Annotated in this window: 55 protein-coding genes (2 of these 55 only partly in view); 52 read left to right on the top strand and 3 right to left on the bottom strand. The window is 28.9% G+C overall.

Translation table 11 applies throughout. The annotated features are described in order from the left end of the window. From psyc5s11_RS23730 to psyc5s11_RS23655, 16 genes are all read left to right on the top strand, one after another. A protein-coding gene (locus psyc5s11_RS23730; protein WP_224034931.1) for an ABC transporter ATP-binding protein crosses the window boundary here: on the top strand, positions 1 to 701 show its 3' portion. 46 nt of this gene lie to the left of the window's left edge; only the last 701 of its 747 coding nucleotides appear in the window; the start codon falls outside the window, past its left edge; its stop codon occupies positions 699 to 701. Positions 702 to 713: 12 nt separating this feature from the next. Then, positions 714 to 1460, top strand: coding sequence for an ABC transporter permease (locus psyc5s11_RS23725; RefSeq protein ID WP_224034930.1), 747 nt, complete (start codon positions 714 to 716; stop codon positions 1458 to 1460). Next, a complete protein-coding gene (locus tag psyc5s11_RS23720; protein ID WP_224034929.1) occupies positions 1460 to 2479 on the top strand; it encodes an ABC transporter permease in 1020 nt (339 codons plus the stop codon). Before psyc5s11_RS23725 ends, psyc5s11_RS23720 begins: the two co-directional genes overlap by 1 nt. 55 nt (positions 2480 to 2534) lie before the next feature. Next, a complete protein-coding gene (locus psyc5s11_RS23715; RefSeq protein ID WP_224034928.1) occupies positions 2535 to 3485 on the top strand; it encodes a nucleotidyltransferase domain-containing protein in 951 nt (316 codons plus the stop codon). A 240-nt stretch (positions 3486 to 3725) separates the two neighbouring features. Further along, positions 3726 to 4097, top strand: a complete 372-nt coding sequence (locus psyc5s11_RS23710; protein ID WP_224034927.1) for a GntR family transcriptional regulator — start codon at positions 3726 to 3728, stop codon at positions 4095 to 4097. A gap of 5 nt (positions 4098 to 4102) precedes the next feature. Next, entirely contained in the window at positions 4103 to 4960 is an 858-nt protein-coding gene (locus psyc5s11_RS23705; RefSeq protein ID WP_224034926.1) for an ABC transporter ATP-binding protein, read from the top strand. A 4-nt stretch (positions 4961 to 4964) separates the two neighbouring features. After that, on the top strand, positions 4965 to 5636 hold the full coding sequence (locus tag psyc5s11_RS23700) for an ABC-2 transporter permease (protein ID WP_224034925.1): 672 nt from the start codon (positions 4965 to 4967) through the stop codon (positions 5634 to 5636). A gap of 4 nt (positions 5637 to 5640) precedes the next feature. Continuing rightward, on the top strand, positions 5641 to 6303 hold the full coding sequence (locus psyc5s11_RS23695) for an ABC-2 transporter permease (protein WP_224034924.1): 663 nt from the start codon (positions 5641 to 5643) through the stop codon (positions 6301 to 6303). A 2-nt stretch (positions 6304 to 6305) separates the two neighbouring features. Continuing rightward, positions 6306 to 6953: an ABC-2 transporter permease gene (locus psyc5s11_RS23690; protein WP_224034923.1), complete on the top strand. Its 648-nt coding sequence runs from the start codon at positions 6306 to 6308 to the stop codon at positions 6951 to 6953. 191 nt (positions 6954 to 7144) lie between these two features. Further along, a complete protein-coding gene (locus tag psyc5s11_RS23685) occupies positions 7145 to 8128 on the top strand; it encodes a hypothetical protein (RefSeq protein WP_224034922.1) in 984 nt (327 codons plus the stop codon). A 274-nt stretch (positions 8129 to 8402) separates the two neighbouring features. Beyond that, a complete protein-coding gene (locus tag psyc5s11_RS23680) occupies positions 8403 to 8657 on the top strand; it encodes a hypothetical protein (protein ID WP_224034921.1) in 255 nt (84 codons plus the stop codon). A gap of 27 nt (positions 8658 to 8684) precedes the next feature. Further along, positions 8685 to 9383, top strand: coding sequence for a hypothetical protein (locus psyc5s11_RS23675; protein WP_224034920.1), 699 nt, complete (start codon positions 8685 to 8687; stop codon positions 9381 to 9383). 345 nt (positions 9384 to 9728) lie between these two features. Then, the gene (locus tag psyc5s11_RS23670) at positions 9729 to 10529 is read left to right on the top strand and encodes a phosphocholine cytidylyltransferase family protein (RefSeq protein WP_224034919.1); all 801 of its coding nucleotides are present in this window, start codon (positions 9729 to 9731) and stop codon (positions 10527 to 10529) included. 39 nt (positions 10530 to 10568) lie between these two features. Then, positions 10569 to 11867: a phosphoenolpyruvate mutase gene (gene aepX / locus psyc5s11_RS23665; protein ID WP_224034918.1), complete on the top strand. Its 1299-nt coding sequence runs from the start codon at positions 10569 to 10571 to the stop codon at positions 11865 to 11867. Positions 11868 to 12261: 394 nt separating this feature from the next. Then, a complete protein-coding gene (aepY, locus tag psyc5s11_RS23660) occupies positions 12262 to 13395 on the top strand; it encodes a phosphonopyruvate decarboxylase (protein ID WP_224034917.1) in 1134 nt (377 codons plus the stop codon). A gap of 361 nt (positions 13396 to 13756) precedes the next feature. Beyond that, positions 13757 to 14881, top strand: coding sequence for a 2-aminoethylphosphonate aminotransferase (locus psyc5s11_RS23655; RefSeq protein ID WP_224034916.1), 1125 nt, complete (start codon positions 13757 to 13759; stop codon positions 14879 to 14881). A gap of 300 nt (positions 14882 to 15181) precedes the next feature. Here the strand turns inward: psyc5s11_RS23655 and psyc5s11_RS23650 are convergent, their stop codons facing one another. The 3 genes from psyc5s11_RS23650 to psyc5s11_RS23640 all read right to left on the bottom strand — a co-directional run bounded on the left by psyc5s11_RS23650 (position 15182) and on the right by psyc5s11_RS23640 (position 17233). Then, positions 15182 to 15982, bottom strand: coding sequence for a metal ABC transporter permease (locus psyc5s11_RS23650; protein ID WP_224034915.1), 801 nt, complete (start codon positions 15980 to 15982; stop codon positions 15182 to 15184). A 23-nt stretch (positions 15983 to 16005) separates the two neighbouring features. Continuing rightward, positions 16006 to 16677, bottom strand: coding sequence for a metal ABC transporter ATP-binding protein (locus psyc5s11_RS23645; protein WP_224034914.1), 672 nt, complete (start codon positions 16675 to 16677; stop codon positions 16006 to 16008). A gap of 148 nt (positions 16678 to 16825) precedes the next feature. Next, entirely contained in the window at positions 16826 to 17233 is a 408-nt protein-coding gene (locus psyc5s11_RS23640; protein ID WP_224034913.1) for a hypothetical protein, read from the bottom strand. Between the two features lie 324 nt (positions 17234 to 17557). Between psyc5s11_RS23640 and psyc5s11_RS23635 the strand changes: the two genes are divergently transcribed. The 36 genes from psyc5s11_RS23635 to fliD all read left to right on the top strand — a co-directional run. Further along, positions 17558 to 17959, top strand: coding sequence for a DUF6762 family protein (locus psyc5s11_RS23635; protein ID WP_224034912.1), 402 nt, complete (start codon positions 17558 to 17560; stop codon positions 17957 to 17959). 144 nt (positions 17960 to 18103) lie between these two features. Continuing rightward, complete coding sequence (pepF, locus tag psyc5s11_RS23630) at positions 18104 to 19888, top strand: oligoendopeptidase F (RefSeq protein ID WP_224034911.1); 1785 nt, start codon at positions 18104 to 18106, stop codon at positions 19886 to 19888. Positions 19889 to 20271: 383 nt separating this feature from the next. Continuing rightward, positions 20272 to 21273 carry a rhomboid family intramembrane serine protease gene (locus psyc5s11_RS23625; protein WP_224034910.1) on the top strand — a complete coding sequence of 334 codons (1002 nt, stop codon included), beginning with the start codon at positions 20272 to 20274 and terminating at the stop codon, positions 21271 to 21273. Positions 21274 to 21463: 190 nt separating this feature from the next. After that, on the top strand, positions 21464 to 22882 hold the full coding sequence (locus psyc5s11_RS23620; RefSeq protein ID WP_224034909.1) for a glycosyltransferase family 2 protein: 1419 nt from the start codon (positions 21464 to 21466) through the stop codon (positions 22880 to 22882). Positions 22883 to 23215: 333 nt separating this feature from the next. Next, a complete protein-coding gene (locus psyc5s11_RS23615) occupies positions 23216 to 25168 on the top strand; it encodes a DNA gyrase/topoisomerase IV subunit B (RefSeq protein ID WP_224034908.1) in 1953 nt (650 codons plus the stop codon). A gap of 34 nt (positions 25169 to 25202) precedes the next feature. Then, entirely contained in the window at positions 25203 to 28112 is a 2910-nt protein-coding gene (locus psyc5s11_RS23610; protein WP_224034907.1) for a DNA topoisomerase IV subunit A, read from the top strand. A gap of 90 nt (positions 28113 to 28202) precedes the next feature. After that, the gene (locus psyc5s11_RS23605) at positions 28203 to 28754 is read left to right on the top strand and encodes a DJ-1 family glyoxalase III (protein ID WP_224034906.1); all 552 of its coding nucleotides are present in this window, start codon (positions 28203 to 28205) and stop codon (positions 28752 to 28754) included. Between the two features lie 214 nt (positions 28755 to 28968). After that, on the top strand, positions 28969 to 30735 hold the full coding sequence (recJ, locus tag psyc5s11_RS23600; protein WP_224034905.1) for a single-stranded-DNA-specific exonuclease RecJ: 1767 nt from the start codon (positions 28969 to 28971) through the stop codon (positions 30733 to 30735). 24 nt (positions 30736 to 30759) lie between these two features. Continuing rightward, positions 30760 to 31833 (top strand): undecaprenyldiphospho-muramoylpentapeptide beta-N-acetylglucosaminyltransferase, encoded by a 1074-nt coding sequence (locus psyc5s11_RS23595; RefSeq protein ID WP_224034904.1) that lies wholly within the window; start codon positions 30760 to 30762, stop codon positions 31831 to 31833. A gap of 150 nt (positions 31834 to 31983) precedes the next feature. Continuing rightward, positions 31984 to 32415: a flavodoxin domain-containing protein gene (locus psyc5s11_RS23590; RefSeq protein WP_224034903.1), complete on the top strand. Its 432-nt coding sequence runs from the start codon at positions 31984 to 31986 to the stop codon at positions 32413 to 32415. Positions 32416 to 32574: 159 nt separating this feature from the next. Beyond that, the gene (gene nifJ / locus psyc5s11_RS23585) at positions 32575 to 36084 is read left to right on the top strand and encodes a pyruvate:ferredoxin (flavodoxin) oxidoreductase (RefSeq protein ID WP_224034902.1); all 3510 of its coding nucleotides are present in this window, start codon (positions 32575 to 32577) and stop codon (positions 36082 to 36084) included. A 177-nt stretch (positions 36085 to 36261) separates the two neighbouring features. Further along, complete coding sequence (locus tag psyc5s11_RS23580; protein ID WP_224034901.1) at positions 36262 to 36636, top strand: DUF1292 domain-containing protein; 375 nt, start codon at positions 36262 to 36264, stop codon at positions 36634 to 36636. 312 nt (positions 36637 to 36948) lie between these two features. Further along, a complete protein-coding gene (locus psyc5s11_RS23575) occupies positions 36949 to 38142 on the top strand; it encodes a pyridoxal phosphate-dependent aminotransferase (RefSeq protein WP_224034900.1) in 1194 nt (397 codons plus the stop codon). A 475-nt stretch (positions 38143 to 38617) separates the two neighbouring features. Continuing rightward, positions 38618 to 39256: an HAD-IB family hydrolase gene (locus psyc5s11_RS23570; RefSeq protein ID WP_224034899.1), complete on the top strand. Its 639-nt coding sequence runs from the start codon at positions 38618 to 38620 to the stop codon at positions 39254 to 39256. A gap of 57 nt (positions 39257 to 39313) precedes the next feature. Then, positions 39314 to 40048, top strand: coding sequence for an aminotransferase class IV (locus tag psyc5s11_RS23565; RefSeq protein ID WP_224034898.1), 735 nt, complete (start codon positions 39314 to 39316; stop codon positions 40046 to 40048). 129 nt (positions 40049 to 40177) lie between these two features. Continuing rightward, a complete protein-coding gene (locus psyc5s11_RS23560) occupies positions 40178 to 42136 on the top strand; it encodes a DUF342 domain-containing protein (RefSeq protein ID WP_224034897.1) in 1959 nt (652 codons plus the stop codon). Positions 42137 to 42150: 14 nt separating this feature from the next. Beyond that, positions 42151 to 42600, top strand: coding sequence for a chemotaxis protein CheW (locus psyc5s11_RS23555; RefSeq protein WP_224034896.1), 450 nt, complete (start codon positions 42151 to 42153; stop codon positions 42598 to 42600). A 9-nt stretch (positions 42601 to 42609) separates the two neighbouring features. Then, the gene (locus psyc5s11_RS23550; protein ID WP_224034895.1) at positions 42610 to 43098 is read left to right on the top strand and encodes a chemotaxis protein CheD; all 489 of its coding nucleotides are present in this window, start codon (positions 42610 to 42612) and stop codon (positions 43096 to 43098) included. Positions 43099 to 43115: 17 nt separating this feature from the next. Then, positions 43116 to 44198: a protein-glutamate methylesterase/protein-glutamine glutaminase gene (locus psyc5s11_RS23545; protein ID WP_224034894.1), complete on the top strand. Its 1083-nt coding sequence runs from the start codon at positions 43116 to 43118 to the stop codon at positions 44196 to 44198. A 10-nt stretch (positions 44199 to 44208) separates the two neighbouring features. Continuing rightward, positions 44209 to 44976, top strand: a complete 768-nt coding sequence (locus psyc5s11_RS23540; RefSeq protein ID WP_224034893.1) for a CheR family methyltransferase — start codon at positions 44209 to 44211, stop codon at positions 44974 to 44976. Between the two features lie 13 nt (positions 44977 to 44989). Then, complete coding sequence (locus tag psyc5s11_RS23535; RefSeq protein ID WP_224034892.1) at positions 44990 to 47050, top strand: chemotaxis protein CheA; 2061 nt, start codon at positions 44990 to 44992, stop codon at positions 47048 to 47050. A 36-nt stretch (positions 47051 to 47086) separates the two neighbouring features. Next, positions 47087 to 47686, top strand: a complete 600-nt coding sequence (locus tag psyc5s11_RS23530; RefSeq protein ID WP_224034891.1) for a chemotaxis protein CheC — start codon at positions 47087 to 47089, stop codon at positions 47684 to 47686. A gap of 18 nt (positions 47687 to 47704) precedes the next feature. Further along, positions 47705 to 48064 carry a response regulator gene (locus psyc5s11_RS23525; protein WP_009172161.1) on the top strand — a complete coding sequence of 120 codons (360 nt, stop codon included), beginning with the start codon at positions 47705 to 47707 and terminating at the stop codon, positions 48062 to 48064. Positions 48065 to 48182: 118 nt separating this feature from the next. Further along, entirely contained in the window at positions 48183 to 48584 is a 402-nt protein-coding gene (locus psyc5s11_RS23520; RefSeq protein WP_224034890.1) for a chemotaxis protein CheW, read from the top strand. Positions 48585 to 48617: 33 nt separating this feature from the next. Further along, positions 48618 to 49616 carry a flagellar motor switch protein FliM gene (gene fliM / locus psyc5s11_RS23515; RefSeq protein ID WP_224034889.1) on the top strand — a complete coding sequence of 333 codons (999 nt, stop codon included), beginning with the start codon at positions 48618 to 48620 and terminating at the stop codon, positions 49614 to 49616. Continuing rightward, positions 49600 to 50787 (top strand): flagellar motor switch phosphatase FliY, encoded by a 1188-nt coding sequence (gene fliY / locus psyc5s11_RS23510; protein WP_224034888.1) that lies wholly within the window; start codon positions 49600 to 49602, stop codon positions 50785 to 50787. Before fliM ends, fliY begins: the two co-directional genes overlap by 17 nt. Before the next feature lie 230 nt (positions 50788 to 51017). Next, positions 51018 to 51290, top strand: a complete 273-nt coding sequence (gene flgM / locus psyc5s11_RS23505) for a flagellar biosynthesis anti-sigma factor FlgM (protein ID WP_224034887.1) — start codon at positions 51018 to 51020, stop codon at positions 51288 to 51290. 5 nt (positions 51291 to 51295) lie between these two features. Next, the gene (gene flgN, locus psyc5s11_RS23500) at positions 51296 to 51706 is read left to right on the top strand and encodes a flagellar export chaperone FlgN (RefSeq protein WP_224034886.1); all 411 of its coding nucleotides are present in this window, start codon (positions 51296 to 51298) and stop codon (positions 51704 to 51706) included. Positions 51707 to 51889: 183 nt separating this feature from the next. After that, complete coding sequence (gene flgK, locus psyc5s11_RS23495; protein ID WP_224034885.1) at positions 51890 to 54025, top strand: flagellar hook-associated protein FlgK; 2136 nt, start codon at positions 51890 to 51892, stop codon at positions 54023 to 54025. Positions 54026 to 54036: 11 nt separating this feature from the next. Beyond that, positions 54037 to 55284: a flagellar hook-associated protein FlgL gene (gene flgL / locus psyc5s11_RS23490; RefSeq protein WP_224034884.1), complete on the top strand. Its 1248-nt coding sequence runs from the start codon at positions 54037 to 54039 to the stop codon at positions 55282 to 55284. Positions 55285 to 55301: 17 nt separating this feature from the next. Further along, positions 55302 to 55721, top strand: a complete 420-nt coding sequence (fliW, locus tag psyc5s11_RS23485) for a flagellar assembly protein FliW (RefSeq protein ID WP_224034883.1) — start codon at positions 55302 to 55304, stop codon at positions 55719 to 55721. Between the two features lie 11 nt (positions 55722 to 55732). Then, complete coding sequence (csrA, locus tag psyc5s11_RS23480; RefSeq protein WP_224034882.1) at positions 55733 to 55951, top strand: carbon storage regulator CsrA; 219 nt, start codon at positions 55733 to 55735, stop codon at positions 55949 to 55951. A 43-nt stretch (positions 55952 to 55994) separates the two neighbouring features. Further along, complete coding sequence (locus psyc5s11_RS23475; protein ID WP_224034881.1) at positions 55995 to 56381, top strand: flagellar protein FlaG; 387 nt, start codon at positions 55995 to 55997, stop codon at positions 56379 to 56381. A gap of 24 nt (positions 56382 to 56405) precedes the next feature. Further along, a complete protein-coding gene (locus tag psyc5s11_RS23470) occupies positions 56406 to 56699 on the top strand; it encodes a hypothetical protein (protein WP_224034880.1) in 294 nt (97 codons plus the stop codon). Positions 56700 to 56711: 12 nt separating this feature from the next. Beyond that, positions 56712 to 57086, top strand: coding sequence for a flagellar export chaperone FliS (fliS, locus tag psyc5s11_RS23465; RefSeq protein WP_224034879.1), 375 nt, complete (start codon positions 56712 to 56714; stop codon positions 57084 to 57086). A gap of 30 nt (positions 57087 to 57116) precedes the next feature. After that, positions 57117 to 57671: the start of a flagellar filament capping protein FliD gene (gene fliD / locus psyc5s11_RS23460; RefSeq protein WP_224034878.1), read on the top strand. It continues 1980 nt past the right edge of the window; 555 of the gene's 2535 nt are visible here — the first part of the coding sequence; the start codon lies at positions 57117 to 57119; its stop codon lies off the right edge, out of view.

The following is a 57671-nucleotide window of genomic DNA, read 5'->3' as shown; positions in this document are numbered from 1 at the left end:
AAAATCAGGTGGTAAATGGATTAAGTTTTGACGTAAATAAAGGAGATATATTAGGACTTTTAGGGCCAAATGGAGCAGGAAAAAGTACAACAATAAATATGATAGCTATGCTTTTAGATAAAGAAAGTGGAGACGTGCTTTTTGATGGAAAGGATGTTCAAAAAAATAATATTGAATTTAAAAAATCATTAGGTTTAGTACCTCAAGATATAGCAATATTTTCAGATCTTACAGCATATGAAAATGTAAAATTCTTCTGTTCATTGTATGGAATAAAGGGGAAAGAATTAAAGGAAAGAACTAAAGATGCTTTAGAAAAGGTTGGATTATGGAATAGAAAAGATGATTTCCCAGATTCATATTCAGGAGGGATGAAAAGAAGGTTGAATATTGCTTGTTCAATTGCACATAAGCCTAAACTATTAATTATGGATGAACCAACGGTTGGAATAGATCCTCAATCAAGAAATAATATTTTAGAAGTTACGAAAGAACTTAGGGAGGAGGGGACGACGGTTATTTACACATCTCATTATATAGAAGAAGTTGAAGCTATATGTTCTAAACTTATTATTATGGATAAAGGCATAATCATAGAAGAAGGAGATAAAGAAGAAATAAAATTAAAATATAAGAAACAGGGATTAAATAATCTTGAAGAGATATTTCTCAGTTTAACTGGAACAGAATTAAGAGATTAGGAGGTCATATTAATGGATGGATTTATAATATTATTTAATTTTGGAATGAAGAAAAGAATAAAAGATTCTTTCATAATAGGTTATGGAGTTATGATGCCACTTTTCATGATAGTAATTTTAGGATACATGACATCTAATTATTACACAGGGGAAAATGGAATTAGTTCATATTACTATTATGCACTAGTTACAGCTCCACTTTGCACATTTTTAAATGCAGTAACATTAATTTATGTCGCCAGGGAAGAAAGTCTTTATAAGTGTGGTGAAAGATTTATAATAGCACCTATAAGTAATATTTCAATAGTTCTTTCAAAAATAATACCATCAACAATTTCAATAAGTATATTTAATATAATTTTAATGGCAATATGTAAATTATTATTTAAAGTAGATTTTAGAAGTAGATTTTTAGAAGTTATATTACTTTTAACAATACTTTCATTTATGTCATGTGCAATGGGAACTTTCATTGGACTATGTACAAAAGATTTTATGACAATAAAGAATTTTATAAGTACCCCTATATTAATAATGGGAGTTTTAGGTGGTTCATTCTTTCCCATAGGTTCTTTAGGGAAAGTAATGGAGACTGTTAGTTATATATCACCATTAACTTGGATTAATAAAGGAATTTTTATTATGTTAAATGATAATAGCATGAAAATATATATTATTGCATTGATTTTAACATTAAGCATAGGAATTTTATTTACTATAGGAGCTATTAAAAAGTTTAAGAAAGAGGCGTTTTTATAATGAGTATTTATTTGATTGTTAAGAATGAAATTAAGAGAAGTATGAAGAATAAAAAGAAATTAATAATAACGCTTATTGTTCCTGCAATCGCAGTGGTTCTTGCCATTTGTATAAATTCAATAATGAAACCTTCCTTAAGTTTAGGGATAATTGATAAAGACAATTCTGAAATTGGAGCAAACTTTGAGGAAAAGGTTGGAACTATAGATGGAATAAAAATAAGCCAAGCTAAAGAAGATACTATAAATACTGATTTAATTATGGCAAAATATGTGGCTACAATAGAATTTAACAAAAACAATCAAATTAAGTTGCATTGCTTAGATAATGAACTGAAAGATACTATTCAAGAAATAGTAGACAATTTTATTATTACAAAAGAAGTAATAGGACTAGAAGGTATGCTAATAAAAATGGAAAAGGAAAGTATGACTGTGGCACAAAGGAGTGTTGGATTTATATTATTAACTTTAATAGTTACTTGTGTTTTTACATCTTGTAATCTTATTAAAGACAAAGAAGAGGGAACGTTAAAAAGATATGTGTTAACTCCTAATGCACCATCAGCATATATATTAGGTAATTTTATTTTCAATTTTCTAATGACATTGTTGCAAATTATAATATCAACTTTGATAATAGGGATATTGAAGTTAGATATACATATAAATCTATGGCAATTTTTATTAATAGAAATAATAATTGCATTTATTGCATCAAGTATAGCAACTTTAATGGTAAGTCTAGTAGATACTGAACTTAAAGCTAGTTTAATAGCTTCATCATTTGGACTTATTATATCCTTACTTGGAGGTTCATTTTTACCATTAGAGAAAATGCCAAATGGAATAAAACTACTTAGTGATTTTTCAATAACTAAGTGGATAATTGTATTTACGAAATCATTGGAAAGCAAATTGTATATATTACAAGATATTATACCTATAATAATAATTGTATTAATGTCAATTACCTTTATATCTACATCTTTAGTACTCGGAAAAAGAAAATTTGTTTAATATATTGCTAAGATTGGATATAATAAATAATATAGGAATAAAGAGTAGGTGTAAAATGGAAGATGGTATATTAATAGATAAACTCAAACAAATAAAAGGCATAGTAGCAATTTCTCAATTTGGAAGCTATGGTACAGAATTTTGGGTCAAAGACAGAAGCGATATTGATATAGCTGTAATAGTAATTTCAGAAATTTCATATATGGATACGCTATCTAAAGAAGATGATATTTTGCCTATATTAGAAGAATATTATAATTACAATAAAATACATTTAACTTTCATATTATTTAAAGAATTTGACAATAAGTATGCTAAATTAGCTATTGACAGTAGAGAACAGTTTATTATAAATGAAGAATTATGGTTCGATTTTCAACACTATGTGTTGAAGTACCTTAGAAATAACGAAGTACTTCAAAAAACACTAAATATAGATGAACAATATAGTTATTTTGGAGGTATTATAGATGAATCCTTATTATGTAATGAAGGAAATCCGACTCACATGCGTTCACTGGATAAGTTTGAGGAACCAAATATAAAATTTGGACTCTCACTTAAGAAAGAAAAGTTTTTAGATAAATATAAAAGTGCAAATCAAACAATGGAAGATTTAAAATATGCACTCAATAAATACAGAAAAGATAATGACAGAATAACGCGAAGAGCAATATTTGCATATTTCCAAGACTTTTGTGAATTTGTAGTAGACATGTGTGAAAGTTATATAATAGTGAATAATGGGAAAGTAGATAGCACTTTTTCAGCTATGAAGCTTATAGAAAAATCTCATGAAATGGGATTTTTTGATGAAATATTAAAAGATTATTTATCTATTAGCGTGAAATTAAGAAATAGATATACTCATGATTATTACAAAAGAGAGAGTAGTGAAAAGCAAATAGAAGAATTTTGTTATTCTAAAATTTTATATTTAGATATTTTTTTAGAAAGTAGTAAGGATAATGTAATACTTAAATATAAAGAAAATGTACAAAATTAAAACAAAAGTATTATTATGAATACACTGGATTAGTTGAAAGATAATTTAGTTTAAATTAGAAACTATAAATATTAATGTATAAATGGAGCTTTAAAATAATTTGTGAATTATTTTAGAGCTCCATTTTGTGTTTATTTTTGAATAAGATGAAAAATTTTCTAAAGAAAATATTGACAAAACTGTTCATACTGTTTATATTGTATATATACAGTATGAACACCAAGGAGGTGAAGCAATAATTTGAGAATATTACTTTCTAATAAATCTGATTTACCTATTTATGAGCAGATAAAAGCTCAAATGAAAGAACAAATTTTAAATGGTATCATTCCTGAAAATGATTTTTTACCATCTATAAGACAACTTGCAAAAGATTTAGGCATAAGTGTAATTACAACCACAAGAGCTTATTCAGATCTTGAAAGTGAAGGTTTTATTGCAACTGTTAGGGGAAAAGGGAGTTATGTACTTCCTAAAGATAATGAAATGGTAAGAGAACAGTACTTAAAGGAAATTGAAGATGCCTTAATGATTGCAATTGAAAAAAGTAAGTTAGCCAATATATCAAATGATGAACTTATGTTAATTTGGAAGAATTTAATTGAGGAGTGATACTCGTGAATGCACTTGAAATAAAAAACTTAAATAAAAACCTTAATGGTTTTAGTCTTAAAAATATAAATCTAGAATTGCCAAAAGGATATATTTTAGGATATATAGGACAAAATGGAGCTGGTAAAACAACTACAATAAAACTTATTATGAATCAATTAAAACGTAATAGTGGAGAAATAAGAGTATTTGGTAAAGAATATGAAGATGACGAAGCTGGATATAAAGATATGATAGGTTTTATTGGAGATGAGTGCTATTTTCCAACATGCTTTACATTAAAAGATATAATTAATACTTTGAAGGATTTCTATTCTTCCTTTGATGAAGTTAAATTTAGAGAATATGCTGAAAAATGGGGACTTCCTTATAAGAAGAAAATTAAGGAATTTTCAAAAGGAATGAAAGCTAAACTATCTTTTGCAAGTATTTTATCAAGAGATACTAAATTGCTTCTATTAGATGAACCAACTAGTGGACTTGATCCTGTAGTTAGAAGTGAAGTTTTAGAAATATTACAAGAGTATATATCAGATGGTGAAAGAAGTGTTATATTTTCAACTCATATTATGAGTGATTTAGAAAAAATAACTGATTATCTTTATTTTATTAATAATGGAGAAAAGGTATTTTACGATACAACAGAAAATGTATTAGAAAACCATTTAGTTGTAAAAGGTGGAACAGAAGATTTAAAAGCAGAAGTAAAAGAAAAGTTAATTGGATATAAATCTTCCCATATTGGATTTGAAGGATTAATTTATTCAAAGGATAAGAAATATTTAGATGAAAAGTTATTATTTGAAAAACCTTCTATGGATGATATTGTAGTCTTTTATATTAATGGAGCAAGGAGGAATTAATATAATGGATGCAATAAAGTATCTTAAACTTGATTTTCGTATTATGAAAGAAAAAAAACAATATATATATTTAGTTTTAATTCCAGTCTTTATGGGTATTATGCTAAATTATTGGGAATTTGGGATAACAGGTTTATTAGTTTTTGTAATGATATATATAGGATTTCCTTTTAGTAATGAAAATGCTGATAAATTAGAGAAGATGTATGGTTTATTACCATGCAAACCAGATAGCATGGTATTAGGAAGATTTATATATTTGAATATTATGATGATAATAACTATTTTGATATGTTTTGGGACAGGAATATATTATTTTACTAGAAATACATTTGAAATGTTAACTATGGTAGATATGGTTGTAGCAGTAGTTCTTTCAGTAATACTTAATTTTTTTAGTTATCCAATATATTATAAAGCTCAATTGGAAAAAAACAATATGATGAAGACAGCTGTAATTCTTATTATTTCAATAGTGATATTTTTAATGACGTTACTTATTCCAGCAGAGTTAGCAATGATAAATTCAGTATATAGTAATGAATTAATTTCTATAGGAAGCTTTATTGTAAGAAATAGAAGGTTATTTATAAGTGTAGCAATATCCATTCTTCTAGTATTAGGATATATAACTTATTTATGTTCATGTAGAATTTGCAGAAAAAAAGAGGTTTAGTATAATGAAAGATTCTATAAATTATTTAAAACTTGACTTAAGGATAAGCAGAAAATCTCTATTAATGACAATTCCAGCATTAATTTTTATGGCATATATGTTTTTTAAACAACAAACGTATATATTTGGAATATCATATTTATTTTTAATTAAAATTATTTTTATAAACACTCCATTTATTTCACAAGCAAATGAAGGTCTAAGTCAACTGCATTATATTTTCCCAGCTAAGATTTCTAAAATGGTGCTAGGAAGATTTATGTATTTAGTAATGTGGTATTTAGTTACATTATTTATTGAAGTTATTATGATTATGTATTTATATAATATAAATGAAATTAGTAATAAAGAAATTATACTAATAGCTATATCTGAAATAATAACATCTATAATTTTATTTATTCAGTATCCAGTAAGTTATAAAATTGGATTCGAAAATAGTAAAACTTTATTAAATGTAGTAGGTATTCTACCGGGACTTATTATGATGCCATTACCATCAGCTTTAATAAAAAGTGATTTATTACGAAATAAATTAGATAGTATTTCAAATTTTGCAATAAATAATGAAATTAAATTAATTGCTTTTAGCATTTTAATAGTAGTAATACTAGGATATATTTCTTACTTGGTGTCATATAGAATTTGTAAAAGAAAAGAGGTTTAATAATGAATAATTCTATAAATTATTTGAAGTTTGATTTTAAAATTGCTAAAAAAAGTATAAAGTATTATGTTTTAATACAATTAATAATTTGTTGTAGTTTCATATTTTCTGGAAATTATGATTTTGGAATGTCATATTTGCTTTTCTTCTTAGTTGTTTTAGGAACAATTCCTTTTAGTATACAAGGGAATGAAAAAAGTACTGAAATGTATTATATGTTTCCAGCTAGAACTTCAAGTATGGTACTTGGAAGATTTTTATATTTAATATGCGCATCACTTGTAATATTTCTATTAAGCGGAATTATTATATTAGTTTTGTATAAAGTAAATAAAATTGGGAGCTTAGAAGTGCTGACTATTTGTTTAAATGCAATTATAAGTTTAACTATTTGTTTAATTCAGTATCCGATATTTTATAAATTAGGATTAGAAAAAGGAAAAATGCTTTCTACGATAATATATCTTGTATCAGGTTTAATTATATTTTTGTTGCCACGAGGAAATGAATATATAAATATGAAATTACAAGGAAATGTATATTTAAATAATAATATTTTATTAATGCTTCTTAGCTTATTAATAGCAACTTTAATAGGATATATATCTTACTTAATATCATGTAGAATTTGTAAGAAAAAAGAGATATAAATGTTTGATAATCCGATAAATTATTTTGGAGGTGATTACTTATGAAAACTTAAGTATAAATTAAGATTAATTTAATGTTTAGAAGGTATTTTTTTAATAAAAAACATGTATAATAAAAATATGATGTAAAGTAAGATATTAACAAGCAGTGTATTTTTATCATAAATAAGTATTTACAGGGGGAAAGAAAAATGAAAATTAAAAAAACTTTAGCAATTATTATGGCAGCAGCTTTGACTGTTGGAACAATGGCTGGTTGTAGCCAAACAACACTTAATTATTCAAAGGAACTTTCAAATACAGCTAAATGGGAAACAATGACATCTAATATAGACGGTAAAGTTAATGTTGATGTAAAAGGAGTAAAGGAAGAAGTAACATTTACCGCTACAGGATATAGGGATAAGAATTTAACATATGTAGATATGAAATTCAATAATACATCTGGTAAATTTAAGATTCCAGAAATTAAAGAATATGTAGATGGAAATACAGTATATATTAACAAGAGTTATTTTGAAGGAATATATACTATGACTGGACAACCTATCCCAGAAGGATTAGCTAAGATAAAGGAAGAATATATAGCAATTGATTCATCAGCTACAGGCATAGATGTAAATCAACTAAAAGCATTAACAACTCAACCAGATGCAATGGTCCAAGTTGGTAAATTAGTATTTGGAGAAAATAACAATCTTGATTTACCTTTTGTTCAAAATGGAAGAGAATACACAATAAATCTTGATACAGATAAGACAGTGGATTTAAGCGCAAAAGCTATAAAAGCTGCAGGTAATAATATAGATAAGATTAATACTACGTTTTTAGGATCAAAGTTAACAGCTGAAAATATTGCAGAAATTAAAACTTCAGTCAATGATGCAAGATTTGACGCAACATTACCACTAGTTAAGGCAGAATTAGCTGGTTCAACTATAACTTCAAAAGAAGCATTTACAGATAACAACTATACTGCAGACTTTAATATGAATTTACAAATTAAAGATGCTGGAAAAGTATCACTTGAAATGAAATCAACATGTACTAAGAGTGAAGTAAAAGCAATGACGCTTCCAACTAGTAAAGTTAAACTTACAGTAGAAGAATATACTAAGTTATTAGCGCCAACAAGTGCAGCTATACCAGCAACTACAAATGTAGTAGCAAAATAAGATGAAATAAATTATTTTTAGGTAAATAGGAAGTGAAGATTTTTTAAAGGAATCTTCACTTCTTTAATTTACCTATAATTTAATTTTAAAATAAATAAAAATGATCAATATACATTACTTATGCAAAGTTAAGTATAAATTAAGATAAAATTAATATTTATACTAGTCTTAATTAATAAATAATGATGTATAATGGAAACATGATAAAGAGGTAATCATTAACCTTTATCCAAATTTTATAATAATAAATAAGTATTTATAGGGGGAAAGAAAAATGAAAATTAAAAAAACCTTAGCACTAATTATTACAGCAGCTTTGACTGTTGGAACAATGGCTGGATGTAGTCAAGCAACACTTAATTATTCAAAAGAACTTTCAAATACAGCAAAATGGGAAGCAACAACTTCTAATATAGAAGGCAAAGTTAATGTTGAGGCAAAAGGAGAAAAGGAAGAAGTAACATTTACTGCTACTGGATATACAACAAAAGATCAAGCATATATAGATATGAAGTTCAATAATACATAAGGTAAGATTAAAATTCCAGAACTTAAAGTGTATACAGAGGGAACTACAAGCTATATTAACAAGAGTTTTTATGAAGGTATTTCTGCTATAGGTGGACAAACTGAATCAACAGGATTAGCTAGCATAAAAGAAGAATATATAGCAATTGATTCAGCGGCTTCAGGAGTAGATGTAAATCAATTTAAATCATTAGCAACTCAACCAGATGCATTGGTTGAAGTTGGAAAATTAGTATTTGGAGAAAATAGTAATCTTGATTTACCTTTTGTCCAAAATGGAAGAGAATACACAATTAATCTTGATGCAAATCAAACTGTAGATTTAGCAGCAAATGCTATTAAAGCAGGAGTAAACAACTTAGAAAATTTAAATAAAACTTTTAAATTAGAATTAAAAGCTGAAGATATAGCACAAATTAAAACAGAAATGAATAGTACAAGTTTTGATACAGGCTTAACTGAGGCTAAGAAAGCATTAGCTGGTTCAACTATTACTTCAAAAGACATATTTACAGATATTAATTATACTTCAGACTGTAATATAAATTTACAAATTAAAGATTTTGGAAAGATTTCAATTGCAGTTAAAGCAACAAGCACTAAGAGTGAAGTTAAAGCAATAACTCTTCCAACTAGTAAAATTAAACTTACAGCAGAAGAATTTGCTAAGATATCAGCGCCAACAAGTACAACTATAGCAGCAACTTCAAATGTAGTAGCAAAATAATATAAAATTAAATAGTTTCACCTAAATGAAGACTATATCAAAATGATTAATTATTTTGATATAGTCTTTTTATGATTTAAAAATATATTTATAAAGATAAGTAATTATTTGGCATGAACATGTTGTTTTGAACAGTGAAAGGTGTTAATATAATGTTGTTCAAAAAATGAACTGGATAAAATTTTCAATTAGATATTTAAATTGGATAAAAATGGACAATGGGAATTGTGGGTAAAAAATAATAATTTATCCACTCAAAGGGATAAGTTCAACTAAATTCAGTTGGAGCATAGAACTCCACCTGAAAAGTTTCACTTTATAAACAGAAAGGGGTATTGTGAATTAATGGGGAATATAAAAACAGCTGTAATTTTAGCTGCCGGTATGGGATCGAGATTACAAGATATAACTAATGATATGTTGCCAAAAGGTCTTATGAAGATAAATGGGAAGAGTTTAGTAGAAAGATCTATTGAAAAATTAAGAAGTTTAGGCATTGAAAAAATTTATATAGTTACGGGTCATTTAAATGAATTTTATGATAAACTCGCAAAAGAAAATAATTATATAGAAACAAGAAAGAATAGAAAATACAAGGCTACAGGGAGCATGACGTCGCTGTCAATATTAGAAGATGAATTAAAAGAAGATTTTTTATTACTTGAAAGTGATCTTATATATGAAGTTTATGGATTAATTAAGACTATTAATTATGAAAAAGACGATTGCATTTTATTAAGTGGAAAGACAAACTCTGGTGATGAATGTTATGTGGAAGTTAGAGATGATAATTTATATAAGATATCTAAAAATAGACAAGATATAGAACACGTGTATGGAGAATTAGTTGGAATTTCAAAAATATCACTTGAATTATATAAAGAGATGTTAAAAGAATATAAAGATTTTAATAATAGAATAAATGATTATAAAAATGAAGAAAGCTTTTTTAAAACTGAAAATAAAAAAGCAAAGAAGTATGATTATGAAAATGCAATATTTGATGCTGCACAAAAAAGAAAAGTTGGATATTTAAAAATTGAAAATTTAGTATGGGGAGAAATTGATGATAAAAGTCATCTTGAGAGAATAAAAACAATGATACTTCCAAAGTTAGAAAAAAATACGGAAGAAAAAATAAATTAAAATAAAAAATAATTATAAATTTTAGGAGTGTGTTAATATATGAAAAAAGTTTATGTGGCTATGAGTGCGGATATAATTCACCAAGGACATTTGAAGGTAATAGATGCAGCGAGAAATCTTGGGGATGTAATAGTAGGATTACATACTGATGATGTTATAAGAGATTATTGGAGAAATCCTATAATGAAGTATGAAGAAAGAAAAGAAGTAGTTAGTAATATTAAAGGTATTGTATCTGTAGTACCTCAAGATAGTTTAGATCAAGTTCCAAATCTTATAGAGCTTAAACCAGATTATGTTGTTCATGGAGATGATTGGCTTGAGGGTTCTCAAAAAGAACTTAGAGAAAGAGTTATAGATGCAATAAAAGAATGGGGCGGAGAACTTGTAGAAACTCCATATACTCATGGAGTTTCTATTTCGAAATTAGATGAGGAATTAATGCAAATAGGCATAACACCTCAAATGAGAATGAAAGGTCTTAAGGAACTAATTTATTCAAAGAAACCAGTTAGAATACTTGAAGCTCATAATGGATTAACTGGACTTATTGTTGAAAAAACTAAAGTTGAAAAAGATGGAAAAATAAAAGAATTTGATGGTATGTGGATAAGTTCTTTATGTGATTCAACTGCCAAAGGAAAGCCAGATATAGAACTCGTAGATTTAACATCAAGATTAAATACAATTAATGATATTTTAGAGGTTACTAGAAAGCCTATAATTGTTGATGGAGATACAGGCGGACAAATTGAACATTTTGTTTATACAGTTAAGACTTTAGAAAGATTAGGAGTTTCAGCAATTATTATTGAAGATAAGACTGGACTTAAGAAAAATTCATTATTCGGTACTGATGTAATTCAAACTCAAGATACGATAGAACATTTTAGTGACAAAATAAGAGCAGGAAGAGAAGCTAGAGCAACAAGTGATTTTATGATAATTTCAAGAATTGAAAGCTTAATTGCGGGGGCAGGAATGGATGATGCAATAAATAGGGCAAAAGCTTATATCGAAGCGGGTACAGATGGAATAATGATTCATAGCAAAGAAAAAGATGGAAAAGAGATAGTTGAATTTTGCAGAAGATACAATGAATTTGAAAATAGAGTTCCATTAATAGTAGTTCCAACTTCATATAACTTCATGAAAGAAGATGAATTGGTGGACTTAGGAATTAATGTGATTATTTATGCAAATCACTTAATAAGAAGTGCATATCCAGCAATGGTAAATACTGCAAAGAGCATCTTAGAAAATGAAAGATCAAAAGAAGCTTCAGTAAATTGCATGCCTATAAAAGAAATTCTTACCCTAATTCCTGGCGGAATGTAAGTAAATACAACAATTATACGCATTAAAATATAGATACCCACAGTGAAAATCGTGATTATGCATATAATTCCGCCGAAATAAGGGGGCATTCATTTGCTCCAGTTACTTAAGATTTTGATGGATGCTTCTAAGATCATAAGTTGTGCCCAAAATGCTTGCTTCAAAGACGAGCTTTGAACAAGCATTTTGGAACAACTTATAATCTAAGAATCATAGCCATCAAAATCTTCTGATGTAACATTCCGCAAAAGCAAGCCCCCTTATTTCTACTTTTGGATGTATATGAAAGGTAGAGTAACTTGGAATGTGGGTATATATATATGGAGTTTATGGATGAATAATTTAAAATATAAGAATAATATTATAAAAATTTGCAATTAAGGAGCTGGATTAAATGGTTGAAGTTAAAGAGTTTTATAATGAATTATTAGATAATGATATAAGTTTTTTTACAGGAGTACCAGATTCTTTATTAAAATCTTTTTGTGCTTATATTAAGGATAATGTAAGTGCTCAGAAGAATATAATTTCAGCTAATGAAGGAAATGCTATAGGATTAGCTTCTGGATATTATTTGGGAACAAGAAAAATTGGACTTGTGTACATGCAAAATTCTGGACTTGGGAATGCTGTGAATCCACTTGCTTCCCTTACTGATAAATTAGTTTATGGTATACCAATGCTTTTAGTAATTGGATGGAGAGGGGAGCCAAAAAGACAAGATGAACCTCAACATAAGAAGCAAGGATTAATTACTTTAGAAACTTTAGAAATGTTAGGAATCAAGTATGAGATTTTAGATGAAGCTAGCAATAATGATGAAATGAAATTAAAAGTAAAAAAAGCATATATTTATATGAAGGAAAATAATGAACCATATGCTTTAGTGATAAAAAAGGATACCTTTAATGAATACAAACTCAAGAACAACACTAACTTTGATTTTGAAATGACTAGAGAAGAGGCTATAGAAATTGTAGTGTCTAAGATGAAAGAAAATTCGGTAGCAGTATCAACTACAGGAATGGCATCTAGAGAACTATTTGAGTTAAGAGAAAAGCATAAAGAAAATCATAGTAAAGACTTTTTAACTGTAGGCTCTATGGGACATGCTTCCCAAATTGCATTAGGAATTGCTTTGAGTAATAAAGATAAGGAGGTTTACTGCATTGATGGAGATGGAGCTTTATTAATGCATCTTGGGGGGCTAGCTATAATAGGAAATGCAGAGCCTAAGAATTTTAGACATATCTTAATAAATAATGGAGCACATGATTCAGTAGGAGGACAAGAAACTGTTGGTTTAAAAATAGATACTTTAGCTATTGCAAAAGCCTGTGGATATAAGGAATGTTATTCATGTAGCTGCAAAGCAGAATTATTAAATTTATCAAAAAAAATAACAAACGTAGAAGGTCCTGTATTGTTAGAGATTAAAGTAAAAAAAGGTGCACGAAAAGATTTAGGAAGACCTACTACAACACCTATTGAAAATAAAGAAGCATTTATGGAATTTTTAGATAAATAAAAGATCAATCATATTAAAAAAATAAACTATATAAGGCACAATCAAATAAATAACAAGTCCATTTGCCAGCCTATTTTCCATCATGCTGCGTCAGCAAATTGCCCTAATAGGTCCGCTATGAGGGCAATTCGTCTCCTTGCCTGATGAAAAATATTCATGGCAACTTTGGACTTGTTATTTATTTTTATGTGCCTAAGTTTCAATAATGATTTTACAAGTAAGAATTCTAAAATTCTAAAAAATTTCAGAATTTTAGAATTTCAGAACTTTAGAATTTTAGAATTTGCTTGTAAAATGCGGGTTACGTGAATATAGGGGAAAAATTATTTTTCTAATATGCATTATATAGGGAGGAATCCAAGTGGAGATTAAGAGAAATATATTATTAAATCCAGGGCCTGCAACAACTTCTGATACAGTAAAGTTTGCTCAAGTTATGCCTGATATTTGTCCAAGAGAAAAAGAATTTGGAGATGTTATGGAGTTTGTATCAAAAGAGCTTACTAATTTTGTAGGCTCAAATGATAAATATACAACTATATTATTTGGAGGTTCAGGAACAGCATCAGTTGAAGCTATTTTAAGCTCAATAGTAGATGATAAAACAATCTTAATAATTAATAATGGCGCTTATGGCAAAAGAATGTGTGAAATAGCAGAAATATATAATTTGAATTATGTAGAATATAAAAGTTCACCTATAGAAGAAATAAACTTAAATGAATTAGAAGAGATCATAAAAACACATAATTCAAAAAGTTTAAGTGGTGATAAAAATCTTATAAGTCATATAGCAGTAATTCATCATGAAACAACAACAGGAATATTAAATGATATAAAAGCAATAGGAAGCATTTGCAGAAAATATGAAATAGATATGATAGTTGACGCTATGAGTTCTTTTGCAGGAATTCCTATAGATATGGATGAAATGAATATAAAATACTTAGCTTCAAGTTCAAATAAGTGCATACAAGGAATGGCAGGAATAAGTTTTGTAATAGCAAGTACAGAATCTTTAGAGAAAACTAAGAATATTAAACCAAGAAATCTATACCTTAATATATATAAGCAATATTCATATTTTAAAGATAATTATCAAATGAGATTTACCCCACCAGTACAAGTCCTTTATGCTTTAAAACAAGCTATAATAGAAGCAAAAGAAGAAACAATAGAAAAGAGATATGAAAGATATAAAGAATGCTGTAAAATTCTTTGGGCTGGCTTAGATAAACTGAATTTAAAAAAATTAGTAAATGAAAAAGCATCATCTATGCTTTTAACTTCAATTATTGAACCTGAAATTGAAGGGTATAACTTTGATGCTTTACATGACTACTTATATAATAAAGGATTCACAATTTATCCTGGGAAAGTAGCTTCTAAAAATACTTTCAGAATAGCAAACATAGGTCAAATATATCCAGAGAACATAAACAAATTCATAGAAGTATTAGAAGAATACTTTACGGGTATTGTGTAATAACTCAAAATATAAAAATACTTGCAGTAATGTCAAAAATTAAGTTTATGTCTAATAAACCGAAAGGGAAAACATGCGTTTGTTCCAGTTGCTGAGAATTTTGATGGATGTTTCTAACATTATAAGTTGTACCAAAAACTGATTGCTCCAAAGGCAAGCTTGGGACAATCAATTTTTGAACAACTTATAATGAAGAAACATAACCAGCAAAATTCTCTAATGCAACATTACACAAAAGCATGTCCTCTCTTTATAGGGTTTATTGCCGTACTTCAAGTATTTCACAATCCCCGTATTTTATCAATTTTCATAGTTAAAAAATCTTGTGAAGGTTAGCGTTAATAATAGGAATATAACTGAGGTTAACGCTATTGTACCTCCTGGAGCACTATTTATGTAATAAGAGAGTACTAGCCCTATCATAACATCTAAAAATCCAAAGATGATAGAGAAAATAAGGGTTTTAGTGAATCCTTTTTTTAATTGCATAGCGGTTGCTACAGGTACAACTATTATTGAAGAAACCACAAGGATTCCCATTACTCTTATTGAAAGTGAAATTGTAGCACCAACAAGTAATGTGAAAATATAATTTACTAATTTAACATTAATACCTGCTGTTTTTGCACTAGTTTCATCAAAAGTAACATAAATTAATTTATTATAAAGAAATAAAAGAGTTATAAGACAAATTCCACCTACAATAGCAATTAACCAAATATCAGATTTTGTAACAGTTAAAATACTACCAAATAAAAATGAATCTACTTTGGCGGATGCCTTGCCACTACTTATTAAGATAATTGCTATACCTAAACTTAATGTTAAAACAATAGACATTACAAGTTCTGCATATTTTTTATAATAAGTTCTTAAAGCCTCTATAACAAGAGCGCAAACACTAGTGAATAAAAATGCAGTTAAAAGGGGGTTAGTGCCTATAACAAGACCAATTGCGACTCCGGCAAAAGAAGAATGAGATAATGTATCACCAATCATCGAATAACGTCTAAGCACAATGAAAAGCCCAATAAATGGGCAAAGTACTGAAACAATAAAACCTGCAATAAATGCATTTTGCATAAAACCTAATTCAAACATATATTATTTTACCTTCCTAATATCTATATTATTTTAGAAATTGAATCGAAAGATTCTAAATACTTTATAAAATCGTCTTTTGTGAATAACTGTAGAGTACCATTTTCTATTTTTAAAATATGTGTTGAATATTTTAATGCAATTTTAGTATTGTGTTCAACAGAAATTATAGTTTTTCCAAAATCTTTATTTAAACTTTGGAGTAATGGATAAATTTCACTTTGACTTTTTTCATCGACTCCAGTTGATGGTTCATCTAATATTATTAAATCTGGATTTCCAAGTAATGCTCTTGCAATGAAAATTCTTTGTTGTTGCCCACCTGATAAATTTCCAATTAAATTTTCACTAAACTCACACATATTAACTTTATGCAAGGCTTCTAGAGTGCTCTTTGGATTTTTTATGCCAATAGTCTTTGCATGACAAGATAGTACTTCTTTAACCGTTATTGGAAATTCTGAATTGAAATTATCTAATTTTTGTGAAACATAAGAAATTTTATTGGAAGCTAACGTAATTAGTCCAGAATCAGGCTTTAAAATACCTAATATAAGTTTAACTAATGTACTTTTACAACTTCCGTTTTCACCAAGAATAGATAAATAAATTCCCTTAGGAATATGAAGATTCACATCATTTAATAATTCAGATCCTTTTGTATATGAAAATGATAAGTTCTTTATAGTAATCAAATAATCAACTCCTTAAAACATTATTATATTATACACTTAAATGCAAATCACTTGCAATAGAGTATAAGGCATATTGAAAAAAATAATAAGTTAGAAGGTTAGTATGTTTTATGTTATGCTTCATTGATTTATTTGCCTAATATAGAAATTACGGAGTTAATAATTTTTCCAAGTGCCAGCTTTTATTGTTGTCTTTTTTAAAACTTCCTTTAACAGAAATATTTTTATGAGGCGCATTTTTAGAAAGCCCAGAAGCCTCTACAACAGAAGTTTCACCATCACAATAAACTAAAGACATTTTTTGAACCCTAAGAAGTTTATTTTCTGATGAAAAACCAGTAGTAAAATTGTATTCTACAGCAAACCCAAGGTCTTTGGAATTATTGGATATATATATATTATGTGTTATGAAAAAAGATGCTGCCAATATAAGTCCAAAAGAGATTATAATAGATAATATGGATTTTCTTTTAGCTTTTCTTATAAGTTTTCTTTCAAGCCTTCGTCTTTTATTATAAACAAAGGATTCTTTTTGAAATTGTAGACTATTTTGCATAATGAAAACCTCCTTTATTTTAAGCATATTAGAATGTTAAATATGTTTGTGGAAAGAATATAGATGTAATAAAAACTTTCCTAGAATAAGAAAGAACATAAGAAAATATTACCATATTTTTACAAGTAATAAAATTAAAAATCAATGACAATGTAATGTGAAAAATATAATAATATGAGCAAATTCTAATTTTGTAGCAGTTATAATCCACTATATTTTATTTGTATGGTTATAAAATGTCTTTTTTGATATAATTTGATGTAAGACACAATTAAAAAAGATTAAGTTAGAAATGATTATCAAAACTAATAGGATGGTGAATTTATGGATTTTTCAAGTTTAGTATTAATGGAAAAAGATAAAGAAACAGGATTTATAAAAAAAGAATTAGGAAGTTTTGAAGTAAATGAAGGAGCTTTATTTGTAAAAAAGCTTTATGTATTAGATGAAATTGTATATATGCATTTTGATACAAATAAAAATGTAGAAGAATGGGAATACTCAGCAATATATGATTTATTTAATAGCGAAGCATTTACAGAAAGCGGTTATGAGATAGAAGAAGACTTAGATGAATATAATCCTGCATATATAATAAAATTCAAGTATGAGGATGATTATGATGTAATGAAGAAAAAAATACAAGGAGTTGTAACAATAATAGACTCAGAAATGAATTTAGTATTTGAAGCTATTAAAGGAAAAGAATCTGAGTATACTGAATAATGAATAATGAATAATGAATGATTTAAGGATGAAATTCTGAAAGAATTTCTAATTAAAATATATAATTTGTAGAAATATCTAACAGAGATTTCATCCGTCATTTTTCATTATTAATCTTTAATTAATAAAGAAGGGTGTGTTAATATGAGTGATTTAAAGAAAAGAGAAGAAATTAATGAAAAGTTTAAGTGGAATGTTGAGAAAGTATATAAAAATATAGAAGAATGGGAAATGGATTTTGAAGCTGTAAAAAATGAAGCAATTAAATTAAAAGATTATTCTGGAAAACTAATAAATGGAGAAAAGATTTTAGAGTATTTAAAATTAAATGAAGAAATATCTAGAAAAGCAGAAAAATTATATATATATGCACATTTAAAATCTGATGAAGATACTTCAAATGCTACTTATCAAAGTTTAATGAGCAAAATTGATATATATATGGCTGAATTTGCAAGTTATACAGCTTTCTTTGTACCAGAAATTTTAAGTTTAGATGATAAATTTATACAAAGTGAAATGAACAAATTAGATGAACTTAAGCAATTTGAATTTTTAATTAGAGATATATTAAAAGAAAAGCCACATATATTATCAAAAGAAATGGAAGAACTACTCGCAGCAGCATCAGATTGCTTAGATGCACCTTCAGCAATACACAATATTTTAACTAATGCAGATATGACATTTGGAAAGATAGAAGATGAAGAAGGAAATAAAGTAGAATTAACAGAGGGAAACTATTCTTCATTTATAAGAAGTAAAAATAGAAATGTAAGAAAAGTGGCATTTCAAAAGTTATTTGGAGAATATGATAAGTTAAAAAATACTTTAGCTACTACCCTAACTTCATCACTCAAAACCTTTAATTTTAGTAGTAAGGTAAGAAACTATAATGGTGCATTAGAAGCCTCATTAAAACCAAATAGTATCCCACTAGAAGTTTATAAAAATGCAATTAAGGTCATAAATGATAACTTAAATTCCCTTCATAGATATGTTCAAATCAAGAAAAAGTTACTAGGATTAAATGAACTACATATATATGATTTATATGTTCCTGTAATCGAATTACCAAAAGAAAAAATTGAATTTAATACAGGTGTAGAAACAGTATTAGATGCATTAAAGCCACTCGGAGCAGAATATTTAGATATATTTAGAAGTGGAATAAAAGATGGTTGGGTAGATATATATGAAAATAAAGGTAAAAAGGGTGGAGCATATTCATGGGGTGGATATGATACTATGCCTTATGTACTGTTAAATTATAATAATGAACTAGGAGATGTATCGACTCTAGCTCATGAAATGGGGCATTCAATTCATTCATATTATTCAAGAAAAGAGCAACCATATTATTATGCGGGATATACTTTATTTTGTGCAGAAGTTGCATCAACAACAAATGAGTCTTTACTTATTCATTACTTAATTGAAAAAGAAACAGATGAAAAGAAAAAACTTTATTTAATAAATCAAGAATTAGAACAAATCAGAACAACAGTATTTAGACAACTAATGTTTGCAGAATTTGAGCTTTATACACATGAAAGTTTAGAGCAAGGTATTCCTTTAACTGCAGAAGATTATAATAAAGCATGGCACGATTTGAATGCTAAATATTTTGGTGATGGAATTATTATAGATAAAGAGATAGATGTAGAATGGTCAAGAATTCCTCATTTCTATTCTGATTTTTATGTTTATCAATATGCTACAGGATATGCAGCTGCATCTGCTTTCTCAAAATCAATTTTAGAAGGAAAAGAAAATGCAGTAGAAAAATATAAAGGTTTCTTAAAATCAGGAGGTAGTGACTATCCAATAAACATTTTAAAAAATGCTGGGGTAGATATGACAACGAATATACCTATAGAAGCTACTATAAAAAGATTTAATGAACTTTTAGATATGATAGATAAATAAATTTTATAGATACCCACAGTGGAAATCGTACTTATGGATATAACCCGCCGAAATTGGATACATGTTTGTTCCAGCGGACTAAGAAAATTTCGCTGGAAGCCACTAAATGGCAGGTTGCACCCATTTCTGCTTGCTCCTGAGGCAAGCTCAGGACAAGCAAAAATGGAACAACCCACCATTAAGTGGCTTCAACAGCTTATTTTCTAATGCCGCTTTCACGAACATGTACCCAATTTCTCTGTTTGTATATACGCCTAAGTATAGTAAATGCTGAATATAATACCAAGCATAAGTAAAATTTCAGTTGTGGGTATCTATAGGGTAATATATTGAAAATTTAAGATAAAAGATAAATAACGTTCATATAAGGATAGGTAAAAAATATGAAAAAATTTAAAGAAAACTTTTATAAAATTTTAATTAATAAAGAAAACTTTTATATTAAGCAATATTATAGCAATTTTCATGAGGAAGATGTATTTTTTGCAGTTAAAGAGCTAAAAGATGGAATATATTGTGTTTTAATAAGTGATGAAAAAAATGAAGATATAGATTATTCAGAAGCTGCTGAGTATATAAAAACACTAGAAAAGACATTTTCTTTAAATATAATAATTTTATGTAATAAAGAATACACATATTCAGATAAATCATCTAACATAAATAAACTTATTTTAAATAAGGAAAATTATAATGTTATTGCATGTGATAAATCTTGTATACCATTAAAACAGATAGTTAAATATTTTGTACAAACAGATGAAACAAATGTTGAGGGAGAAAAAGGAGAATTATTAAAATATAAAATACCAACACTTACGTTAATAGGAATGAATATAATAATATTTTTAATAACTGCATTTTTATCTGGAAATATATTTGATATAGATTCTGATGTACTATTAAAATTTGGAGCTATCTCTAAAATATTAATTAACGAAGGTCAGATTTGGAGATTATTAACTTATGCCTTTTTACATTCGGGGATAGTACATATAGCATGCAACATGTATTCTTTATACATAATAGGACCACAAATTCAACAAATTTATGGAGCTAAAAAGTATTTGTTTATATATTTTATCTCATGTATAACATCAAGTTTATTAAGTTATTTGATGGGAACATACAACATATCAGTAGGGGCGTCAGGTGGAATATTTGGTCTTATGGGAGCATTATTGGCCTTTGCTATTATAGAGAGGCATAGAATAGATAAAAAAAATATATCAAGTTTGATGCAAATAATAGTAATAAATTTATTTATAGGTTTAAGTATTAAAAATATCGATAATTTTGGTCATATTGGAGGTCTTCTTGGCGGTATTTTAGTAGGATACATTATGTATAGAATGTTAAACAAAAAACATAGGAATAATAAGTAATAATTAATAATTATAATAAGGTTTACATACAAATATGAAAGACTCTAAAGAAAAATATTAATTTTATCTTAATAAATATAGGGTTGATTTTTTATTTCTATTGAAATATTATTAAATAGGAATAGTATGAAAGAAATTATATTAAATAATAAATGGGAGTGATTCTCATTAAATATTAGGAGTGAATGTAATGGGAAATTATATTTTGACCATAACAGCGTTCTTTCAAATTTTTGTTTTTGCGATAACATGTTATTATTTATTTTTAGGATTAATAGGTCTTTTTAGAAAAGCAGAAAAGAAAAATTATACACCTAAAAATAAATTCGCATTATTAATTGCAGCACATGATGAAGAAGTGGTTATTGGTAGTCTTATAGAAAGTATGTTAAAGCTAGAATATCCTAAAGACATGTATGATATTTTCGTTATTGCAGATAATTGTACAGATGATACAGCTAAAATAGCTAAAGGATATGGAGTAAATGTTTGTGAAAGATTTGCAGAAGATAAAAAAGGTAAAGGCTATGCATTAGAATGGATGTTTGCAAAGCTGTTTGATATGAAGAAACAGTATGATGCTGTTGCCATATTTGATGCAGATAACCTTGTACATAAGGATTTCTTAAAAGAAATTAATTCTAAGATGCAGGATGGATATAAAGTTGTACAGGGATATATAGATAGCAAAAATCCAGAGGATTCATGGATTGCTGCATCATATTCTATAGCGTTTTGGACTCAAAACAGAATGTTCCAATTATCTAGATCAAATGTAGGACTTTCCAATCAAATTGGTGGTACAGGATTTGCAGTAGAAACTAATACATTAAAAGAATTAGGCTGGGGTGCTACGTGTCTTACAGAAGACTTAGAGTTTACTTGTAAGCTTGTGCTAAATGGAGAAAAAGTAGGATGGGCTCATGATGCTATTATATATGATGAAAAGCCATTGAAGCTTAAGCAATCATGGACTCAAAGAAAAAGATGGATGCAAGGATTTACAGATGTTGCTTCAAGGTATTTCTTTAAATTAGTTAAGAAATCAATTGTAGAAAGAAAATTTTATATGTTTGACTGTGCATTATATGTATTGCAACCATTTGTAACGTTACTAATAGCAGCTGCAGCTGTGTTAACATTAATACAGATAAATACTGAAAGTGGGTTAAATATATTTATTATTAACAATTTGTTTGGTGATGATGGTACTGCTAATAATCCAGGAGTCATAATTTTTAGAATATTCGTAGCTATTCAATTTTTAATTACACCACTAATATTAGCAATTGATAAAAAAGTTACAAAACCATTTTTAGTTATGATGATATTATATACAAGTAATGTTTTTGTAGTTCCTATTTTAACTGCTAATATTCATAATTGGATTATTGGATCATTAATAGGAATAGGATATAACTTATCATTCTTAATATTGACTGGAGTATTCTTAGGAAAGAAAGAGTTAATATTATTCTTTAGATTTTGGTTATATGGATTATATACATTAACATGGGTACCAATTACAATTCAAGGTATTTTAAATAAGAATAATAAGGAATGGAATCATACAAAGCATGTTAGAAAGATAGAAATATGCGATGTATAAAACTTTAAAATTCTAAAATTGATTTTAGGAGTGTGTTATTAATTTTAATAGTGCACTCTTTTTTATGCATAAGAGGAAAGTATAAGAATTGAAGTGTGACGGTTGAGCTTTGTATGTGTAAAATATCTTGATTGTGCTTCTCACTGTGTTCATATGTGAAAAGTTCTTGGTTACACTTAATAAGTTCCTTATTGTGCTTCGCACTCTTCTTATAGGTGCGTACTTTTTAATATGTGTAAGTTTTTTTGACAATACAGCGGAAAGGAAGTATATTTTTATAGAACAGAAAAAATACAAACAAATAAGAACTGGTGTTCAAAGTGGAGGGGTTTTATGGAATTGAAAAATACTAATGCTTATGATGTAACGGATTTAACATCACTTGAAAAATTAGAACCTGTAAGAGTAAGGCCAGGAATGTACATAGGTTCTACTGGAAGCAAGGGGCTGCATCATTGTATATGGGAAATAATTGATAATTCCATAGATGAAATAGCTAATGGGTATGGAAATAAGGCAAGTATAACTTTAAATGAAGATAAAAGTATCACAATAATAGATAATGGAAGGGGAATTCCTACAGGGATTCATCCAATAAAAAAGAAATCTGGGATTGAAATGGTATTTACTGAACTACATACAGGAGGAAAGTTTGATAATAAAAACTATAAAACTTCTGGAGGTCTTCACGGAGTTGGAGCTGCTGTTGTAAATGCTTTATCAGAATGGCTAGAAGTTGAAGTATATCAGAATGGTAATATATATAGACAAAGATTTGAATATGCTTTTGATAAAGAATTAAAAAGAGATATGCCAGGAACAACAGTTGGAAGTTTAAAGATAATTGGGAAAACAGACAAGATTGGTACTAAAGTTACATTTAAACCAGATAAAGAAATTTTCTCAACAACTGATTTTAAATTTGACATAATAGATAGTAGATTGCAAGAATTAGCATTTCAAAATAAAGGTATAACGCTAGAACTAATAGATAAAAGAAAAGGACAAGAAATAACTAAGGAATATTATTCAGAAAATGGTCTTTTAGATTTTATTAATTATTTAAACGAAAGTAAAACACCAATTCACGAAACACCTATAATTTTTGATGGTGAAAGAAACGTTGGAAGTCTTCAAATGTATGGAGAAGTTTGTATGCAATTTACAGATTCAACTACTGAATATATTGCAAGTTATGTAAATAATATTCCAACAACTGAGGCAGGAACTCATGAAACAGGGTTTAAAACTGGAATGACAAGAGCTTTTAAAGAATGGATGAAGAAGCTTGGACTACTTAAGGAAAAGGAAAAGGAATTTGAAGGTGACGACTTAAGAGAAGGAATGACAGCTATTGTAAGAATAAAAATTACAAATCCTATCTTTGAAGGTCAAACTAAAACTAAGCTTGGTAATAATGAAGCATATACTATGATGAATGATTTGGTTTATACTAAATTTTCTGAATGGATTGAAGATAATAAGAGTTTGGCAACAAGTATAATAAATAATGCGCTTGAAGCAGCAAAAAGAAGAGATAAAATCAAGAAAATAAATGAAGCAGAAAAAAAGAAGATAGGTAAAGGTGCAGCACCACTTGCGGGTAAGGTTGCCGTATGTACATTAAAAGATAAAACTGTAAATGAATTTATAGTTGTTGAAGGAGATTCAGCAGGAGGTTCTGCAAAGCAAGCTAGAGATAGAAGATTTCAAACTATAATGCCTTCTAAAGGTAAAATAATGAATACGGAAAAACAAAAGCTTGAAAATGTATTAGCTTCAGAGGAATTAAAAATATTTAATACGGCTGTTGGAACTGGGACATTAGATAACTATAAAGAAGAAGACTTGAAATATGATAAGATAATAATAATGAGTGATGCAGATGTGGACGGATATCATATTAGAACACTTTGGATGACTTATATTTATAGATATATGAAACCATTAATTGCAAATGGTCATTTATATTTAGCACAACCTCCTTTATATAAGGTTTATAAAGAAACAAGAGGTAAAACTACAATGAAGTATGCTTATAGTGATGAAGATCTAGAACAAACAAAGAAAGAAGTAGGAAAAGGTGCATTGATTCAACGATATAAAGGTCTTGGAGAAATGAATCCAGATCAATTGTGGGATACAACGTTAAATCCAGAAAGCAGAACACTTCTTCAAGTTAATATAGAAGATGCGGCAAAAGCTGAAAAGATGGTTTCACTACTTATGGGTGAAATTGTAGAACCTAGAAAGAAATACATTTATAAGTACGGAGAATTTAATTAATTGATAATTGACATGGAACAAGAAGGAGAATAGTATGGCAAAGAAAAATGATATACCTAGAGATAATAATATAGTTAGTATTCTTTTAGAAGAAGCAATGCCTGAAAATTTTTTACCATATGCAATAGAAGTTGCAAAAGATAGAGCACTTCCAGATGTTAGAGACGGTCTTAAGCCTGTACATAGAAGAATTCTATATGGTGCATATATGCTTAAAGCTTTTCCTGATAAACCTTATTATAAATCTGCTAGAATAGTTGGAGATATTTTAGGTAAGTTTCATCCTCATGGAGACTCATCTGTATATGAAGCTATGGTAATTTTAGCTCAAGAATTTTCAACGAGGGCGCCTCTTATAGAAGGTCATGGAAATTGGGGTTCAATAGATGGCGATGGAGCAGCAGCAATGAGGTATACGGAAGCAAGACTATCACCTATTGCAATGGAAATGTTACGAGATATTGAAAAAGATACTGTAGATATGATTCCTAATTACTCTGATAGTGAAATAGAACCTAAGGTATTACCAAGTAGATATCCAAATCTTTTGGTAAATGGTACTTTTGGTATAGCAGTTGGTCTTGCAACTAATATACCACCACATAATTTAGAAGAAGTAACCAATGGAGTATTGGCTTACATAGATAATAACGAAATAACTACCTCACAACTTATGGAATATATAAAAGGACCAGATTTACCTACAGGTGGAATTTTAATTGGAGAAAAATCTATGTTGTCAGCATATGAAACAGGAGAAGGAAAAGTTGCATATAGAGCTAAGACTTCAATTGAAAAATTAGAAAATGGAAGAGTTGGAATAGTAATAACTGAATTCCCGTATAGGAGAAATAAAGCTAAACTTCTTCAATTAATATCTGAAATGACAGGTGATAAAAGACATGCAAAATCATTGGAGTCAATAACGGATATTAGAGATGAATCAGATAGAAATGGAATAAGAGCTGTAATTGAACTAAAGAAAAACGCTGGTGAAGATGTTGCAGACAAGGTGCTAAAATATTTATTTAAAAAGACTGATTTACAATGCAATATAAGTTTTAACATGGTTGCCCTTGCAAATGGAAAGCCAGAAACTATGAGTTTAAAGGCTATAATAAAATATTATGTAGAACACCAAAAAGAAGTAATAACTAGACGAACTCAAAAGGAACTGGATACAGCAAAAAAAAGATTTCACATTGTTGAAGGTTTTATTAAAGCAATAAATGTGTTAGACCAAATTATAGCAATTATTAGAAGCTCGAAATCTAAAAAGGATGCTTCGGATAATTTGATTAATAAGTTTGAATTTTCAGAAGCTCAAGCACAAGCTATATTAGAGCTTATGTTATATAGATTGACGGGTCTTGAAATAGAAATATTTGAAAAAGAATATTCACAGCTTAAAAACATTATTAAAAAACTTGAGAAGATTTTATCTGGTGAAAAAGAACTTTTTAAAGTGATAAAAACAGAGCTTAAAGAAATAAGTGATAAATATGGAAATAAGAGAAGGACTGCAATTGTAAAAGATGATAATGAAAGTAAAATTGATATTGAAGAATTAATTGTAATAGAAGAAGTTATGATTACAATATCAAAGGATGGTTTCATTAAGAGAATACCGTTAAAAAATTACAATAGATCAAGTTCTAATCCAGAGGATATTGAATATAGAGAAAATGATTCGTTAAAATATTTAATAAGTTCAAATACCAAGGATACTTTACTTATATTTACGGATAAAGGATTCATGTATCAAACAAAGGGGATTAATATACCGGAATTGAAGTGGAAGGAAAAAGGAGAGCGATTAGATCAAGTAATTAAAACTGCAAATTTGGATAACGAAAAGATAGTTGGAGCTGTATCAGTAGATAATTTCGATCCAAACAAAGCATTTAGATTTATAACTAAACATGGTGGAATTAAACAAAGTTCAGTGGATAAGTTTCAAACTTCATATACTAAACTCCAAGCTTTAAAGCTTAGAGATGATGATGAATTAATGGATGTATCAATAAGAAAAATAAAAGAAGAAAGCAAGTTCTTAAGAGTTAAAAGCAAATTAGGTTTAGAGTTCACTCTTGAAGTCCATAACTTGGAAGATACTTCTAGAAATATATTACCTATTCAATTGTTTAATTTTGCGGAGGAAGATGAGATTATTGAAGTAGAAGATACAAATGAAATAGAATATTTTGAATTGAGTCTTGGAATTACAGATAAGAATAAGCTTAAAGTTTATGGAAGAATTAAAGAAGATTCTTTAAAAGTTAAAACTAATTCACTAAAAGAATTATTAATGTTTAGTAATAAAGGGTATGTTTATAAAGTACCAGTATTCTTAATGAAAAATGTAATTAATGATGAAATTCCAGTAGAAGCATTCTTAGGAAAGCTAGAAAAGGGAGAAAAGATAGTTAGTTTAGTTTCAATTGATTCTTATGATGAAGAACTTGGAGTATATACTTTTACTAAAAAAGGAATGGTTAAGAAGACTTTATTAAAAGAATTTGAAGGGGAGTACTTTAAACAAGTATGCCATAAATTTAAATTTGAAGACGACGAAGTAGTTTCAGTAGAGATAGATAAAATGAAGCTTGGATATTTAGTTATGATAACTAAAAAAGGAATGGGAATAAGATTTCCTGTTGAAAATGTTAATACCATGGGAAAAGTAGCTTCAGGCGTTACAGGAATGAGCTTGAGAGATGAAGATGAAGTTATTTTTGGGAAATATCATAGTAACTACATAAGTAGCGAAGGAAATAGCATAACTTTATCAGCAGATAAAACTGAAGTGGTGTTGACTTCTAAATCTAAAGAAAAGTCAGCAATTAAAATAAATGATATTAAATTGCAAAATAGAGCAGGTAGAGGTACAAACATAATGATGATTATACTTGATGACGAAATAAAAGATGTAACTGTAAATTAAATGAGATATAATTAAGACAGTGTAGAGTGAGGATGTTCTAAAGATTAGTTTAGGATATCCTCATTATTTAAATTAAGAGGAGGAATTAATATGAAGAAAGTATGTATATTGTTAGCAGATGGTTTTGAAGAAATAGAGGCATTAACTGTGTCGGATATAATGAGAAGAGCAAATTTAACTTGTGATTTAGTTTCAATTGGAGAAAAACAAGTTGAATCAAGTCATGGGGTAGTAGTTCAAGCTGATAAATTTTTTGATGAAGATATGGAATATGATTTAGTAGTAATTCCAGGTGGTATACCAGGAGCAACTAATTTAAGAGATGATGAAAGAGTAATAAAATTTATAAAAAGACAAAACAAAGAAGGTAAGTTAATAGGCGCAATTTGTGCAGGACCAATAGTACTTGGAAAAGCAGAGATTACAGAAGGTAGAAATATGACTTCTTATCCAGGCTATGAAGATGAAATGCCAAATTGTGAATATTTGGAAGAAGAAGTAGTGGTGGATGGAAATATAATAACTAGTAGAGGACCTGCAACAGCTATGGCATTTTCTTATAAATTATTAGAAAAGCTTGGATATGAGAATAAAGTAGAAGCAATTTCATCTGGCATGCTGTATAAAATGTTTATACAATAAATAAAGCTCGAAGTATTTTGATGAATAATGAATAATGAAAGATGAAAGATGAAAGATGAAAGATGAAGGAAGAAATTCCTTGGGGAATTTTAAATTAAAGGTGCCCTGCACCTAGTAAATTTAAATTTTTCGAAGAAAAATATCTTTTGGTTATTCATCATTCATTGTTAATCATTCATTAATTTTGCTCTGCAAAATTTAAAGGGGAGAAACAATGGCAGAAAAATGGTTTATAAAAAATAAAAAAGCTGATTATAATCAAATATCAAATAAATATGGAATCACAGAACTTATGAGTAAGCTTATAATAAATAGAGATATCATAAATGATGATATGATAAAAAGCTATATGAATCCAGATTTTGATAAACTTCATAATCCAAGGGATATGAAAGATTTAGAAAAAGCTGTAGGGATACTTTGTGGAAAAATAGAATCTAATAAAAAGATAAGAATTGTTGGAGATTATGATGTAGATGGAGTAATAAGTACTTATATCTTATATGAGGCATTAAAAAGATGTGATGCAAATGTTGATTATGAAATTCCAGATAGAATAAAAGATGGATATGGGATAAATATAAATATAATAAAACAAGCTAAAGAAGATGGAATAGATACTATTTTAACTTGCGACAATGGAATATCAGCTATAGAACCAATAAAATATGCTAAAGATATAGGGCTTACTGTGATAATTACAGATCATCATGATATACCATTTGCGCTAGATGAAAATAGTACTAGAAAATTCATAAGTCCAATTGCAGATGCTATAATAAACCCGAAACAAAAAGACTGTAATTATAAATTCAAGAAATTATGTGGAGCGGGAGTAGCATTTAAACTTGTAGAAGTACTTTATGAAAAATTTAATATACATAAAAAAGAATGTTATAAATTTATAGAGTTTCTTGCAATTGCAACAGTATGTGATGTTGTAGATTTAATTGATGAAAATAGAATTTTTGTTAAAAAAGGATTGGAATTAATAAATAATACTACTAATTTAGGATTACAAGAATTAATAAGAGAATGTGAAATGAATGAAAAAACTTTATCGGTATATCATTTGGGATTTATTATAGGACCATGCATAAACGCATGTGGAAGATTGGATTCGGCTAAAGAAGGATTAAAGTTATTACTTTCAAAAGAAGAAGACGAAGCAAATGAACTTGCAAAATCATTAGTCAAACTAAATCAAGAAAGAAAAGATATGACACTAGATGGTGTAGAAACTGCTATAGAAATTGTGCAAAAGAATAATATGATAAATGATAAGATATTTGTCATTTATATTCCTGATGTACATGAAAGTTTAGCTGGGATAATAGCAGGGAGAATAAGAGAAAAATATAATGTTCCGACTTTAATAATAACAAAATCTGAAAATGGAGCAAAGGGATCGGGTAGATCTATAGAAGAATATAATATGTTTGAAGAACTTGTTAAATGCAAAGATTTGCTTGGAAATTTTGGTGGTCATCCTATGGCAGCGGGATTTTCTTTGAAGGAAGAGAATATAGATGATTTTAGAAGGAAGCTAAATGAAAATACAACATTAAAAGATGATGATTTACTAAAAAAAGTTACTATAGATTGTATTTTATCTCTTGATTCAATAGATTATGAATTAATTAATGATTTAGAAAGATTAGAACCTTTTGGTAAAGCAAATTCTAAACCATTATTTGCAGAAAAAAATGTAAAATTGTTAAAAGCTACAATATTGGGCAAGAATAGAAATGTATTGAAGTTTAAAATTAAGACAAAATTTAATAAAGCTTTGGATGCTATTTATTTTGGAGATATTTATGAGTTTGAAGAAATGATAAATAATAAATATAGTAGTGAAGAGCTGCAAAAACTTTATGACGGATCATATAATGATGTGAAGGTGGACTTAGTATTTTATCCGAGTATTAATGAATATAATGGTAATGTTAGTATTCAAATTGTAGTACAGAATTATAGATAATAATTGAAGATGGGGTGATAGTTTTTGTCTAAATACAAAATAATAATGACAGGTGGAGGAACTGCAGGGCATGTAACTCCTAATTTAGCTTTAATACCTAAATTAAAAGAAAATGGTTTTGAAATAAAATATATTGGTAGTTTTGATGGTATTGAAAAAGAAATAATAACACAAAATAATATTCCTTTTTTCGGAATTTCATGTGGAAAATTAAGAAGATATTTTGATGTGAAAAATTTTACGGATCCATTTAAAATTATAAAGGGAGTTGCACAATCCATAAAAATATTATCAAAAGAAAAGCCAGATATTATTTTTTCAAAAGGAGGTTTTGTAGCAGTTCCTGTTGTTATTGCAGCATCTATAAAAAAAATACCAGTGGTAGCTCATGAATCTGATATGACGCCAGGCCTTGCTAATAAATTGTCAGCACCATTTTGCAATAAATTATGCGTAACTTTTAGAGAAAGTTTAAATCTTATAAATGGAAATAAGGGAGTACTTACAGGCAGTCCTATTCGAGAAGAAATATTTCATGGCGACAAGGCTAAAGGAAGAAGAATATGTGGATTTACGGATAATAAAGAAGTATTGTTCATTATGGGTGGAAGTCTTGGTTCAAAGATCATAAATGAACAAATAAGAAGAAATTTGGAACAACTTTTAAAAGAGTTCAATATAATTCATATTTGTGGTAAAGGGAATATAGATAAAAAACTTATAAACTTCCATGGATATAAGCAATTTGAGTATGTAACTGAAGAATTACCAGATTTGATGAAGACTGCTGATTATATAATTTCAAGAGCAGGAGCAAATTCTATATTTGAATTCTTAGCATTAAAAAAGCCGACTTTATTAATACCTCTTTCTAAGAAGGTTAGTCGAGGAGATCAAATTTTAAATTCTAAATCATTTGAAAAAGAAGGATATTCATTAATGTTAGAAGAAGAAGAACTTAAAGATGATATATTATACAAGAAAATTTTAGAACTCAAAGACAGAAAAACAGAACTTATTAATAATATGGAAAAAAGTAAAGCTAAAAATGGCGTAGAAGCTATAATAGGTGTATTATTAGAGAGTATGAATAAATGAATTTCTAAAATATATAATTATGACTTAAAATAATACAAATTGTACAACAAATCTTGCAAAAAAAAATATGTAAGATATAATAAAAGGGTAGGTTCATTTTAGTGAAAAAAGAAAGTTAATTATTTAACGAGAAGATGAGGTGCTATTTGAATGAAAAAAGTATCAATCATTTATTGGAGTTGTGGGGGAAACATAGAAGCCCTTGCAAATGTGATGGCAGATGGTGCTAGAGAACAAGGCGCAGAAGTAATTGTAAAGCATGTTGCAGATGCAACTATAGAAGATGTTTTAGAAGCTGACTCTATTGCTTTTGGGAGCCCAGCAGTGGATTCCACTAAAATAGAACAAGAAGAAATGAAGCCATTTCTAGAACAGTTGAAAGATTTAAATAAACAAAATAAAAACAAAAATTGTATTTTATTTGCGACCTATGGATGGATTGAAGATACTTTCATGGAAATATGGAAAGATGAAATGACATCTTATGGGTTTAATGTGATTGGAGATTTAGCAGTTAAAGATTCACCAACTAAAAAGCAAACCAATCTTATTAAAAAATTAGGAGAAGAACTAGTTAAATAGGATAAGTTTAAAAATGGTGTTTATGTGCGTAATGTTGGAAATAAGAATTTAATAGCTAAATATTTAGTGTGTTTATTAGGTAGTCTTTAAGACTATTTATATAAAGAATTTAAATTATTAAAAATTTAAGTTTTAAAAATAGAAAGAGGGGTCAACGCGATGAGAAAAATGAAAACTATGGACGGTAATACTGCAGCAGCTCATATATCTTATGCATTTACAGAAGTTACTGCAATATTCCCAATTACACCATCATCACCAATGGCAGAACATGTTGATGAATGGGTAGCACAAGGAAGAAAAAATATATTCGGACAACCTGTAAAAGTTATGGAAATGCAATCAGAAGCTGGAGCTGCTGGTGCTGTTCATGGATCTTTACAAGCTGGAGCTTTAACAACTACTTATACAGCTTCACAAGGTTTATTACTTATGATACCAAATATGTACAAAATTTCTGGTGAAATGTTACCATGCGTATTCCACGTATCAGCTAGAGCATTAGCTACTTCTGCTCTAAACATATTTGGAGATCACCAAGATGTTATGGCGGCAAGACAAACTGGTTTTGCAATGCTTGCAGAAGGATCAGTTCAAGAAGTAATGGATTTATCAGCAGTAGCTCATTTAACTGCTATTAAATCAAGAATTCCATTCATGAACTTTTTTGATGGATTCAGAACTTCTCATGAAGTACAAAAAATTGAAGTTTTAGAATATGATGAATTAGCAAACTTACTTGATTGGGATTCAGTTAAAGCTTTCAGAGAAAGAGCATTAAACCCAAATCATCCTGTAACTAGAGGAACTGCTCAAAATGCAGATGTCTATTTCCAAGAAAGAGAATCTGTTAATAAATTCTACGATGCATTACCAGAAACTGTTGAAGGTTATATGGCTGAAATCACTAAATTAACAGGTAGAGAATATCACTGTTTCGATTACTATGGAGCACCAGATGCTGATAGAGTAATCGTAGCTATGGGTTCAGCTACTGATGTTTGTGAAGAAACTATAGATTACTTAAATGCTAACGGACAAAAAGTTGGTGTTATTAAAGTAAGATTATACAGACCATTCTCAAATGAAAGATTATTAGCTGCTATTCCAAAAACAGTTAAGAAAATTGCTGTTTTAGATAGAACTAAAGAACCAGGATCAACTGGGGAACCATTATACTTAGATATCAGAAATGCATTCTTCGGACAAGCTAATGCACCACTTATTGTTGGTGGTAGATTTGGTTTAGGATCAAAAGATCCAAATCCAGGACACATTGCTGCAGTTTATGCTAACTTAGCACAAGATGCACCAAAGAATGGATTTACAATAGGAATCGTTGATGACGTTACAAATACTTCATTAGAAGTAACTGAAGATATAGATGCTACTCCAGAAGGAACTACAGCTTGTAAGTTCTGGGGACTTGGATCAGATGGTACTGTTGGAGCAAACAAGAGTGCAATCAAAATCATTGGAGATCATACAGACATGTTTGCTCAAGCATACTTCTTCTATGATTCAAAGAAATCAGGTGGAATTACAGTATCTCATTTAAGATTTGGTAAGAAAGCAATTAAGTCACCATACTTAATAAACAAAGCAGACTTTGTTTCATGTTCTAACCAATCATACATCCACAAATACAATGTACTTGAAGGATTAAAGCCAAATTCTACTTTCTTATTAAATACTATCTGGAGTCCAGAAGAGTTAGAAGAAAAATTACCAGCAGCATATAAGAGATTCTTAGCAAATAACAACATTAAGTTCTACACTTTAAATGCTGTGGGAATTGCTCAAGAAATTGGTCTTGGCGGAAGAATCAACATGATAATGCAATCAGCTTTCTTCAAGTTAGCTAACGTTATTCCAGTTGAAGATGCTATTAAATACTTAAAAGATTCAGTTGTATCTTCTTATGGTAAGAAGGGTGAAAAAGTTGTTAACATGAACAACGCTGCTATCGATAAGGGTGTTGAATCAATTGTTGCAATAAATATTCCAGAAGCTTGGAAGACAGTTGCAGATGAAGAAGTAGTAGAAATTAAACATATTACAAAATTTGTTAAAGATATAGTTATTCCAATGAACAGACAAGAAGGAGACGCACTTCCAGTTTCAGCATTTGCAGGAATGGAAGATGGTACTTTCGAAAATGGTACTGCAGCATTCGAAAAAAGAGGAATTGCAGTAAATGTTCCTGAATGGGATTCAGAAAAATGTATCCAATGTAACCAATGTGCAATAGTATGTCCACATGCTGTAATAAGACCATTCTTATTAACAGATGCAGAAAAGAATGCTGCACCAAGTGCAACTAAGGCAGTAGCTGCTAAAGCATTAAAGACAGAAGAACCATTATTCTATGCAATGGGTATAACACCACTTGACTGTTCAGGTTGTGGAAACTGTGCTCAAGTATGTCCAGCACCAGGAAAAGCATTAGTTATGAAACCACAAGAATCTCAACATAATCAAATAGAAGTTTGGGATTATTTAGTTCATGATATTTCAGTTAAGAAGAATCCAATGAACAAGAATACAGTTAAAGGTAGTCAATTTGAAAAACCATTACTTGAGTTCTCAGGAGCTTGTGCAGGTTGTGGAGAAACTCCATATGTTAAAGCTATAACTCAATTAGTTGGAGATAGAATGATGATTGCCAACGCTACTGGATGTACATCAATCTGGGGTGGATCAGCACCTTCAACTCCATATACTAAGAATAAAGAAGGACACGGTCCAGCTTGGGCTAATTCATTATTCGAAGATAATGCTGAGTATGGATTAGGTATGTTCTTAGGAGTTAAAGCTATAAGAGAAAGAATTGAACAAAAAGCTGAAGTTGCTATAGCTGCAAATGATTCAGCAAAAGCTGAATTACAAGATTGGTTAGACAACGTAAATGAAGGTGAAGGAACTAGAGAAAGAGCTGATAAATTAGTTTCTGCTTTAGAAACATCTAATACTGAAGTTGCTAAGGAAATATTAGCTGAAAAAGACTATTTAGTTAAGAGATCACAATGGATCATCGGAGGAGACGGATGGGCTTACGATATCGGATACGGTGGAGTTGACCATGTATTAGCTACTGGAGAAGATGTAAATATTTTAGTAGTAGATACAGAAGTTTACTCAAACACTGGTGGTCAATCATCTAAAGCTACTCCAACTGCTGCAATAGCTAAATTTGCTGCAAGCGGTAAGAAGACTAAGAAGAAAGATCTTGGAATGATGGCTATGAGTTATGGTTATGTATATGTAGCTCAAATTAACATGGGAGCTGATAAGAACCAAGTTATTAAAGCAATCGCAGAAGCAGAAGCTTATAAAGGACCATCATTAATAATTGCTTATGCACCATGTATAAACCACGGATTAAGAATTGGTATGGGTAACAGCCAAGAAGAAGCTAAGAGAGCTACTGCATGTGGATATTGGCAAATGTACAGATTCAACCCAACTTTAAAAGAAGCTGGAAAGAATCCATTTACATTAGATTCAAAAGAACCAACAGCAGATTTCAAAGAATTCTTAATGGGAGAAGTTAGATACTCTTCTCTTGCTAAAGCATTCCCAGAAGCAGCCGATGCTTTATTTGAAAAGACTCATCAAGATGCTATAGAAAGATTAGAAGGATACAAGAAATTAGCTAATCAACAATAGTGTAAAATAATAAATAAATAAATAAATTTGCGCAATAAAAAAGAGTCATTCTTTGAAAAAAGAATGGCTCTTTTTCATCAAAATTGCGTTGCAATTTTAAGTATTTAAGGTTAAAATTAATTGATATATCTGAAAATTAATTTTTTCAGATAAGTAGAACCTAAAGGAGGCTATAAAATGGAAAAAGATTTAGAAAAATGCGGATGTAATGATGAAGAAAAAAATTGTGGATGTGGTGGACACGGCCATGATGAAGATCATGAATGTAATTGCAAACATGACGACGATGAACATGAATGTGGTTGTGGATGTGGTGAAGAAGATGAAGAAGACTTCGTTATAGATTTAGAAGACGAAAATGGAAATATAGTTACATGTCCTATAATTGATGAATTTGAATATGAAGAGAAGTCATATTACTTAGCTCAAAATCCAGAAGAAGATTCAGTTTATCTTTTTAGACTTGATAATGAGGAACTTGTAGTTCCGGACGAAGAGGAATTTGATAGAGTATCAGCTTACTACCAAGATGAATTAGTGGGCGAAGAATAGAAAATATAAGACTTTAGTATTAATACTAAAGTCTTTTCTTAATGTCAGTAGAGACTGAAGGATGAATAATGAATAATGAATAATTTAGGGGGAAAAGCCTTTGGCTTTTTATAAATAAAAATAAATAAAAGAAATTGCGAAGTAATTTCAACCTTAAATCATTCATTTTTCATCATTAATCATTAATCATTAATCGTGGTTTTGCCACTCTGTTTACAAGTTAATATATTAATGATATATTTTTATTATATTACAAAAATGTACAATTTAATTAAGGCATATTCAATTGTCTAAAATGGAGGGAATAAAGCAATGCAATTATCTAAAAAAGCGGGCAATATGAGTCCATCTATTACATTGGCAATTACAGCTAAAGCAAATGAATTAAAAAGTCAAGGGGTTGACGTGGTAAGCTTTGGGGCTGGTGAACCAGATTTTAATACGCCAGAAAATATAATTCAAGCTGCTATAAAAGCAATGCATGATGGAAAAACTAAATATACTCCAGCAGGTGGTATATTAGAGCTAAAACAAACTATATGTGAAAAGTTTAAAAATGACAATGATTTAGAGTATAAGCCAAGTCAAATAACAATTTCTACTGGTGGTAAACAGTGTTTAGCGAATGCTTTCATGGCTATCTTAAATCCAGAAGATGAAGTGTTAATTCCAGTACCATATTGGGTTAGTTATCCTGAATTAGTGAAGTTGGCAGATGGAATACCGGTATTTGTAGAAACATCTAAAGAAAATAATTATAAATATACAATATCTGATTTAGAAAAAGCTACTACAGATAAAACAAAAGCAATATTAATAAATAGTCCTAATAATCCAACTGGAACTATTTATCATGAGGAAGAATTATTAGAAATAGCTAATTTTGCTAAAGAACATAATTTGTTAATTATATCAGATGAAATTTATGAAAAATTAATATATGATGGAGAAAAACATACAAGTATAGCAGCTTTAAATGAAGATGCATATGAAAGAACAATAGTAATAAATGGTGTGTCTAAAACATATGCGATGACAGGCTGGAGATTAGGATATGTAGCTGCAAGTGAAAAAATAACTAAACTCATGACCAGTATTCAAAGTCATATGACATCAAATGTAAATACAATAGCACAATATGCAGCAATAGAAGCATTGAATGGACCAATCGAAGACTTAAATAATATGATTAAAGAATTTGAAAATAGAAGAAATTTCATGATATATAAATTAGAAAAATTAAATGAAATATCTATTATAAAGCCAAGTGGAGCATTTTACATTATGGTTAATATATCAGCATATTTAAATACTACTTTTAGAGAACAAGTTATTAATAATTCAGTAGACTTTGCAAAAGTATTATTGGAAGAAGAAAAAGTTGCAGTAATACCTGGAATGGGATTTGGATTAGATGATTACATAAGATTATCATATGCAACATCTATGGACATAATAGAGACTGGAATAGATAGAATATCAATATTTTTAAGTAAAATCAAATGATAAATGTATAGATACCCACAACTGAAATCGTACTTAGGCGTATAATCCGCCGAAATTGAATACATATTTATTCCATAGGACTAAGAAAATTTTGCTGGAAGTTTCTAAATGTCAGGTTGCACCCATTTCTGCATGCTCCTGAGGCAAGCTCAGGACAAGCAAAAATGGAACAACCTGCCATTAAGAAACTTCGACAGCTCATTTTCAATGCCTATTGCACAAATATGTATCCAATTTCTCTGTTTAGATATAACATAAATACAGTGAATATTGAGTATAATACCAACAATAAGTATAGCTCCTAAGGTGGGTAGCTATAACATTAATTAATAAATAATATTTAGCTCTGAACCCTTAATATTTAGAATAGAGTCTAAATATTAAGGGTGAGTGTTAAGAATTAAATATTAGGAATTGTCATATCAACACAGTTTTGAAATAGAAACTAAGATTAAAAAAAGGTAGGTATCATACTTTGAAAAAACTTGCTATATTTGATATAGATTATACTATTACTAAAAAAGAGACTTTAATGGAATTATTTAAATATGTTATAAAAAATGATAAAAGAAATATTCGTTTTTTACCTAGAGCTATATACTGTGGAAGTATGTATGGATTAAAAATATATGATGAGAGAAAAGTAAAAGAGGAGTTTTTAAAATTTATTGATGGAATAAGAGAACAAGATTTAGCGAAACTTGTAAGGAGATTTTATGATGAAAAATTAAAAACAATATTATATGAAGATGCAATAAAAATGATGAAAAAACTTAAGAGTGAAGGGTATGATATATATTTAATTTCAGCATCACCAGAGTTTTATATTAACGAGTTTCATAATATAAAAGAAGTTGATAAAATAATAGGAACTAAATTCAATTTTAAAGATGGTATTTTTACAAGAACTATGGAGGGCAAGAATTGTAAAGGCGAAGAAAAGGTAAGAAGACTAAAAGAAGTTCTTGAAAACGAAAAAATAGAAGTAAACTTTAAAGAATCATACATGTTTTCGGACTCTTTATCAGACAAACCATTGTTGGACTTAGTTGGAAAACCATATTTAATAAATTATAGAAAAAAGCATGAGATAGAAATATTGAAGTGGAAATAAATTTTAAAAAACGTATGATTTGAGAAATTCTTGTAGAAGGAGAGGGCGTGAAAAGATATGGAAGAAAAAATAATATATGAAGTACTTAGGGTTATAAATGGTAAATCGATTTTTCTAGAAAATCATTTAAGTAGAATGAAAAATTCATTTGAATTAATTAATGAAAAATTCACATTAACATATGAAGAGATAAGTAGGAAAATAGATGATTTGATAAAATCTGAAAATAAAGTTGAAGGTAACATAAAAATAACATATGGAGTGCACGAAAAGATATTAAAGATATTCTTTATAAAACATTCATATCCTTCAAATGAAATGTACGACACAGGGGTTAAGACAATACTATATTTTGGAGAGCGTAACAATCCTAATGCAAAAATAGTTGATGATAATTTTAGGGAAAAGGTAAATAGTGAAATAAAAGAGAAAAATGTATATGAGGCTATATTAGTTAATCAAAATGGATATATAACAGAAGGAAGCAAATCTAATATATTTATGGTTAAAGATAATGAACTTTTAACATCACCAATAAATGAAGTGTTGCCAGGTGTTACTAGAGGCAAAATTATAAAAATAGCAGAAAAACTTGGAATTAAGGTTAAAGAGGTAGAGTATAAATATTCAGATATTGATAAATTAGATGGAATGTTTATTTCAGGTACATCTCCAAACATATTGCCAATAAAATCAGTAAATAATATAAATTTAGACTCAAATAACGACATTATTAGAAAATTGGCAATTGAGTATGATAATGATATAAGCCAATACCTAAAAAATCATTAAAAAATGAACTAAATTACAATTTAATGTAAAAAAACATCGATTAATATGAACTTCGCTATAAATTTCGATATAAAATTAAACTAGGCTGTGATATACTTAATTAAGAAGTATTTTAATGGGGGAGTATTTATGAATGTGAAATTTTCTGGAACATCTTTAGAAGAATGTATTGAAAAAGCATCATTTGAATTGAATATTTCTAAAGAAGCTCTAAAATATAGAGTGACTAAAGAAGAAAAAAGGTTTTTTAAAAAAAAATTTGAAATAGAAATATTAAATGACGACCTAAATACTGAAATTAAACTTGAAGAAAAAGAAATAATAGAGATTGAAGAAGAAATAGAAGTTAAAGAAACATTTGGAGCTAAGGTAGAAGATGGTAAAATAATAATAACAGAATCTAAAGATAATGATGAGATTATTACAATAAAGTCATGCTCAGGTGTGAATTTGTTTGTTAATGGAGAAAAAAGCGATCTGATAACTATAGTAACAGGTAAAGATAAAATTGAATATAAATTTGATGAAATTGAACCTATGAGAACTGTGAATATATCAATTACAACTGATAAAATGGAAGCTTATATTAATATAGAATCTATCTCAAAACACGTATATAAACTAGTTGATCAAGAATATCATAAAAATTTGACACTTATAAAGAAAAAAGTTAGCGAAGAGTATCCAACTAAATACTCTCCAAAAGAATTGAAAGAATTGATACAAAGCAAAGGAATTCGATATGGTATTATAGAAGATGAGCTTAATAATGTATGCAATGAATATCAGGTAAATAATAAAATAATAGCTAAAGGATTATCAGTTCAAAATGACATAGCAGATGAGATTCAGACTTTGTTCAAGGATTCAGAAGAATTAATAAAGCATACGGATGTTGAGCAAAAAGTAGATTATAGAAATAGATATTCATTTTCTAATGTAAAGATAGGAGATGTTATAGCAAAAATAGTACCAGGTAAATCAGGGGTAGATGGTATAGACGTTTTAGGACTGTCAATAAAAAGAAAAACAGCTAAAAAATTTATGGTAAAAACTGGAGAGGGCTGTAAACTTGAAAATAATAATATTATAGCAACTACAGAGGGAAAACCAGCCATTAAAGGAAATGTGATTGTTGTAAACAAGCTATATAAAGTAGATCAAGTGGATTTGAAAAGTGGAAATATAGATTTTGTTGGAAATGTAGACGTGGTTGGAGCTATTTCAGAAGGCATGGAAGTTAAAGTAGGAAATGATCTTCATGTGGGAAAAAATGTAGAAACGGCAGTAGTAAGATCTTCGGGAGAAATTACTATTAATGGTAACGTATTAAATTCAACAGTAACCGCTGGTTCTGAAAACGTTGAAAGAAAACAGTATTTAGATAATTTAATTAGTTTCAAAAATGTTTTAAATGAATTATGTTCTTCAGCTGAACAAATAAAAGAAAATAATCTACTCGGAATGAAAGAATATGGGGAAATTATTAAAATATTAATAGAGAATAAGTTTAAGTTACTTCCTAAATTATCAAGAAGTATTTTGAATTATAATATGTCTCAAGGAATTCAACAAAGTGATATAACTACGTTTATAATAAATAAATTATTAGGGCTTGGACCATTAAAAATAAAAAAAATAAGAGAATTGCAACAGTTTATTGAAACAGTGAAGGAAGAAATGGAAGAAATGGAAAACTCGGTGATTATTCCGACAAATATTTATTTGGCGTATGCACAAGGGGCTGAAATCGAAGCATCTGGAAGTGTTTTTATAACAGGGAAAGGACAATATAATTCTAATATAACAGCGTTAAATAATATAGAATTTACTGGTGATCATGCTGTTTCTAGAGGAGGCACTCTATGTGCTGGTCATGAAATAAAATTAAAATCAGTAGGAAGCACCGCTGGGGTTAACACCATACTAAAAGTTCCTAAAACAGGGCGTATTATGGCTGATATAGCATATAATAATACAATTTTTTGTTTTGGAGAAAGGCAAATTATGTTAGAAGAATCAGCCAAAAATGTGGAAGTATATATAGATAAAACTGGAGAAATTACAATTGATAAATTTAATTTATAGGAGGTTTATGAAAAATGGCGAATAGTGAAATTAAAATATTGATATTTGGATTAAATGGAGAACATTATGCAACAAATATAAAGGAAGTTGAAAGAATTTTGGGATATCAAGAACCAACAGTTCTTCCAGATGCACCTACCTTTGTAAAAGGAGTAATAAACTATGAACAAAGCATACTTCCAATAATAAGTTTATCAAGAAAATTTAATTTTGGACAAGATAAAGAAAGCGAAAATAGAAAAATAATAGTTGTAAAAAGAAAAGAAAATAAATTTGGAATTATCGTAGAAAATGTTTATGAAGTAAAGGATGTTAATAGTGACTTAGTGGAAGAAGCACCACAAATAACAACTACAATAGATAAAAAATATATTGCAGGATTAATAAAATTAGAAGATAATATAGTTATTTTATTAGATTTAGAAGAAATATTGTCTTCAGAGGATGAAGACAATATTTTCTAGGGGGTAAAAATGGTAAGTACAGAAATAAAAGTTGGAATAGCTGATTTAAATTTAGTGTTAGATCCAGGTGCAATAATGACAATAGGATTAGGATCGTGTATAGGCATAGCTTTATATGATAAGACTCTTAAAGTGGCGGGATTAGCTCACATAATGCTTCCGGATAGTACTCAATTTAAAAGTAGTACAAACCCCATGAAATTTGCGGATTTAGCTATTCCAATGTTAATTGAAAAAATGGAGGGCCAAGGATGTAAAAAGAGAAACCTCATAGCAAAGATTGCTGGAGGAGCTTCAATGTTTAATTTTTCTGATAAAAGTATAATAAGCGATATTGGAAAGAGGAATGGTGAAGCAGTTAAAAAATCATTGAAAGAGGTATCAATTCCAATACTTGCTGAAGAAATTGGCGGAAATAAAGGAAGAACTATGATTCTCCAAGCTAATGATGGAAAAGTAATACTTAAAGTAGTAGGCTTGGGAATTATTGAATTATAAAGAAAGGTGTGAAGTAGGTGGATAAAACAAAAGTTATAGTTGTTGATGATTCAGCTTTCATGAGAAAAGCAATATCAGATATGATAGAGTCAGAAAGCAATTTTGAAGTTGTAGCTAAATTTAGAGATGGAAGAGAACTTGTTGAAAAGGTAGATAATTACAATCCAGATATTATCACACTGGACGTACATATGAGAGATTTAGATGGACTTGCAACCCTTAAGGAATTAAAAAGACTAGGGAAAAATTATCCGGTATTAATGGTTAGTAGTTTAACAACAGAAGGATCTGAATTAACTTTAGAATGTTTAGATAATGGAGCTATTAGTTTTATAACTAAGCCATCAGGAAGTATTTCTTTAGATATAATGAAAGTTGAAAAAAATCTAATAGAGCAAATAAAAAGTATAACAAGTAATGTGAATTCTAGGAAAAATATTATGAACACAGATAAGACAAGCTATACCAATAATGATGTAGCTACAATAAAAGAAAAAAATATACAACCATTGGGTACTATAGCTAAGAACAAAAGGATAGATGCAGTTGTTATTGGAGCATCTACCGGAGGACCTAAGGCGCTTCAAGAAGTATTAACGAAACTTCCATCAGATTTAGGAGTTCCGGTTTTTGTAGTTCAACATATGCCAGAAGGTTTTACAAAAGTATTTGCAGAAAGACTAGATAAAGCTTGCAAAATGAAAGTGCTTGAAGCAAGTGAAGGAATGAAAATATATAAAGATACAATATATATTGCTAAGGGTGGTCAACATATGACTGTTGGTGCTAATAATGCACTAAGCCTAAATGAAGAACCAGCTATATGGGGTGTTAGACCAGCAGTAGATAAATTATTTAACTCTGCTATAAAGGTGTATGGAGGAAATTTAATATCTGCAATTTTAACTGGAATGGGCAGAGATGGTGCTGATGGAACTGGCAATATAAAGGATAACGGTGGGATAACTATATCGGAAGATAAATCCACATGTACAATTTATGGTATGCCCAAAGCAGCATTTGAAACTGGAAAAGTAGATTTAGTAGTTCCACTTAATGAAATAGCTAGTAGGATAATAAAAATAATTAAAGGGGTATAGAGGAGGGAATATGGATTTTAACGAATTTCATAAATGGGTTCATAAAGAACTCGGAATAAATTTATCAGCGTATAAACCAGAACAGCTTAATAGAAGAATAAATAGTTTGATGACAAGAGTTGGAATACAAACATTAGATGAATATTCAAAAGTTATAAAAAATAATTCAGAACAAAAACAAAAATTCTTAGATTTCATAACAATAAATGTTACAGAGTTTTTTAGAAATCCAGAATTGTTTGTTGATTTAGAAAAGCAAATTTCAAAAGAATTATTACCTAATACTTCTAATTTAAAAATTTGGAGTGCTGCTTGTTCAATAGGTTGTGAACCATATACCGTAGGGATGATATTAAATAGGTTAGCACCAAATGGAAGACATAATATAATGGCAACTGATATAGATAATACTATACTTGAAAAAGCTAAAGCTGGAGAATACACTCAAAATGAAATGAAGGGTATAAATAGTGCTGATTTAAGTAAATATTTCAAAATAAAAGACGATAAATATTATATAGACTCTAAAATTAAAAATATGGTAACTTTTAAGAAACATGATTTGATTTTAGATGGTTATGAAACCGGGTTTGATTTAATCATATGTAGAAATGTTGTTATTTATTTTAACAATGATATAAAACAAGAAATTTATAAAAAGTTTAGTAATTCATTAAAAAAAGGTGGACTTTTATTTGTAGGAGCTACAGAAAGCATTTATAATTATAGAGACTATGGATTTGAAAAAGCATCAACCTTTATCTATAAAAAAATATAAAGGAGGAATAAAGATGGATACATCTCAATATATGTCAATGTTTTTAGAGGAGTCATTAGAAAATTTACAAACATTAAATGAGTCACTATTGGATTTAGAACAAAATCCAGAGGATTTGGATAAGGTGAATGCAATATTTAGAGTTGCCCATACAATTAAGGGAATGGCAGCAACTATGGGGTTTACAGAACTTGCGGAACTAACTCATAAAATGGAGGATGTTTTAGCTGAGTTTAGAGAGGGAGAATTAAAAGTAACACAAGATGTAGTAACGGTATTATTTGATTGTCTTGATACATTAGAAAAAATGGTTGATAATGTTCAAGAAGGATCAAGTGAAAAAATAGAAATAGATAGTATAATTCAAGCTCTTGCTAATATAAAAAATAATGATAATAGAAATAAGACATCAGAGCAAATTCAAAATAAAAAAAATACAGATGGAAATGTTGAAAAATCAATGATTAATAGTGATTTGGAACTAGATTTAAACCAATATGATACATCTGTAATTAAGCAAGCAAAAGAAAAAGGATATAATTCGATTGAAATAAAAGTAACATTAAGTGAAAATACCTTGTTGAAATCTGCGAGAGCATTTTTAATTGTTAAAGATCTTGAAGAACAAGGTGAAATTTTAAAATCGGAACCATCAACTCAAGATATTGAAAACGAAGAGTTTGATTTTGAATTGAAGTTTATTTTAGTAACTAAAAATACTATTGATGAAATAATAGCTGTTGTTAATGGAATTTCAGAAGTATCAAAAGTTGAAGCTTCATTGATTGAATTTGAAAGTATTGAAGTAGTAGCTCCAAAAGAAATCGAAAACAAAGAAGAACAAAAAGTGGAGAAAAAAGCTTCAAGTGAAAATCCAGCACCTGAAGAGGTTGAAGCGGAACAAGTGTTAGCAAAGAAATCAACTCAAAAGAAAGAATCTAAAAAAACACATCAATCTGTAAGAGTTGATTTAGAGAGAATAGATAATTTAATGAATATGGTTTCAGAACTTGTAATTTATCGAACAAGATTAGAACAAATAGTTATTTCACATAAATCACAAGAATTAAATGAAACTTTAGAACAAGTGGGAAGAACAACATCTGATCTTCAAGATTTAGTTATGAAGATTAGAATGTTACCATTAGATACAGTATTTAATAGATTCCCAAGAATGATAAGAGATATATCAGTAGAATTAAACAAGGAAATTAACTTTGTTATAGAAGGCGCTGATACAGAACTCGATAGAACAGTAATTGATGAAATTGGAGAACCATTAATCCATTTATTAAGAAATGCAGCAGACCATGGTGTGGAATCAGCAGAAAAGAGAATTGCACAAGGTAAATCACCAGTTGGAACAGTTAGGTTAGTTGCATATCAAGAAGGAACAAAAGCATTAATTAAAGTAATTGATGATGGTGCAGGAATAAATCTTGAAAGAGTAAGAACAAAAGCTGAGCAAAAAGGAATAAATACAGAAGGAATGTCTGATAATGATATTAAAAATTTGATTTTTGCACAAGGATTTAGCACTAATGAGGTAGTAACAGATATCTCAGGTAGAGGGGTTGGAATGGATGTTGTTAAGACAAAAATTGCAGCACTCGGAGGTACAGTAGATTTATATAGTGAAGAAGGCAAGGGATCAACTTTTGTTATTAAACTTCCACTAACACTACAAATCATACAAGCTCTACTTGTAAAAATAGGTGAAGAAACACTTGCAATATCATTAGGATTTATAGACAGAGTAATAGATTATAAGGAGGAAAATATAAAGAGAAGTAATGGAAAAGAAGTTATTGTTTATAGAGAAAATGTAATCCAATTAGTAAGATTAAATGAAACTTTAGATATTGAGGCTAGCGCAACTGATAAGAAGTTTGTTATAATAGTAAATGTTGGCGATAAAACTATAGGATTATTAGTAGATTCATTGCTTGGACAACAAGAAATTGTAATAAAACCACTTGGAAAGACGCTAAAGAGTTTAGATCAATATATTGGTGCAACTATACTAGGAAATGGTTTAGTAACATTAATATTAGATGTAGGAGCATTACTATAACTGAAATAAAGTGAAATTTTAAGGAGGGGTATATAAGTGGAGTATTCTAATTTAAGCGCTTTGCAATTAGATGCACTTAAAGAAGTCTCTAACATAGGTGCAGGAAATGCAGCAACTGCTCTTTCTATGATGATAGGCAGAAAAGTAGATATGACAGTACCAGCAGTGAATATAATAAAATTAGATGATATAGTTCAAGAAAATGGAGAAGTTGAAGTTGCTGGTACTGTAGTTAGGGTACTTGGGGATATTGCAGGAAATATTCTATTAGTATTCGAAAAGTCAACGGCTGAAAATGTAATAGAAAAATTAGTTGGAAGTAGACAATCGCCTGAAAGTGAAATGGGGAGTTCAGTATTATGTGAGATAGCAAATATAATATCAGCATCTTATATGAACGCTATAGCACAATTAACTAATCTTGCTATAGCACCATCTGTACCAGCTACATCATATGATATGTTAGGTGCAATACTCACAACAACATTTATTGAATCTAATCAATACGATGAATATATATTAGATATTGAAACTGTATTTTTAGATGAGACAGAAGAAAATATAGGCGGGCACTTTTATTATATCCCAATGCCTGGCTCATTAGAAAAAATATTGAAATCTATAGGAATAAATTAAATTTGGAGGGAAAATTATATGGCTAGAGTTTTAATTGTAGACGATGCAGCATTTATGAGAATGATGATAAAGGATATTTTAGAAAAAAATGATTTTGAAATAGTAGGAGAGGCAAATAACGGAATAGTCGCAGTAGACCTTTATAAGAAAGAAAAACCAGATGTTGTTACAATGGATATAACAATGCCTGATATGGATGGTATTGAAGCAGTTAAACAAATAAAAGCATTTGATCCAAATGCTAAAGTAATAATGTGTTCTGCAATGGGCCAACAATCTATGGTTATGGATGCAATAAGAGCAGGTGCAAAAGATTTTATAGTAAAACCATTCCAAGCTGATAGAGTTTTAGAAGCTATAAAGAAAGTTGTAGGATAATTAAGTCAATTAACAGTTAACAATGAACAATTTAGGTTGAAATTCCTTTGGAATTTCTGAATAATTGAGAAATGAAAATTGAGAAATGAAAATTGACAATTGTTAAGGAGGGTAAAAAATGCAAATAGTAGTATTCAAATTAGGAGAAGAACATTTTGCAGTAGAAACAGAAAGAGTTCAAAGTATTAATGATACTATGGGAATTACAAAAGTTCCTAAGGCTCCAAGTTATATAAAAGGATTAATAAATTTACGCGGAAGTATTAAATCTCTTGTTGACATAAATTTATTATTAAATGTAACTCCTGGCACAGAACAAAACAACATAATAATTTTGACAGTAAAAGATGAAGAAATAGGAATAACTGTAGATGAAGTTGAAGAAGTTTTAGATATAGATGAGAAAAGTATACAAAGATTAGATGAGGAAGCTGCTAAAGAGCAACCTTACATAAAAGGTATATTAAACTATGATGAAAAGCTTCTTACAATAATAGATATTGACAAATTATTGAAGTAATTATCAACTGAATTATTGAAATGAGGGAAGAACATGGCAGATGTATTATCGCAAAATGAAATAGATTCGCTACTATCTGCCTTATCTACAGGCGAATTGGAATCTAACGAAATTGGTAAAGACGAAGAACAGCATAAGGTTAAACTTTATGATTTTAGAAGTCCTCAAAAATTCTCAAAAGAGCATATAAGGACACTTGAATTGATTCATGATAATTATGCAAGAATTCTTTCCAATTATTTAACGGGTCAAACAAGACAAAATGTTAAAGTGAAAATAGAAACTGTAGAACAGATAGCATATGAGGAGTTTATACATTCTGTACAAAACCCTACTATTATGACAATATTTAAAATGCCACCACTTACCGGAAATATAATATTTGAAACGAATCCTCAGTTTTCACTTCAGGTAATAGATATATTACTTGGAGGAAAAGGGGATAGGAAAGTTCAAACAAAAGAATTTACAGATATAGATATCAATATAATGAAACAAATAACAAATGGAATGATAGGTAATTTGAAATTGGCATGGGCATCTATTGTAGAGGTTGAGCCTGAAATTGAAGCTGTTGAAACAAATCCTGGAGTAAATCAGACGATGGCGCCTAACGATCCGGTAGCATTAATAACATTTTCAGTAGAAATGAATAAACGTAGTACTTTTATAAATATGTGTATTCCTTATTTAAGCATAGAAAAAATATTGGATAAATTAGTAGTACAATATGCATTTAGAAATGATGACGAAAGTCTTATGGCTGAGTCAAGGGAAAAAATAGAAAAAGGTATTAATAAAGTTGATGTCGAAGTAATAGCAGAACTTGGACATACTAGTATAACAGTAGATGATTTCTTAAGATTAACAGTAGGTGATGTGATTAAACTTGATGCTAAGAGTTCATCCCCAATAAAGGTATATGTAGGTAATGAAGAGTGTTACTATGCTAAACCTGGTACAACAGGAAAAAATATGGGGGTTATTATTTTGGATATAACAGATAAGGAAGTGGATGAGTATGAGCAATAATTTTTTATCACAAGAAGAAATAAATGCATTATTAGCAGGAGAAGACACACCTTCTGGTGAAGGTGAAAATACATCATCTGATCCAGGTAATTCGGAAGTAGATATCATAACTGATGTTGATAAAGATTTACTTGGAGAAATTGGTAATATTTCTATGGGTTCAGCGTCGACAGCATTATATCAACTTATAAATCTACAGGTTAACATAACTACACCAGTAGTAACTGTAACAACTTTAAGGGAGATAAAAGAAGGTTTTGAAACTCCTAACATTGTTTTAGATATTGAGTATACTGCAGGGATAATAGGAAGAAATATATTAATTATAAAAATTTCAGATGGTTTAGTTATATCAAATCTCATGATGGGCGGAGATGGAACTGTAGAAGATGGTCATGAGTTATCTGAAATAGAAATCAGCGCAGTATCAGAAGCAATGAACCAAATGATAGGTTCTGCAGCTACATCAATGGCTACTATGTTTGGAAGAAAAGTTGATATATCACCGCCAATATCAAAAGTGGTAGAAGATGGATCAATACCACTTTCAGATGCGATACCAGAAGATGAACCAATCGTTAGAGTATCATTTAAGTTAACAATTGGAGATATTGTAGATAGTAATATAATGCAAATATTCCCAATAAAAACAGCTAAGCACATTGTTGCAATAATGACTGGAGAAGATAAAGTAGAAGAAGCTGCAAAATCTGCACAAAGTCAACCAATTGCAAATAAAGAAATAAATCAAAGACCAGATCCAGTTATCGTAGAACAACCACAATATCAACCAGAGCCACAATATCAATCACAACCACAATACGAGCAACCTATGCAAAGAATGCAACAACCAGTTGAAGTTCATCAAGCAGCATTTGAACCATTAGTGCCTCAAAGAAATATTCCTCCAATAAAAAATATAGATTTAATATTGGATGTTCCTTTAGATATATCTGTAGTACTAGGTAGAACAAAAAAGAGTATACAGGATATCTTAAATTTAGGAACTGGTTCATTAATAGAATTAGACAAACTTGCAGAAGAACCAGTTGAAATATTAGTTAATGGAAAACAAATAGCACTTGGAGAAGTTGTTGTTGTTGATGAAAACTTTGGAATAAGGATAACTAATATAGTAAGCAGTGTTGAAAGAATAAAAAGAATACGATAATGTATAATGAGCTCCCGAAAGGGAGTTTTTCTTTTTTGAATTTAATGTCATTTTAAAGGCAGTAAGCAGATTATAATATAAAAAATGAATATAATTGGGATATTATTATAGAGAGGGAAACTTCTCTATTTTTTTTGCTTTTAAAAATTAGAATTAAATTTTGCTATAAACTTATTATAATATTAACCGATAAGTATAGTAATAGAGTTAAAAGAATGGAGAAATGAAGTATGAGTATTAATAGAATAAATAGTCAACCATATATAAATGCATATAAATCAAATTCTAATAAGCCTACAGATAAGGTAAATAAATCTAAACAAGTAGATAGGATTGAAATTTCAGAACTTGGGAAAAGTCTTAAAGATTATTCATTAAGCAATGATATAGGAAATGCAAAAAAAGTAGCTGATATCAAAAATAAAGTAGATAGTGGAACATACAATGTTGATGCAAAATTAACTGCACAAAGTTTATTAAATGCAATGAAGGAGAGTAATTAATAAATATGATAAATGAACTTATTAAATTAATACAAAGCCAAGATGATGATTTGAAAAAACTCTTAGAATTATTAGAAACTCAATATAAGATGATAATGAGTAAAGATGTGTTTGGTTTAGAGGGATTAGTTGATAAGATTAATGAATGTGGCAAAAGAATTGCACAGGACGAAGTTAAAAGAAGAAATATAATTGGAGAAGAAAGTATAATAGAGATTGTAAACAAATCAGATAATCAAGAACTTATTAAATCGTATAATGATATAAAGCTTACATTAAATGAAGTTATTTTTAAGAAAGAAACAAATGATGTATTAATGAAGCAACAAATAATATTTAATAATAAGATATTATCTGTAATAAATCCTAGTAGAGAAATAAAAACTTATAATTCTTATGGGAATTTATCAAGATAAATTAACAATGAACAAATATCCAAGGAGAAAGGGCAACTAACCAAAGATAAAGTGCTCATAAGTAAAGTTTATGTTTACAAATATAAACTTTGGACATTGTTAATTGTTTATTAATAAAGTAATAAGGATGTTACTATTTATATATGACATGGAAGTTGGATTAAGTGAAAGGTAGGAAAAGAAATGGCAGGACTATTTGATACATTTACTATTGCTGTAAGAGGATTAGCTGTACAACAATCCTTAATAAACACAACATCCCACAATATAGCAAATGCTGCTACAACAGGATATTCAAGACAAAGATCAGTAGCAGAAACAACAAAACCTTTTGGAGCTTCGTCAAAGTTTGAGACAAACAAAGCTGGACAAGTTGGGACAGGTGCAGAAATAACATCAATACAAAGAATAAGAGACTCATTTATAGATTATCAATTAAGAAGTGAATCAGGAGCATCAGAATATTATAATGCAACAAGTACAACTTTAAGTGCAGTTACAAGTACTTTTGGAGAACCATCAGATACAGGAATACAAGAACTCATGAGTAAATTCTATGCCTCGTTTTCAGGCGCGTCCAAACCAACACCAACAGAAAGCGAAAAATCAGCAGCCATTTCAAGTGCATCGGCATTAGCAGATGCAATAAATTATACTTATAATGCATTACAAAATACTATTAAGGGTACTCAAATAGAACTACAAAATAGTGTGTTAGAGGTTAATAGTTATTTGGATCAAATAAATGAATTGAATAAACAAATATCAGAAGTATCATCAGTAAATCAAACACCAAATGATCTAATGGATAAAAGGGATAACCTTTTAGATAGTTTAAGTAAGAAGTTTGGAATAAAAATTGATCCACAAAAATTTAACGCAATAAATCTTTCTTCAACAGAATACCCAAATGCAGCACTTGTTAAATCAGATCCAAATGATGTTGACTATAATAGATTTTCATATGTTGAGAGTGCAACAGCAGATACTGCTAGTGGGAATCTCACAGGGAGTGTAACAGTAAAATACTATCCTTTTGGAAATAAGAGTCTTGGATTGAAAAGCTTTAGTGTAGTAGTAAATAATACTGCAGATGCTGATGGTGATGGAACACCTAATACTGCGGCTGATGCCAAAGTGATAAAGAAAGATACTCAAAAATATATTGATAATTTGATGCAAAATAGAATATTATTAGCAGATGAAAATGGAAATGTGGTGAAAGTTACTACCACAGCAGTATCGCCAGCCCCAACTGTACCAAGCCCTATGCCAACTGATGGAACAGTTTATGATACTTCAGTTACTCCACCAACAACAACAGTAACAAAAACAAAAACAACAGCTTCAGGATTCGTAACAACGATCACTACAACACCAATCACTACAGAAATACCATCAACAAAAACAATAACAACAATAACAAATGATACAACAGGAACAACAGCGACAGGAGAGACAATAACAAAATCTGAACCTACTACAAAATCAGAGTTAGATCCCAATATATTTAAGACTTATGAATATGAAAATGGAATTAATAATGTAGATACTAATAAAAATAATATAAAAGGAGATATAGCTAGCGAACAAGAAGTACAAAAAACTATAAAAGGATATATGGATAATTTAGATAGACTTGCAGCAGGATTAGCTTATTCTGTTAATGCAATTCAAACTGGGAGCATTGATGATAGTAAAGCTTCACAAGGATTAGGCAATGATCTTATATTTGTTACATATGATGAGAAAAATAAAGTAGATACAGATAAAGATAAAGGGATTACTGCTAGCACTATAAGAATTAATAGTGTTTTAGTAAAACATCCAGGAGAGCTAAATTGTCATACAACATTAAAGGATGGAGCCGGTGATGGAAAAAGAGCAGCAGCAATTTCTAATCTTAATGTGGCAAAAATGACTTTAAGCAATGTAGCATCAGGAGAAGACCTAACTGAAATGAATAGAGCGGATTTTTTAAAGAAAGTAGGAATAGATACAACAACAACACCATCAGGATTTTCAGATACTGATTGTTTGAAATTAAATACTGGAATAGCAGGTACAACAGCAACCACTTATTATACTACTATAATAAGTAATGTTTCAACAGATACGCAAGAAGCTGCTAGAAAAGGTGAAATTCGAAAAACAAATCTAGCTAGCTTTGAGGACAGTAAATCACAAGTTTCTGGAGTATCATTAGATGAAGAATATGCTAATCTTATACAATTTCAACATGCATATCAAGCAAATGCAAAAATTATATCAACAATAGATGAGTTGTTAGACGTAGTAATAAATGGATTAAAGAAATAGGGGGGATAATTATGTCAAGCAGAGTAACGACTAACATGCTGAGTTCAAATTATTTGAGAAATATGAATAGAAATTTAACAAATATGAAAACATTACAAAATCAATTAGCTTCAGGAAAGGAAATACAAATATCTTCAGACAATCCATCTAAGGCAACAAGAAATATGCAATTACATTCAGAGATGTCTTCTAATAAGCAATATAATGATAATATAACGGATATATCAAATTGGCTTGACACAACAGATACAGCATTATCACAAATGGGGAATGTTTTTGGACGCGTAGAAAGTTTACTTGTAACTGCTGGGAATGGAACTTATTCAGAAGATGAAAGAATTGCACTTCGAGACGAAGTTAAAGAAAAAGTTAGTGAATTATCTCAGATTTTAAACACTAACTTTGATGGTTCTTATATATTTGGTGGAACAAAAACTTCTTCAAAGCCTACTACTGTAGTAAATGGGGTTTTGCAATATGCTGATGAAGCTGGTAAAGCAATAACTGGATATGAGAAGAGCGATGGAACAATTACAAGTTCACCTACAGGAAATACAGAGGTTAGTTTAAGTGTGGCAAATATAACAAAGCTTAAACAAGAGTTAAATGTATTAGATTATACTACGAGTTCTGGTCCTGATTACGATAGGATAGATGATATTAATAGTTTACTATATAATACGGATACATCAGCATCTGGTGGTGGATTACCACTTGCAACTATAAGAGCAGATCAAATTGATATAAAAAATTCAACAGCAAATAAAGATACAGCTATTGTAGAATTAGAGACTGTAGATAAAACTATTCCAATAAATCAAATAAATTCAAACTTACAAGTAGATATATCTCAAGGAGTTAAAAGTGATTTTAATAAAACAGCAGTTGATGTATTAGAATTCACAGATAAAAGTGGGAAAAGTATAAATGTTTCAGAACTTTTAACAAATATATTAAAAGACTTAGGAGTAGGCGGAATTAAAAGTAATCTAAATACAACTGAATTAAAAGATATACAGTCTGTAACAGCAAATTTATTGCAACGAAGATCAGAAACTGGATCTATGCAAAATAGAATGGAGTCAGCAAAGACAAATAATGAAAATCAAAATTATAATATGACAGATATATTATCTAAAACAGAAGATATAGATTTAACAGAAAAGACTATGGAATATGCAATGCTGCAAACAGTATATACAGCTTCATTACAAACTAGTGGAAAAATATTGCCACAAAGTTTATTAAATTACGTATAGTTAGGAGAAGATAAATTATGAAATTTCTTTCTAAAGTTCATGGCGAAATACAATATGAAGAAAGTAATAGAGTTACTTTTAATAAAGGTATTCCAGGATTCAATGAATTGAAAAAATTTATTCTTTTAGATCTAGAAGAATATGAACCTTTTAAATTACTACAATCCTTAGAAAACGATGAAATTTCCTTAATAGTAACTTCACCATATGAATTTTTTAATGATTATGAAATTAAATTAAATGAAGAAACAATTAAAACATTAAAAATAGATTCTCCGGAGCAAGTAATTATATTAACTACAGTAACATTAAATTCTGATCCGAAAAAAATAACTACTAATCTTCAAGGACCTATAGTTATAAATACTTCTAATAATTTTGGGGAACAAATAGTATTAGACAATTCTAAATATAAAGTGAAAAACCCTTTAATATAAGGAGGTATGAAATGCTGATTATAACTAGAAAAAAAGGTGAATCCCTTATGATTGGAGATAATATAGAAATTATTGTAAGTAAGATAGATGATGGAAGTGTCAAAATTGGAATAAAAGCTCCAAGAGATATTCAAGTACTAAGAAAAGAGTTATATGAAGAAGTGGAGCAAGAAAATAAAGAAGCAACTCAAATTGATGTTAGTATGTTAAGTAATATAAAGAAAAGGTAGATACTAAAATTTATGTAGAAGAAAACAAGGAGGTAGAATAAACATGGATGTTAATGGTATAGGGCAAAGCGCAATTAATACAAATACGTATAGCTCAGATTCTGCTGTCTCCCAATATACAGATAATAGTAGTGGGGTAGCAATTTCGCAAGTGAAAAAGATCGAAAATCAATCATCAGTAGAAAATGACACTAAAAGCCAAGGCTATAGCAAAAAAGACTTGGATAATGCATTAAAAAAGATTAATAACTTTATGGAAGATGAACACACATATGCAGAATACTCTATTCATAAGGATTTTGGGACCTTAATGATAAAGATTGTAGATGAAAAAACAAAGCAAGTCATATTAGAAGTTCCACCAGAAAGAATTTTAGATATGGTTGCTAGCATGTGTAGGCAAGTTGGCCTATTTGATAGAAAAGTTTAGGCTAAAAGCTGGGAGGAATTTTAAGTGGAGTTCATATTAAATAAGATTGACACTGATATTAGAAAAAGGATGCAAGAAGAAATTAAAGGAGATAAAGTTCATTCTGGCAAAAGTATAAATATAAAAAAAGATATAAAAGATGAAAAAAATGAGAATTATGATAAAAACCAAAATTCTACTGAAGAAGAAATTATAAAAAAATACATTACAATAGATGGAGTAAAACATAATAAAAAAAATATAAGTGTAGAAGTAGAAAAAGTCGAAGAACTAAATGATGAAAATTCTAAAGGTAGAATTTTAGATAAGAAGAAGTAGGAGGAATTATCAATGTATTCTAATGGATATAATATTTATAAAACAAATACTGTGAATTATGCGTCAAAGGAACAATTGCTACTTATGTTAGTTGAAGGTGCAGTTAAGTTTTGTAAAATAGCTAGACAAGCTATAATAGACAAAGATACAAAAAAGGCACATGATGCATTAATAAGAACTCAAGATATATTTTCTGAACTTATGATTAGTTTAGACACAAAACAAGGAGATTGGGCAGTTCAATTATTTAGGGTATATGATTTTATTAAGGAAAAGCTAATAGAAGCTAATATGACCAAGAGTATAGAAATTATAGATGAAGTTCTTCCTCTTGTACAAGATATAAATGAAACATGGCAAGAAGCTTATAAAAGATCTAAAAAATAAAAAAGGTTGATTAAGAAGGAGTGATATAAAATGCCAACAAGAATAACAGGAATGAATTCAGGTTTAGATGTAGATACTTTAGTTAAAACAGCAATGAAACCTTATCAAGCAAAGGTTGATAAAGAAGTTCAAAATAGAAAAGTTTTAGAATATCAACAAGAACAATATAAACAAATAATGAGCGATTCATCAGATTTTTATGATAAATATTTTGATATATTAAAGACTGGAAATTTAATGTCAGATAATACTTATCAAACACAAACTTACACATCAACTCCGGATGGGTCAAAAGTAACTGCCAAAGGATTAGCAGGAGCAAGTATTGATAATTATACAGTAAATGTAACTCAATTAGCAGCTAAAGCATCTGATAGTTTACTTAGTAGTGAAACTGGAAATAAATCAATAACAATTGGGACAGCAACAGTATCGTTTGCAGCAACTTCTGACGGGAATATAACGGTAGCGAATTATAATTCAGCAATAGCAAAGATGAAATCAGATTTAAGTGCTAAAGTAAAAGCCGGAACTGCATCGGATGGTGAAAAAACTCAATTATCAGATTTGACTAATAAGGCTGTA

It is taken from the genome of Clostridium gelidum, from assembly GCF_019977655.1.
In the GTDB taxonomy this organism is placed as follows: domain Bacteria; phylum Bacillota; class Clostridia; order Clostridiales; family Clostridiaceae; genus Clostridium; species Clostridium gelidum.
This window is presented reverse-complemented; position numbering and strand designations above follow the sequence as displayed.

Excerpts from the sequence above, each read along its gene's own strand:
- psyc5s11_RS23575 (WP_224034900.1), top strand. The coding sequence starts at position 36,949 with ATGCAATTATCTAAAAAAGCGGGCAATATGAGTCCATCTATTACATTG.
- psyc5s11_RS23610 (WP_224034907.1), top strand. The coding sequence starts at position 25,203 with ATGGCAAAGAAAAATGATATACCTAGAGATAATAATATAGTTAGTATT.
- psyc5s11_RS23680 (WP_224034921.1), top strand. The coding sequence starts at position 8,403 with ATGAAAATTAAAAAAACCTTAGCACTAATTATTACAGCAGCTTTGACT.
- psyc5s11_RS23565 (WP_224034898.1), top strand. The coding sequence starts at position 39,314 with ATGGAAGAAAAAATAATATATGAAGTACTTAGGGTTATAAATGGTAAA.
- fliY (WP_224034888.1), top strand. The coding sequence starts at position 49,600 with ATGAGTATGAGCAATAATTTTTTATCACAAGAAGAAATAAATGCATTA.
- psyc5s11_RS23560 (WP_224034897.1), top strand. The coding sequence starts at position 40,178 with ATGAATGTGAAATTTTCTGGAACATCTTTAGAAGAATGTATTGAAAAA.
- flgL (WP_224034884.1), top strand. The coding sequence starts at position 54,037 with ATGTCAAGCAGAGTAACGACTAACATGCTGAGTTCAAATTATTTGAGA.
- psyc5s11_RS23635 (WP_224034912.1), top strand. The coding sequence starts at position 17,558 with ATGGATTTTTCAAGTTTAGTATTAATGGAAAAAGATAAAGAAACAGGA.
- psyc5s11_RS23695 (WP_224034924.1), top strand. The coding sequence starts at position 5,641 with ATGAAAGATTCTATAAATTATTTAAAACTTGACTTAAGGATAAGCAGA.
- psyc5s11_RS23580 (WP_224034901.1), top strand. The coding sequence starts at position 36,262 with ATGGAAAAAGATTTAGAAAAATGCGGATGTAATGATGAAGAAAAAAAT.
- psyc5s11_RS23650 (WP_224034915.1), bottom strand. The coding sequence starts at position 15,982 with ATGTTTGAATTAGGTTTTATGCAAAATGCATTTATTGCAGGTTTTATT.
- psyc5s11_RS23715 (WP_224034928.1), top strand. The coding sequence starts at position 2,535 with ATGGAAGATGGTATATTAATAGATAAACTCAAACAAATAAAAGGCATA.
- psyc5s11_RS23725 (WP_224034930.1), top strand. The coding sequence starts at position 714 with ATGGATGGATTTATAATATTATTTAATTTTGGAATGAAGAAAAGAATA.
- psyc5s11_RS23625 (WP_224034910.1), top strand. The coding sequence starts at position 20,272 with ATGAAAAAATTTAAAGAAAACTTTTATAAAATTTTAATTAATAAAGAA.
- psyc5s11_RS23540 (WP_224034893.1), top strand. The coding sequence starts at position 44,209 with ATGGATTTTAACGAATTTCATAAATGGGTTCATAAAGAACTCGGAATA.
- recJ (WP_224034905.1), top strand. The coding sequence starts at position 28,969 with ATGGCAGAAAAATGGTTTATAAAAAATAAAAAAGCTGATTATAATCAA.
- psyc5s11_RS23720 (WP_224034929.1), top strand. The coding sequence starts at position 1,460 with ATGAGTATTTATTTGATTGTTAAGAATGAAATTAAGAGAAGTATGAAG.
- aepX (WP_224034918.1), top strand. The coding sequence starts at position 10,569 with ATGAAAAAAGTTTATGTGGCTATGAGTGCGGATATAATTCACCAAGGA.
- psyc5s11_RS23615 (WP_224034908.1), top strand. The coding sequence starts at position 23,216 with ATGGAATTGAAAAATACTAATGCTTATGATGTAACGGATTTAACATCA.
- psyc5s11_RS23550 (WP_224034895.1), top strand. The coding sequence starts at position 42,610 with ATGGTAAGTACAGAAATAAAAGTTGGAATAGCTGATTTAAATTTAGTG.
- psyc5s11_RS23520 (WP_224034890.1), top strand. The coding sequence starts at position 48,183 with ATGCAAATAGTAGTATTCAAATTAGGAGAAGAACATTTTGCAGTAGAA.
- psyc5s11_RS23685 (WP_224034922.1), top strand. The coding sequence starts at position 7,145 with ATGAAAATTAAAAAAACTTTAGCAATTATTATGGCAGCAGCTTTGACT.
- psyc5s11_RS23620 (WP_224034909.1), top strand. The coding sequence starts at position 21,464 with ATGGGAAATTATATTTTGACCATAACAGCGTTCTTTCAAATTTTTGTT.
- psyc5s11_RS23690 (WP_224034923.1), top strand. The coding sequence starts at position 6,306 with ATGAATAATTCTATAAATTATTTGAAGTTTGATTTTAAAATTGCTAAA.
- psyc5s11_RS23670 (WP_224034919.1), top strand. The coding sequence starts at position 9,729 with ATGGGGAATATAAAAACAGCTGTAATTTTAGCTGCCGGTATGGGATCG.
- psyc5s11_RS23605 (WP_224034906.1), top strand. The coding sequence starts at position 28,203 with ATGAAGAAAGTATGTATATTGTTAGCAGATGGTTTTGAAGAAATAGAG.
- psyc5s11_RS23555 (WP_224034896.1), top strand. The coding sequence starts at position 42,151 with ATGGCGAATAGTGAAATTAAAATATTGATATTTGGATTAAATGGAGAA.
- fliS (WP_224034879.1), top strand. The coding sequence starts at position 56,712 with ATGTATTCTAATGGATATAATATTTATAAAACAAATACTGTGAATTAT.
- aepY (WP_224034917.1), top strand. The coding sequence starts at position 12,262 with ATGGTTGAAGTTAAAGAGTTTTATAATGAATTATTAGATAATGATATA.
- psyc5s11_RS23475 (WP_224034881.1), top strand. The coding sequence starts at position 55,995 with ATGGATGTTAATGGTATAGGGCAAAGCGCAATTAATACAAATACGTAT.
- flgM (WP_224034887.1), top strand. The coding sequence starts at position 51,018 with ATGAGTATTAATAGAATAAATAGTCAACCATATATAAATGCATATAAA.
- psyc5s11_RS23700 (WP_224034925.1), top strand. The coding sequence starts at position 4,965 with ATGGATGCAATAAAGTATCTTAAACTTGATTTTCGTATTATGAAAGAA.
- flgN (WP_224034886.1), top strand. The coding sequence starts at position 51,296 with ATGATAAATGAACTTATTAAATTAATACAAAGCCAAGATGATGATTTG.
- psyc5s11_RS23590 (WP_224034903.1), top strand. The coding sequence starts at position 31,984 with ATGAAAAAAGTATCAATCATTTATTGGAGTTGTGGGGGAAACATAGAA.
- csrA (WP_224034882.1), top strand. The coding sequence starts at position 55,733 with ATGCTGATTATAACTAGAAAAAAAGGTGAATCCCTTATGATTGGAGAT.
- nifJ (WP_224034902.1), top strand. The coding sequence starts at position 32,575 with ATGAGAAAAATGAAAACTATGGACGGTAATACTGCAGCAGCTCATATA.
- flgK (WP_224034885.1), top strand. The coding sequence starts at position 51,890 with ATGGCAGGACTATTTGATACATTTACTATTGCTGTAAGAGGATTAGCT.
- psyc5s11_RS23640 (WP_224034913.1), bottom strand. The coding sequence starts at position 17,233 with ATGCAAAATAGTCTACAATTTCAAAAAGAATCCTTTGTTTATAATAAA.
- psyc5s11_RS23525 (WP_009172161.1), top strand. The coding sequence starts at position 47,705 with ATGGCTAGAGTTTTAATTGTAGACGATGCAGCATTTATGAGAATGATG.
- psyc5s11_RS23535 (WP_224034892.1), top strand. The coding sequence starts at position 44,990 with ATGGATACATCTCAATATATGTCAATGTTTTTAGAGGAGTCATTAGAA.
- pepF (WP_224034911.1), top strand. The coding sequence starts at position 18,104 with ATGAGTGATTTAAAGAAAAGAGAAGAAATTAATGAAAAGTTTAAGTGG.
- fliM (WP_224034889.1), top strand. The coding sequence starts at position 48,618 with ATGGCAGATGTATTATCGCAAAATGAAATAGATTCGCTACTATCTGCC.
- fliW (WP_224034883.1), top strand. The coding sequence starts at position 55,302 with ATGAAATTTCTTTCTAAAGTTCATGGCGAAATACAATATGAAGAAAGT.